56 protein-coding genes (2 of these 56 only partly in view) are annotated in these 57,671 nt (G+C 34.1%); 22 read left to right on the plus strand and 34 right to left on the minus strand.

Features of this window, described 5'->3' with window-relative positions:
• A protein-coding gene (gene tyrS / locus C1X07_RS07600; protein ID WP_103069376.1) for a tyrosine--tRNA ligase crosses the window boundary here: on the plus strand, positions 1 to 216 show its final stretch. The gene continues 1,080 nt to the left of window position 1, outside the view; 216 of the gene's 1,296 nt are visible here — the last part of the coding sequence; its start codon lies beyond the left edge, outside the window; the stop codon is at positions 214 to 216.
• Between the two features lie 167 nt (positions 217 to 383).
• Here tyrS and C1X07_RS07605 read toward each other — a convergent pair whose 3' ends face one another.
• From C1X07_RS07605 to C1X07_RS07625, 5 genes are all read right to left on the minus strand, one after another.
• A complete protein-coding gene (locus C1X07_RS07605; protein WP_103069377.1) occupies positions 384 to 839 on the minus strand; it encodes a YHS domain-containing (seleno)protein in 456 nt (151 codons plus the stop codon).
• 97 nt (positions 840 to 936) lie between these two features.
• Positions 937 to 1,455, minus strand: coding sequence for a DUF350 domain-containing protein (locus tag C1X07_RS07610; RefSeq protein WP_103069378.1), 519 nt, complete (start codon positions 1,453 to 1,455; stop codon positions 937 to 939).
• Between the two features lie 4 nt (positions 1,456 to 1,459).
• Positions 1,460 to 2,482: a hypothetical protein gene (locus tag C1X07_RS07615; RefSeq protein ID WP_103069379.1), complete on the minus strand. Its 1,023-nt coding sequence runs from the start codon at positions 2,480 to 2,482 to the stop codon at positions 1,460 to 1,462.
• Positions 2,483 to 2,485: 3 nt separating this feature from the next.
• Complete coding sequence (locus C1X07_RS07620; protein WP_103069380.1) at positions 2,486 to 3,466, minus strand: LuxE/PaaK family acyltransferase; 981 nt, start codon at positions 3,464 to 3,466, stop codon at positions 2,486 to 2,488.
• A gap of 130 nt (positions 3,467 to 3,596) precedes the next feature.
• Positions 3,597 to 3,941: a T9SS type A sorting domain-containing protein gene (locus tag C1X07_RS07625; protein ID WP_103069381.1), complete on the minus strand. Its 345-nt coding sequence runs from the start codon at positions 3,939 to 3,941 to the stop codon at positions 3,597 to 3,599.
• A gap of 373 nt (positions 3,942 to 4,314) precedes the next feature.
• Between C1X07_RS07625 and C1X07_RS07630 the strand changes: the two genes are divergently transcribed.
• Positions 4,315 to 5,715: an MATE family efflux transporter gene (locus C1X07_RS07630; protein ID WP_103069382.1), complete on the plus strand. Its 1,401-nt coding sequence runs from the start codon at positions 4,315 to 4,317 to the stop codon at positions 5,713 to 5,715.
• A 384-nt stretch (positions 5,716 to 6,099) separates the two neighbouring features.
• Here the strand turns inward: C1X07_RS07630 and C1X07_RS07635 are convergent, their stop codons facing one another.
• From C1X07_RS07635 to C1X07_RS07655, 5 genes are all read right to left on the minus strand, one after another.
• Entirely contained in the window at positions 6,100 to 8,322 is a 2,223-nt protein-coding gene (locus tag C1X07_RS07635) for a hypothetical protein (RefSeq protein WP_103069383.1), read from the minus strand.
• 44 nt (positions 8,323 to 8,366) lie between these two features.
• Entirely contained in the window at positions 8,367 to 11,207 is a 2,841-nt protein-coding gene (locus C1X07_RS07640) for a TonB-dependent receptor (RefSeq protein ID WP_103069384.1), read from the minus strand.
• Between the two features lie 495 nt (positions 11,208 to 11,702).
• Positions 11,703 to 13,004, minus strand: coding sequence for a multidrug transporter (locus C1X07_RS07645; protein ID WP_128755219.1), 1,302 nt, complete (start codon positions 13,002 to 13,004; stop codon positions 11,703 to 11,705).
• Between the two features lie 43 nt (positions 13,005 to 13,047).
• Positions 13,048 to 15,846, minus strand: a complete 2,799-nt coding sequence (locus C1X07_RS07650; protein ID WP_103069386.1) for a TonB-dependent receptor — start codon at positions 15,844 to 15,846, stop codon at positions 13,048 to 13,050.
• Positions 15,847 to 16,229: 383 nt separating this feature from the next.
• Positions 16,230 to 16,589 carry a toxin-antitoxin system YwqK family antitoxin gene (locus tag C1X07_RS07655; protein ID WP_103069387.1) on the minus strand — a complete coding sequence of 120 codons (360 nt, stop codon included), beginning with the start codon at positions 16,587 to 16,589 and terminating at the stop codon, positions 16,230 to 16,232.
• Between the two features lie 265 nt (positions 16,590 to 16,854).
• Here C1X07_RS07655 and chrA point away from each other — a divergent pair, with 265 nt between their 5' ends.
• The 5 genes from chrA (at position 16,855) to C1X07_RS07680 (ending at position 23,918) form a co-directional block, all read left to right on the plus strand.
• Positions 16,855 to 17,985: a chromate efflux transporter gene (chrA, locus tag C1X07_RS07660; protein WP_103069388.1), complete on the plus strand. Its 1,131-nt coding sequence runs from the start codon at positions 16,855 to 16,857 to the stop codon at positions 17,983 to 17,985.
• Positions 17,986 to 18,268: 283 nt separating this feature from the next.
• Positions 18,269 to 19,468: a porin gene (locus C1X07_RS07665; protein WP_103069389.1), complete on the plus strand. Its 1,200-nt coding sequence runs from the start codon at positions 18,269 to 18,271 to the stop codon at positions 19,466 to 19,468.
• A 79-nt stretch (positions 19,469 to 19,547) separates the two neighbouring features.
• Positions 19,548 to 21,935 carry an inorganic phosphate transporter gene (locus C1X07_RS07670; RefSeq protein WP_103069390.1) on the plus strand — a complete coding sequence of 796 codons (2,388 nt, stop codon included), beginning with the start codon at positions 19,548 to 19,550 and terminating at the stop codon, positions 21,933 to 21,935.
• 219 nt (positions 21,936 to 22,154) lie between these two features.
• Positions 22,155 to 22,838: a response regulator transcription factor gene (locus C1X07_RS07675; protein WP_103069391.1), complete on the plus strand. Its 684-nt coding sequence runs from the start codon at positions 22,155 to 22,157 to the stop codon at positions 22,836 to 22,838.
• The gene (locus C1X07_RS07680; protein WP_103069392.1) at positions 22,839 to 23,918 is read left to right on the plus strand and encodes a sensor histidine kinase; all 1,080 of its coding nucleotides are present in this window, start codon (positions 22,839 to 22,841) and stop codon (positions 23,916 to 23,918) included. It abuts the gene before it with no gap.
• On the opposite strand, the gene C1X07_RS07685 is transcribed toward C1X07_RS07680, so the two are convergent.
• Positions 23,856 to 24,911, minus strand: coding sequence for a glycosyltransferase (locus tag C1X07_RS07685; RefSeq protein ID WP_103069393.1), 1,056 nt, complete (start codon positions 24,909 to 24,911; stop codon positions 23,856 to 23,858). The two genes, C1X07_RS07680 and C1X07_RS07685, sit on opposite strands and share 63 nt — an antisense overlap.
• Before the next feature lie 308 nt (positions 24,912 to 25,219).
• Between C1X07_RS07685 and trmB the strand changes: the two genes are divergently transcribed.
• The 5 genes from trmB (at position 25,220) to C1X07_RS07710 (ending at position 28,438) form a co-directional block, all read left to right on the plus strand.
• The gene (trmB, locus tag C1X07_RS07690; protein ID WP_103069394.1) at positions 25,220 to 25,894 is read left to right on the plus strand and encodes a tRNA (guanosine(46)-N7)-methyltransferase TrmB; all 675 of its coding nucleotides are present in this window, start codon (positions 25,220 to 25,222) and stop codon (positions 25,892 to 25,894) included.
• 14 nt (positions 25,895 to 25,908) lie between these two features.
• On the plus strand, positions 25,909 to 26,538 hold the full coding sequence (locus C1X07_RS07695) for a LysE family translocator (protein WP_103069395.1): 630 nt from the start codon (positions 25,909 to 25,911) through the stop codon (positions 26,536 to 26,538).
• On the plus strand, positions 26,529 to 26,891 hold the full coding sequence (locus C1X07_RS07700; protein ID WP_241507209.1) for an MGMT family protein: 363 nt from the start codon (positions 26,529 to 26,531) through the stop codon (positions 26,889 to 26,891). The genes C1X07_RS07695 and C1X07_RS07700 overlap by 10 nt, the downstream gene beginning before the upstream one ends.
• A 164-nt stretch (positions 26,892 to 27,055) precedes the next feature.
• The gene (locus tag C1X07_RS07705) at positions 27,056 to 28,195 is read left to right on the plus strand and encodes an Mrp/NBP35 family ATP-binding protein (RefSeq protein WP_103069396.1); all 1,140 of its coding nucleotides are present in this window, start codon (positions 27,056 to 27,058) and stop codon (positions 28,193 to 28,195) included.
• A 3-nt stretch (positions 28,196 to 28,198) separates the two neighbouring features.
• A complete protein-coding gene (locus C1X07_RS07710; protein ID WP_103069397.1) occupies positions 28,199 to 28,438 on the plus strand; it encodes a NifU family protein in 240 nt (79 codons plus the stop codon).
• A 55-nt stretch (positions 28,439 to 28,493) separates the two neighbouring features.
• On the opposite strand, the gene C1X07_RS07715 is transcribed toward C1X07_RS07710, so the two are convergent.
• The 3 genes from C1X07_RS07715 to C1X07_RS07725 form a co-directional block, all read right to left on the minus strand.
• Positions 28,494 to 29,621, minus strand: a complete 1,128-nt coding sequence (locus C1X07_RS07715; RefSeq protein WP_206604215.1) for an acyltransferase family protein — start codon at positions 29,619 to 29,621, stop codon at positions 28,494 to 28,496.
• Between the two features lie 104 nt (positions 29,622 to 29,725).
• On the minus strand, positions 29,726 to 30,907 hold the full coding sequence (locus C1X07_RS07720; protein ID WP_103069398.1) for a helix-turn-helix domain-containing protein: 1,182 nt from the start codon (positions 30,905 to 30,907) through the stop codon (positions 29,726 to 29,728).
• Between the two features lie 13 nt (positions 30,908 to 30,920).
• Complete coding sequence (locus tag C1X07_RS07725; protein WP_103069399.1) at positions 30,921 to 31,817, minus strand: metallophosphoesterase family protein; 897 nt, start codon at positions 31,815 to 31,817, stop codon at positions 30,921 to 30,923.
• A 256-nt stretch (positions 31,818 to 32,073) separates the two neighbouring features.
• On the opposite strand from C1X07_RS07725, the gene hpf reads away from it, so the two are divergent.
• A complete protein-coding gene (gene hpf, locus C1X07_RS07730) occupies positions 32,074 to 32,376 on the plus strand; it encodes a ribosome hibernation-promoting factor, HPF/YfiA family (protein ID WP_103069400.1) in 303 nt (100 codons plus the stop codon).
• A 327-nt stretch (positions 32,377 to 32,703) separates the two neighbouring features.
• Here hpf and C1X07_RS07735 read toward each other — a convergent pair whose 3' ends face one another.
• Positions 32,704 to 33,117: a VOC family protein gene (locus C1X07_RS07735; protein WP_103069401.1), complete on the minus strand. Its 414-nt coding sequence runs from the start codon at positions 33,115 to 33,117 to the stop codon at positions 32,704 to 32,706.
• A 3-nt stretch (positions 33,118 to 33,120) separates the two neighbouring features.
• Positions 33,121 to 34,050 carry a 2-hydroxyacid dehydrogenase gene (locus C1X07_RS07740; RefSeq protein ID WP_103069402.1) on the minus strand — a complete coding sequence of 310 codons (930 nt, stop codon included), beginning with the start codon at positions 34,048 to 34,050 and terminating at the stop codon, positions 33,121 to 33,123.
• Between the two features lie 104 nt (positions 34,051 to 34,154).
• Between C1X07_RS07740 and C1X07_RS07745 the strand changes: the two genes are divergently transcribed.
• Entirely contained in the window at positions 34,155 to 34,592 is a 438-nt protein-coding gene (locus tag C1X07_RS07745) for an Lrp/AsnC family transcriptional regulator (RefSeq protein ID WP_241507210.1), read from the plus strand.
• Between the two features lie 401 nt (positions 34,593 to 34,993).
• Here the strand turns inward: C1X07_RS07745 and C1X07_RS07750 are convergent, their stop codons facing one another.
• Entirely contained in the window at positions 34,994 to 35,266 is a 273-nt protein-coding gene (locus tag C1X07_RS07750; protein ID WP_103069403.1) for an acylphosphatase, read from the minus strand.
• A 122-nt stretch (positions 35,267 to 35,388) separates the two neighbouring features.
• Here C1X07_RS07750 and C1X07_RS07755 point away from each other — a divergent pair, with 122 nt between their 5' ends.
• The gene (locus C1X07_RS07755; RefSeq protein WP_103069404.1) at positions 35,389 to 36,228 is read left to right on the plus strand and encodes a universal stress protein; all 840 of its coding nucleotides are present in this window, start codon (positions 35,389 to 35,391) and stop codon (positions 36,226 to 36,228) included.
• A 47-nt stretch (positions 36,229 to 36,275) separates the two neighbouring features.
• Here the strand turns inward: C1X07_RS07755 and deoD are convergent, their stop codons facing one another.
• The 5 genes from deoD to C1X07_RS07780 all read right to left on the minus strand — a co-directional run bounded on the left by deoD (position 36,276) and on the right by C1X07_RS07780 (position 39,399).
• Positions 36,276 to 36,974 carry a purine-nucleoside phosphorylase gene (gene deoD, locus C1X07_RS07760; protein ID WP_103069405.1) on the minus strand — a complete coding sequence of 233 codons (699 nt, stop codon included), beginning with the start codon at positions 36,972 to 36,974 and terminating at the stop codon, positions 36,276 to 36,278.
• A gap of 9 nt (positions 36,975 to 36,983) precedes the next feature.
• Positions 36,984 to 37,628, minus strand: coding sequence for a deoxyribose-phosphate aldolase (gene deoC, locus C1X07_RS07765; RefSeq protein ID WP_103069625.1), 645 nt, complete (start codon positions 37,626 to 37,628; stop codon positions 36,984 to 36,986).
• Positions 37,629 to 37,635: 7 nt separating this feature from the next.
• Positions 37,636 to 37,932, minus strand: a complete 297-nt coding sequence (trxA, locus tag C1X07_RS07770; protein WP_103069406.1) for a thioredoxin — start codon at positions 37,930 to 37,932, stop codon at positions 37,636 to 37,638.
• An 87-nt stretch (positions 37,933 to 38,019) separates the two neighbouring features.
• Positions 38,020 to 38,919 (minus strand): RsiV family protein, encoded by a 900-nt coding sequence (locus C1X07_RS07775; protein ID WP_103069407.1) that lies wholly within the window; start codon positions 38,917 to 38,919, stop codon positions 38,020 to 38,022.
• A gap of 66 nt (positions 38,920 to 38,985) precedes the next feature.
• Complete coding sequence (locus C1X07_RS07780) at positions 38,986 to 39,399, minus strand: hypothetical protein (RefSeq protein WP_103069408.1); 414 nt, start codon at positions 39,397 to 39,399, stop codon at positions 38,986 to 38,988.
• A gap of 105 nt (positions 39,400 to 39,504) precedes the next feature.
• On the opposite strand from C1X07_RS07780, the gene C1X07_RS07785 reads away from it, so the two are divergent.
• The 4 genes from C1X07_RS07785 (at position 39,505) to hemN (ending at position 44,186) form a co-directional block, all read left to right on the plus strand.
• The gene (locus C1X07_RS07785; RefSeq protein WP_103069409.1) at positions 39,505 to 40,737 is read left to right on the plus strand and encodes a PAS domain-containing sensor histidine kinase; all 1,233 of its coding nucleotides are present in this window, start codon (positions 39,505 to 39,507) and stop codon (positions 40,735 to 40,737) included.
• A gap of 6 nt (positions 40,738 to 40,743) precedes the next feature.
• Entirely contained in the window at positions 40,744 to 41,805 is a 1,062-nt protein-coding gene (locus C1X07_RS07790; RefSeq protein ID WP_103069410.1) for a response regulator, read from the plus strand.
• Between the two features lie 83 nt (positions 41,806 to 41,888).
• Complete coding sequence (locus tag C1X07_RS07795) at positions 41,889 to 42,725, plus strand: universal stress protein (RefSeq protein WP_103069411.1); 837 nt, start codon at positions 41,889 to 41,891, stop codon at positions 42,723 to 42,725.
• Between the two features lie 96 nt (positions 42,726 to 42,821).
• Positions 42,822 to 44,186 carry an oxygen-independent coproporphyrinogen III oxidase gene (gene hemN, locus C1X07_RS07800; protein WP_103069412.1) on the plus strand — a complete coding sequence of 455 codons (1,365 nt, stop codon included), beginning with the start codon at positions 42,822 to 42,824 and terminating at the stop codon, positions 44,184 to 44,186.
• A 432-nt stretch (positions 44,187 to 44,618) separates the two neighbouring features.
• Here the strand turns inward: hemN and C1X07_RS07805 are convergent, their stop codons facing one another.
• From C1X07_RS07805 to ccoS, 7 genes are all read right to left on the minus strand, one after another.
• Entirely contained in the window at positions 44,619 to 45,320 is a 702-nt protein-coding gene (locus tag C1X07_RS07805) for a sulfite exporter TauE/SafE family protein (protein WP_103069413.1), read from the minus strand.
• Entirely contained in the window at positions 45,321 to 45,767 is a 447-nt protein-coding gene (locus C1X07_RS07810; protein WP_103069414.1) for a FixH family protein, read from the minus strand.
• A 114-nt stretch (positions 45,768 to 45,881) separates the two neighbouring features.
• On the minus strand, positions 45,882 to 47,303 hold the full coding sequence (gene ccoG / locus C1X07_RS07815) for a cytochrome c oxidase accessory protein CcoG (RefSeq protein WP_103069415.1): 1,422 nt from the start codon (positions 47,301 to 47,303) through the stop codon (positions 45,882 to 45,884).
• Between the two features lie 166 nt (positions 47,304 to 47,469).
• Positions 47,470 to 48,423: a cbb3-type cytochrome c oxidase N-terminal domain-containing protein gene (locus C1X07_RS07820; RefSeq protein WP_103069416.1), complete on the minus strand. Its 954-nt coding sequence runs from the start codon at positions 48,421 to 48,423 to the stop codon at positions 47,470 to 47,472.
• The gene (locus C1X07_RS07825) at positions 48,420 to 48,605 is read right to left on the minus strand and encodes a CcoQ/FixQ family Cbb3-type cytochrome c oxidase assembly chaperone (protein ID WP_103069417.1); all 186 of its coding nucleotides are present in this window, start codon (positions 48,603 to 48,605) and stop codon (positions 48,420 to 48,422) included. The genes C1X07_RS07820 and C1X07_RS07825 overlap by 4 nt, the downstream gene beginning before the upstream one ends.
• 5 nt (positions 48,606 to 48,610) lie before the next feature.
• A complete protein-coding gene (gene ccoN / locus C1X07_RS07830) occupies positions 48,611 to 50,812 on the minus strand; it encodes a cytochrome-c oxidase, cbb3-type subunit I (protein ID WP_103069418.1) in 2,202 nt (733 codons plus the stop codon).
• Position 50,813: 1 nt separating this feature from the next.
• Positions 50,814 to 51,008 carry a cbb3-type cytochrome oxidase assembly protein CcoS gene (gene ccoS, locus C1X07_RS07835; protein WP_103069419.1) on the minus strand — a complete coding sequence of 65 codons (195 nt, stop codon included), beginning with the start codon at positions 51,006 to 51,008 and terminating at the stop codon, positions 50,814 to 50,816.
• Between the two features lie 159 nt (positions 51,009 to 51,167).
• Between ccoS and C1X07_RS24970 the strand changes: the two genes are divergently transcribed.
• The 3 genes from C1X07_RS24970 to C1X07_RS24975 all read left to right on the plus strand — a co-directional run bounded on the left by C1X07_RS24970 (position 51,168) and on the right by C1X07_RS24975 (position 52,613).
• The gene (locus tag C1X07_RS24970) at positions 51,168 to 51,326 is read left to right on the plus strand and encodes a hypothetical protein (RefSeq protein ID WP_164914115.1); all 159 of its coding nucleotides are present in this window, start codon (positions 51,168 to 51,170) and stop codon (positions 51,324 to 51,326) included.
• 646 nt (positions 51,327 to 51,972) lie between these two features.
• Complete coding sequence (locus C1X07_RS25370) at positions 51,973 to 52,107, plus strand: hypothetical protein (RefSeq protein WP_262494902.1); 135 nt, start codon at positions 51,973 to 51,975, stop codon at positions 52,105 to 52,107.
• Between the two features lie 341 nt (positions 52,108 to 52,448).
• On the plus strand, positions 52,449 to 52,613 hold the full coding sequence (locus C1X07_RS24975) for a hypothetical protein (protein WP_164914116.1): 165 nt from the start codon (positions 52,449 to 52,451) through the stop codon (positions 52,611 to 52,613).
• Between the two features lie 36 nt (positions 52,614 to 52,649).
• Here C1X07_RS24975 and dsrP read toward each other — a convergent pair whose 3' ends face one another.
• The 5 genes in view from dsrP to C1X07_RS07865 are tightly spaced (at most 46 nt apart) and all read right to left on the minus strand, a layout consistent with a single transcriptional unit that may run on beyond the window.
• Entirely contained in the window at positions 52,650 to 53,870 is a 1,221-nt protein-coding gene (gene dsrP, locus C1X07_RS07845) for a sulfate reduction electron transfer complex DsrMKJOP subunit DsrP (RefSeq protein WP_103069421.1), read from the minus strand.
• Between the two features lie 46 nt (positions 53,871 to 53,916).
• Entirely contained in the window at positions 53,917 to 55,038 is a 1,122-nt protein-coding gene (locus tag C1X07_RS07850) for a 4Fe-4S dicluster domain-containing protein (protein ID WP_103069422.1), read from the minus strand.
• Between the two features lie 34 nt (positions 55,039 to 55,072).
• Positions 55,073 to 55,702: a cytochrome c3 family protein gene (locus C1X07_RS07855; RefSeq protein ID WP_241507212.1), complete on the minus strand. Its 630-nt coding sequence runs from the start codon at positions 55,700 to 55,702 to the stop codon at positions 55,073 to 55,075.
• Entirely contained in the window at positions 55,695 to 56,393 is a 699-nt protein-coding gene (locus C1X07_RS07860) for a nitrate reductase cytochrome c-type subunit (protein WP_103069424.1), read from the minus strand. Before C1X07_RS07860 ends, C1X07_RS07855 begins: the two co-directional genes overlap by 8 nt.
• A 3-nt stretch (positions 56,394 to 56,396) precedes the next feature.
• A protein-coding gene (locus tag C1X07_RS07865) for a molybdopterin-dependent oxidoreductase (RefSeq protein ID WP_103069425.1) crosses the window boundary here: on the minus strand, positions 56,397 to 57,671 show its 3' portion. Its footprint extends 1,050 nt past the window's final position; 1,275 of the gene's 2,325 nt are visible here — the last part of the coding sequence; the start codon falls outside the window, past its right edge; the stop codon is at positions 56,397 to 56,399.

Genomic DNA, 57,671 nt, shown 5'->3' on the forward strand with positions numbered 1-57,671 from the left:
GCTGAGGGATTGGATATCATAGGCGCTCTTGCAGAGCAAACAGGTTTCTTAAAATCTAATGGAGAAGCCAGACGAGCACTAAAAGAAAATTCTATATCAGTGAATAAAGAAAAAGTTACCGATGGGCATTCGGTAACAGAAAATGATTTGATCAACAATCAGTTTGTCTTATTACAACGAGGTAAGAAAAATTATTTTGTTATACGAGTAGTGTAAAAGCACAATCTTGATATCTAGACTGTGCCTTGCTAATATCGTGTTGCAAGGACTGTTTATTCAATAAAACAACAAAGCCTACAAGAAAGGACTCTTCGTAGGCTTTGTCAACTAACCAATCAATTATTGAAAAAACTTAGCATTACATGTAGCTCAATAACACTACATTACTTTTTTACTTTTATTTTTTGCCAATTTATATCTGCTTCTTTTTGCAGTTTTACGGCACCTTTTTTTGTCCATTTGTCTAGTGTGTTTATCCCCCAGGAGTTATAAAACAGGTAGAGCTTGTCATCTCTTATTTCAAAAGTTTTTGGGTCAATATCTACTTTTTCACTATTTACTGCTATCGCATAGGCGCAATAGCCTCCATATTGAGGAACAAATTTATCGGGACTTTTTTTAAACTTATCTAAGTTCTTCTGATTAACAAATTTGTATTTTACTCCGTCATGAGTGGTTACAAACTTACTATTCCCTTTAACCGCTGTATTATTAAAATACTCGGTAACGTCATATCCTTCTGCTATAAAACTTTTGTCAGTGTTATAATCAATTTTTTGAGCATTAGAATTCGTCGTGAAAACAAACCCTAAAAAAAGTAAAACAAAGATTTTTTTCATTTTATAAGCATGTTGTGATTATAGGTAGTGGGTCGATAAAAAATCGACTCCTTACAATTTTAACCTAAATTTCACATGCTTTTAGTAGTAATTTCTTCTACAGTAGGAAATTAGTGGTCTCCGGATAAGGAATTAGTGCACTTATCAAGAGACTGATACTATCTTTTGCAATCAAAGTGATTGATAGTAAGGTAGCAGTAACCACAACTGCCGAGGCTACATTATTTTGTTGGATATCTTTAAATTCATTTACCCCTTTGGTCAAGGCCGAAAAAAGTAAAAAGACAGAAGTGTTGATGATTAAGGCAAAGACAAATCCTATCAATAAGTATAGTCCTGAGTATTGAATAATTTTTGCAAAAGAGATGCTGTCTTCTCCAGACATTGATATTCTAATCATATTGGTGATAGAGGGAATAATCTCTCCAAGGATCATACCAATAGAGAGGATAATCCCTGCGGCAAAAATAGAAAAAGCCATATTGTCTTCTCTTAGAGAGATGTTCTTAAAAAATACTTTTTGCAGGATCTTAAAAGAGATGTATAAAATGAGTACAGAAACCACAATGGCTAATGCTATTTCGATAAAGGCGAGGGTTAATAGTTTGGTTTGCATAATGTTATGTGTTAGTGAGTACGATATGCCAATGATTTACATTGTCAAAATTTTTGGGTAATGTACCAATCGTAAAATGTTTATTTGTAGTCTCCCAGATGTAATATCGTTTTCCGTTTTGTACTTTATATAATCCTTTTGCCGGGATATGTAATCCAAGAACAGAGTGCTTGTAAAAATCACTATTCAATATGGCTACATCATATCCAAAATAGCTAAGAATGGCATAGATAATTACGGTTCGAGTGTCACAATCTCCTTTTAGATTACCCATAAAACCAACGGGGTTCTGGATTCCAAAAGGAATATTACCAATACAACAATCGGTACATTTTTCTAGTATCACCCGAATTGACTCTTCATATGCTTCAGGAGATTGGCATTGGTTTTCAAAAACGAAAGCATATGGGATATCCTGTATAAAGGTAACGACCATCTCTGCAAATTCGAATTGATTTAGCTGGTTTGTGCTTTTTATTGAAGCTAATTCTTTAAGGATTAGATCAAGCTTTGGGGTATCGGTAGTTGCCAGATACTGATATAGCTTTCCCCAGGATTGTGTTTTGTGTCTTGGGATACTACTGGCATATTTTCTTTTTGAAGAGATATAGTCTTTTTCACGAACAGAGAATTTTCCTTTAAACGTATTGCCGTAGTTATCTTTCCACTGTCTGTTTTGGCGTAATAAAACTATAGAATCTCCATTTTCTACTGTTGTCTCGCGATAAATATATTCTGAGATATCGGATTTTTGATTTTCTATAGATAGTGGGATATTGTCTAGTATATGTCGTAATCCTATTAAGGATAAAAGTAGAAGACCACTATAGGTCATATAACGCCAGTGAAACCTTTTTTGGCTATAGCCATCCAGTTTTCCTACTAGCCAGGAGAGAAATAAAAGGGCTAGTATAAAGGAAGTAAATAAAGAGACCGGAAAAAAGGATTGTATTACACTGCTCCCAATTAGAGAGAGCAATACTATTGCGGGAAACGTAAAACAGCCTAATTTACTTTTTGTAGCCATGGTTTATAATGCCATTAAATTACAGCCTCTGATATCGCTATGGTCAAATCTACCAATAATTTCAAAACTACCATCGGTATATACTTTTCCTAGATCCTGAGTAGCAATAAAAGAACAAGAATTGATATTAGCTAAATCCATAATATTTACTCCTCCGGTTTTGTTTTTTGGTAATAAGGTAAGAGCATCTTCGGGGTTTCTGATAGAAACCTTCATCCAGGGCGGGCAGTAAAAAATACCATCACCTTTAGAATACCCTTGTGATAACAGCTCTGTCATGCCATATTCACTATGGATTTTATTGATACCGAATCCTTTTTTAAGAATTTGATGTAATTCTTCGCGAATGATTTCTTTTCTTCGACCCTTCATACCGCCTGTTTCCATAACGATAGTAGTTTCATTTAATTGCAAATCATAGTTTTCTACCAGATCTAATAAGGCAAAAGAAACTCCTAGCAGTAATATCTTTTCTCCTTTGGCTATTAGTTGTTGGAGTGTATTGACCAGTTTTTTAATATCATGTAGATAAAATCCGCTTTTGGGATGTTTACTATCTTCAATTAATTTTTCTGCCATATATACAAGAGAAGATCCCTCTCTTTCTAGGTAAGAAGGTAATAGTGCCAATACGACGTATTCTGTAATGTCTCCATAAAAATGCTGAAATCCTTTTCTGAAGCTTTTTTCGTAGACACTAATATCACTTACATAATGTTTGCTGGTAATGCTACCTGTAGTGCCGCTACTGGTAAAAATTTTGTGTATTAAAGATTGGGTGCTTACTATTTTTTCTTGTTTAAAGAATTGTATGGGTAAGTAAGGTATGTTATCAATATGTTTTACAGAAGTTTTTGTAATGCCCAAAAGGTTACAGAATCTCTGATAAATTACATTGTTGTGATATTGATGGTTAAAAACACGCAACGCTAATCGCTCAAAATCGGTATCGTTTTGAATAGAAAAAATAGTGTCAGCCTGCATAAGATTTGTTCAACAAGATTTGCAGAACAAAGGTATAAAATTGAAGTTTACAGATGTTCAATTATACAGAATAAAGAGTATTTAATCAGTTTAAAATTATTTAGATAGAAAACACAGGGTATCACCTAAGTTAATTACGCAGTAATTTTAAAGTAGCTGTATTATCTCCTTCTTTAATACGAACAACATAAACCGCAGGTGGTAAAGATGATATGTTTAATTGTTTTCCAATCAGTACTTTAAACATAACCTTTTCTCCCAATACAGTAAAAACAGAGACTGTTTTGGTTAAATTTTTGGTAGAAGTAATGTTTAGGATATCACCATTAGCAGGATTAGGAAATATGCTTAATCCATCAATTTTTACATTTTTGGATTGTTGTCTTTCGGCAGTATTGGATTGTGCTTGAACTCCTAGGGTTGAGGAAAAGCATGCGAAGCCAATAAGTATAAGTAGCAAGTAGATTTTTTTCATACAAAAAATTTATTTTGGGATGATAAATATACAACATTAAAATTAAAAATGTAAGAAAATGTAGGTGTACTTGTCTGTAATACAATATATCTATGTTCTCACCATATTTCAATTACGGTTTAAGCGCATATTTGTTCATCCTTTATCATTTGATTTCTTACAAAAGTCAATTTCAGGAATTTCTTAAAACTCCAAAATGACTTCGGTTTAGGTTTTGATATTCAAAAATAATGCCGCATATTTGTGACATCATGAAGTTATAAAAGAATTATGTACATAATTGTGCGCATAGAGACCTCCTCGATTTAGAAGCTAAGAATTTCTTCTTAGTGCTTCCATTTTCCTTTAATTCATACTATAATTCTTTACAATCATGAGTCAAAATAAACTTACTCGCCTATTTTCATATTTTAAAATTGCAATAACCGGAAAAGAACAAGAATTTACTTCGGGCAGTATTCGTAGAGCTGTTTTTATGCTTTCGGTACCAATGGTACTCGAAATGATGATGGAATCTGTATTTTTTCTTGTAGATGCGTACTATGTGTCCAGTCTCGGGGCTAATGCGATAGCTACTGTTGGGTTAACAGAATCAGTGCTTACGCTTGTGTATGCGATCGCCATTGGTTTAAGTATGGGAGTTACTGCTATTGTTGCGCGTAGAGCGGGAGAAAAAGATATAGACGGAGCCTCACAGACAGCAGTACAATCTATACTCTTAGGAATCGCTATTGCAACCCTAATAAGTATTTTCGGAATTATTTTTCCTAAAGAAATTTTGGGTCTAATGGGGGCAGAACCAGATCTTATCGCTGATGGATATGGTTATACTCAAGTACTCTTGGGAGGAAATGTTACCATCATGCTTTTGTTTTTAATTAACGCCGTATTTCGGGGTGCTGGTGATGCATCTGTAGCCATGCGCGTGTTGATATTTTCTAATGTATTAAATATAATTCTTGATCCAATTTTTATATTTGGATTTGGTCCTGTTCCTGCTTTTGGTGTTGAGGGAGCGGCTATTGCTACTACAATTGGTAGAGGTAGTGCTGTGGTATTTCAATTGCTAATTCTTTTTTATGGTTGGAGTAAAATCAAGGTCGCTTTTAAGGATATTGTTTTTCGGGCTGAGATAATGCTTAATCTGATCAAAGTCTCTTTGGGAGGAATTGGGCAATTTATTATAGGAACATCAAGTTGGGTATTTCTGATGAGAATCATGGCAGAATTCGGAAGCGAAGTGCTAGCTGGATACACCATAGCCATTAGAGTTTTGATGTTTACATTAATGCCTTCCTGGGGGATGAGTAATGCTGCAGCTACGCTGGTTGGGCAGAATTTAGGAGCTTCAAAACCAGAAAGAGCAGAAGAATCAGTGTGGAAAACCGGGAAGTATAATGCTTATTTTATGCTTATAGTATCGGTGTTCTATCTGTTGTTTGCAGAGGCAATCATAAAGGTATTTAGTGATGAGGCACTGATCATAGAATATGGAGCGCTAAGCTTGCGCGTGATTGCTGCAGGATATGTGTTCTATGCTTATGGGATGGTTATTATACAATCTTTTAATGGTGCAGGAGATACCAAAACACCTACTGTTATTAATTTCTTTTGTTTCTGGGTGTTTCAATTACCATTTGCTTATTTGGCAGCTTTGGTTTTTGATTGGGGTGCGATGGGTGTGTTTTTGGCGATTACTTTTGCTGAGGTATTAATTGCTGTAATAGGAATTATCTGGTTTAGAAAAGGAAAATGGAAAGAAGTAAAGGTGTAAAAGGTGGATTTTCTTTATACGATACGGTAGCGGCTATTTAAAATATTAAGCACGAAACCTTCTACAACACTTGTAGAAGCTATCTAAGGTATGATAATGAGCTTTACAATGGTTGAAGAGTCAATCTACACTGTAACAATTGCCTTTACATTACTTGCGGAAGGTCTTGTCGTACCAACAATTAGCTTTGCAACGCTTGCGGATGCTTTTGTCACTGCAACAAGACCTTGCGCAACCATTGCAGAGCTAATCTAGCCGACTACAAACGACTATATACTATTACGTCTATATCAAATGCTAAACATAAAAGAGACTGCCTTTTCAGACAGTCTCTTTTCAACATATATATTTCTATAAAATCTTATAGTATCAATGTACTACTGGTTATAATCCAGAAGTCCAGCCATTTGCCCAATCAGGAGCAGCAGCTCCATTACCAGCACCTGTATTGTTTCCAACAGTAATAAATGCTTGATTAGCTCCAGCATAATCTGTTTGTACAAATCCAGCAGCAGGACTGTCAAATTGCATTGGATTGATAGAAAGGTCGTTGTTTTCGATTCGTACACCTGCCTCTGCATCAGTGCTTTTTACTTTTACACCAAGATCAACGCCGCTAGTGTAGAAATTTGTTATAGTGAAGTTTCCTCCTCCTTCTTTAAAATAAAGAGCTCCTTCGCCAACAGGTCCTACTACAGTAATGTTTGAAAGAGTAGTAGTGGTTACAGGAGTTGCATTACCATCATCGCCATTGTTAGATCCTTCGATACCTGCTTTCGCTCCACCTTTAATGTACCAGTTAGATCCGTTTCCTGCCCATCCATCAGCAAAATCAATAGAATCGTCTCCACTACCTATAGATACCAGGTATTTTCCTGTAACAGTTCCTCCAAAGAATTCGATACCATCATCACCACCGTTTAGAGACTGTACATACTCAAAAGTAGTACCAGAACCAACACCAAATAGAGATACCCCGTTAAATTCTTTACTGTTAGAGAAAGTTGCCCCAGTATATTCTACTCTTAAATAGCGTATAGAACCAGAGTTGTCAGTGGCATTAGAACCCCCATAAATAAGGTCTGCAACTTCAGAAGTTACATTATTTCCTTTATTGGTAGGTGCATCACCACAGATTACTAATCCACCCCAATCACCAGGAGCAGGAGTATTACTACCAGAAGTCATTACTACTGGGTTTGAAGAGGTACCGTTTATAAATATCTTACCACCCTTGGCTACCGCAATGTATGCAGCGGTACCACCAGTAGCTTTGATAGTCGTTCCGGCAGGAATGGTTAAAGAACCTCCGCTTTGAACAACAAATGCACTGGTTAGTAAATATTCGACATTAGCTTTTAAAGTAACATCTCCAGAAACTTCTCCAGCTAAGTTTTCTGTGCCTGCAGCACCACTATTATCAAGTCCTGTGGTCCACCCAGCAGCCCAATCAGGAGAAGCAGCACCATTTCCTGCACCAGAAGCAACACCTTCTGTATAGAAAGACTGATTAGTACCAGTGTAATCAGTAGCTTTAAGTCCAGCAGGAGCATTGGCAAACTGAATAGTAGTTATTTTTAAATCTCCGTTTTGGATACGTACAGCAGCTTCTGCATCAGTATCTTTTACCTTTATACCAAGATCAACATTACTGGTGTATAGGTTGGTAATAGTGAAGTTTCCTCCTCCTTCTTTAAAGAAAAGCGCTCCTTCGGTTACAGGTCCAACTACTGTTATGTTAGAAAGTGTTGTAGTAGTTACAGGAGTTGCATTTCCGTCATCTCCGTTATTAGATCCTTCGATACCTGCTTTGGCTCCACCAGCGATATACCAGTTAGATCCATTTCCTGCCCATCCATCTGCAAAATCAATAGAGTCATCTCCACTACCGATAGATACCAGGTTATCTCCATCAACGGTTCCACCAAAAAACTCGATACCATCATCACCACCGTTGAAAGATTGTACATATTCAAAAGTAGTTCCTGAACCAACTCCAAAAAGAGATACCCCATTAAATTCTTTGCTGTTGGAGAAAGTTGCCCCCGTATATTCAACTCTTAAGTAACGCACAGAACCAGAGTTATCAGTAGTATTAGATCCTCCATAGATAAGGTCTGCAACTTCAGAAGTTACGTTGTTTCCTTTGTTGGTAGGTGCATCACCACAGATTACTAATCCACCCCAATCCCCGGGAGCAGGAGAAGTACTACCAGATGTCATTACAACCGGTGCTGCTGATGTTCCATTCACAAAGATTTTTGCACCACGCTCTACAGCGATATATGCTGAAGTTCCTCCTGTTGCTTTGATAACAGTTCCTGCAGGAATAGTTAAAGAAGTTCCTGATTTGATAACATATGCTCCAGTAAGTTCGTATGCTATTGAAGCGTCTAGTGTAGTATCTTCAGTTATATCTCCTTTAAGAATTGCATTTGCCGCACATGGATCACAAGAACCACCGCAATCAACACCTGTCTCGTTTCCATTTTGGATTCCATCTGTACAGGATGATGCTCCTGATGGATTATCATCGTCACTACTACAGGATACAATGCCTGCAAGCGTAGTGGCAGTAAGAATGAATGTAAAAAGAATTTTTCTCATTTTATTTTTGCTTTTTAATAGTTGTGAATAAAAATTGTTTGTTTTTAAAATTTATATGATAATGATAGTTTTAAGTCATATCCCTTTTTGTAGGACAGGACTGTAATGTCTTTTTCCTGAAAATTTAAATTAAGATCTGGATCATTGTTAAGTTCTCCGTCTACAGATTCCTGAAATCTTTCTATACTTGGATTCAGTAAGTTTTTGGCAGATAATCCCAGAGTTATGTTTTGAGTTAATTGAGCTTTTGCAATAAAATCTAGTGTAGGGACTCCTTTTTCTACGATGTTTCCTTTTCCAAAATTACCCAAGGCAAAAATTCGATCAGAGAAATAGTTGGCGGCAAGAGTCAACTGCATGTTTCTGTCTTTAGAAAAATCTTTATAGTAGCTTACATCTGCATTTGCAATAAGATCAGATGCTCCAGATATGCCGGTTTCTTCATATGTAGGGATAAAGCTTAGACCTGCTTCTTCTAATATTTTTTCACTATCCAGATCTTGGTTAGTAGTCATGTATGCGGCATTTATACCAGCAGTTAATGTGTTTTTTAAGGTAGTGTCTTCTTTGTCAATTTCGTTTTCAAATATTTTTTTTCTTGCTTCTATTTCAATTCCAAAAGCAGTGGCTTTTTCACCGGTATTTGCCCAGGTAATATCATTTGAAGCTGATTGGATAGTAATGGAGTTAATTGGGTTTTCGATAAATTTCCCAAAGATCCCTGCAGAAAGAATTTCGCTTGATTTTGGAAAGAACTCCCATTTTATATCAACATTGTAATCTGTAGAAAGAGACAGATTTTCATTACCAAAATAATCCTGATTAACTTGCTGAAATAAGAAAGGGGCTCTTTCTTTATACTGAGGAAGAGTGTATGTTTTACTGGCTGCAAATTTCAGATTTTGTCTTTCACTTAACTCGTATTTTAATGATAGTGCCGGTAGAATTTCAAAAGAATCTAATTCGTTACTATCCCCTTCTGGGTCCAATGAAGTTGACCATTCGATTGATTGATTGATTTGTTCCCCTCTTATTCCTGCTAGTATTGTTAATTTAGGAGAAAATGCATATTCAAAGTTTAAGAACCCAGCATGTATGTTCTGATCTCCTTTGTAGAATTGAGGATCAAGGGCATTTGGTACATCTATGGTTCCTCTAAAAGTTCTTATTCTAAATAACCCATTGTTAAGATTTTCTTGATTAAAGTAGCCGTCTACATCATAGATATCTACTATAGGCTGAGGAATAGTATTGAAGATCTGAAAATTGAATTGTGTAGCTTCAAAATCTACATTTTTGACTCTTCCGCTATATCCAAGAGTTATCTTGCCATCAAACTTTCCTTCTTCGTTTTTCTTGAATTTGTAATCGAACTTTAGATTTCCAGCTACTTCTTCTTCTTTTAACTCAGAATAGAATCTGTGGTTATCTGAAGCTGCTGATACCAAACGAAATGATCTTGGACCATCAGGTTCATTAGTTACTTCGGGTACTAGAGTAACCTGTCTTCGATTAGGTTCTGAGTTTTTAAGAAAGTTGTATGATCCTCCCCAATTAATTTCAAAGTTCTCTGCAATTTCATGGTCCCCTAATAATTGATGAGTGATAAGTGAGGTTCTTTCGAATACTGCTCTTTGTATAAAACCACCTCCTTCAGAAGCATCATCCTCGATATCTATAATACCGTAAAATTCTTTTTGTTGCTCGCTAGAAGTATTAAGAAAAAGCACATTGTAGCTAATGGTATTGTTTTTATGCTTTAATCCAGCATTTCCCATCAAGGTAGTATTGGTATTATAGGCATAATTGAAATAATCAAAATCACTGTTTGCTATTGAGTTTACCGTAACTCCTCCTCTTGATTTTCCTTCTCTATAGACATAGTTGTTATTGAAAGATCCAACACCAAACAGGCTTAGTTTTGTGTTTTCTCCAAAGACGTAGAATGAATCACCTCCTTTAATAGAAATACCAGAATTGATCGGTAAAGAAGTTTTTCTTCTATCCCAGCTAGTTGTAAAATTATAGTTACTTAGTGGAAATGCTGGTGGATTTATATCGTAGAATCCGCTATAATTGGGACCATCTGTTAAAAAGAAATCATCGACGCCTGTAGTTACAGTATTTACTCCTGTCTCGAGACCAATTTCCATAAATCCACTTCCTTTATAATCTTTGGAAGTAATATCAATATTTGCACCTGCAAAATCGCCATAATTCCTAACGTCATAGGTTTTGTCAATGCCAATTGATTCGACAATATCAGTATTAAAAATTCCTAATTGTATATTTTTCTTAGAAGGATCATTAGATGGTAAAGGCAAACCATTAAGAGTAGTTACATTATAGCGATCACCCAAACCTCTTACAAATACATTACCCGAGCCTTCTTGTTTTGAAATCCCTGTTACTTTTGCGACTGCGGTAGCAACATCTCCAACACCTTTTTTTGATAGTTCTTCTGCTCCTATTGAAGTTTTTTGAGTTATTGCTTCTTTTTGCTCTAGTAAAAGAGCTTCTTCTCGCTCACGATTAGTTACCACTTTGATAACTACTTCTTCTAGGGCTGCTGCTGTTGCTCCCATAGTTGCATTTACTACAGCAACTTTGTCGGCTTCTATGGTTACATTAGGAATTTCTACTGTCTGGTATCCTGTAAAACTAAATTCTATGGTGTATGTACCCGCAGGAACATCTGTAATCTCAAATAAACCATCAAAATCTGTCGAAGACCCCTTGGTTGTACCTCGTACTATTACATTGGCAAAAGGCAAGGGTTGATTGTTTGATTCTTTATCTAATAATTTCCCGGCAATTGTTCCGGTTTCCTGCGCACAAATAGCACCTATAAAAAATAGTGCTATTACTGTAAATGTTTTTCTCATTATATATTTTCAAAATCTGATACAAATAAATACGGTTTTACAGTAATTGGGTTTACCCCACCATTATGGTTAGTTTAAGGGATTGTGATGTAGGAAATTTCTATAGGAAGAAAAAAAACGTTGTGTTTTATAACTAATTTTGAAGCCAGATCTATGGTGGAAAAACCGTGCTAATGATTTGGAAAATGTGGGTTTGTAAAAACAATTACTTGAAAATTAATACTGGCTTTTGTTAGAGAATAATAGTCAGTAACTACAAAAAATCTTCTTTTTATAAATTATTAGATAATTGTTACGCTAAGGTTAATGTGTGCTAATCTATATAAATGATCTTAACATAGGGGTAAAATACGATTGGCTAAAACGAGTATCCAGGAAGTATTTTTTTTAAGCTAAACGGGTTTAATTCTATCGTAGAAATACTAGGTTTGGGGGTACAATAAAAAAAGCCTGGTGGTTAACCAGGCTTAAGCGTTTACATATAGATTGATCTTGTTATTGACGTGTCCAGTCTGAAGTCCAGGTATCACTTTCTTGTAATGCTCCTGCATAGTTGGCAGCATCAAAGAATGCACCAAGAGTAGATGGATCAAAATTATCTACTCCATCAGCAGCAGTAGTGTATTCATAAGTTCCTCTAAATCCTGTAATCTCAAAACCAGTAGGTATAGCCGTTCCCGAAGGGTCCAAAGAATAGTTATTGAAAGAAGCAAAATCTGAAAGATCTACAGTTGCTGTTCCATCGCTAACATCAAAAGAGTTTGCATTATCTATGATCGAATTACGAATAGTAAGTTCATTGTTGTTAAGATTTGTAAATGTTTGATCGTCATTTAACTCAATACCTTTTGCAAAACCTTTGATAATCATGTTGTAAATACTCACTTTGGTACCTCTTCTAAAAAGGATTCCTTTGTTTTTTCCATCTCCATCTTCTGCGCCGATAAGTGTAATATTTGATAGAGTTGGGTTTGAAAAAGGAGCTGCTGCATTATTTGATTTTAGGTTATCGGCTTCAATTCCTCTATCTCCGGCAGTAGTCGTTTGTTGTGCAATCCAGAACTGTCCGTTTCCTATCCATCCATCTGTCCAGTCAAAAGAATCATCACCAGCACCTGATACTATGGCATATTTAAGATTTACGGTTCCTCCAAAAAATTCTATACCATCATCATTACCATTAAAAGCTTGGATGTACTCTAAAGTAGTTCCGTTTCCAACACCGTATAGAGATAATCCGTTGTACTCTGCATCGGCGTTAATTTTTCCACCTGTATATTCTAGTCGTACATAGCGTAGTACTCCAGAAGAGTCAGTAGCATCAGTACCACCATAAGTAAGGTTGGCAACTTCTGTAGTAGCTGTAACACCTCTATTTATTGGCGCTTTACCTGCTAATAGAAGTCCTCCCCAATCTCCTGGGTTGGGTGTAGATTTGTTAGAAGTAAATACGATAGGTTGTGCAGCCGTTCCTTCTGCTATAATTTTGGCTCCTTGCTCTATGGCTAAGTATGCAAATACACCACCAGTGTTTCCGGCTACGATTCTGGTCCCTGCTTCGATAGTTAATGTTACTCCATCTACTACAGAAACTCCTCCTTTTAATTCATATACTTCACTAGAGATCAATGTACGACTTTCGGTAATTTTACCCTCCAATGTTATAGTTCCAGACGTTTCTCCTGTATTTCCTTCATTGATAGTAATGTCACCAATGTTATCTTCTTGCACAGTACATGCACTAAGTAAAGCTGCTGCACCGATTAATATTCCCTTAAATAAATTTCTAGTTTTCATCTTTATATAATGATTAATTTTTAGTTGCGTTTTTTGTTTATTATTAAAGTTTAAATGTAACCCCAAGGCTAAAGTTGATACCGTTGTCAAAATTATAGGTGGTAAACTCCTGACCTATGCTTTCTTGGTCCTGATATCTTTTTATTGCTGGATTTAAGAGGTTTTTGGCTTTCAAGCTTATTTCTACATGTTTTCCTATTTCATCTTTGAAATTAAAGTTTAGTAAACCAAATCCTTTTTCGAAAATATCACCTACACCATTACCACCGGCAGAGTATACACGATCACCAAACATGTTGAAATCGATGGCAGAAGTTATTTTGTGATTTTCAAATGTTTTAGAATACGACACATCTGCATTAACTAAATAAGGAGAAGCTCCTTGTAACTGTCGCTCTAGATTGGTTGGAGCAATATTAGATCCATTAAATGTTGTGATGGTTGGGTCAATTTCTACCTGAGTATACATCAAGGTTGCATTGATACCAAAGTTTAGATTATTCCAAAGGGATTCTTCTACATTAAAAAGGTTACCAAGATTCTTTTTATACTCTAATTCGGCACCAAAAATGATAGCGTTATCAGAGTTAACAAATGTATTAACATTTGCAGCTGATGCTACGAATACCTGTTCAATAGGGTTTTTAATGTATTTACCAAAAATTGTAGCTGCAATCAATTCACCAGATTGTTCAGGAAAATGCTCCCACTTGATATCAATGTTGTAGTTGTCAGAATTAGTTAGGATTGGATTTCCTAACGTGGCTTCTGTAACATCTTCATCTAGGAATGGAGCTACTTCTGTAAATTTAGGCAAAGTAACTGTTTTACTAGCAGCAAAACGAAGGTTGGAAATTTCAGTTAATTTGTATTTTAAGCTAATGCTTGGAAGAATAAAGGTTTCTTCTATTTGCTGTTTTCTAAATGGAGAATTTTCTAAATCTTGCTGTTCTCTGTAGGATACGTTTTGCTCAAACAATTCTGCACGTAGCCCTCCGTTAAAAGTTAATTTAGAGGATAACTCGTATTGTAGATTTGCAAAACCACCCAAAGTCAATTGGTCTGCTTCATATATTCTTGTTGTATTTAAGTTTTCAAGAACGATATAAGTTCCGTTTAAGAAGTTAGTTTCATTTAATAAAGCATCGGGATTATTAAAATCAACATTGGTGTTTCTTAGATTGTTAAGGTTATAATTTACCTGGTTGGCTTCAAAATCACGATCTTTTGACCTGGCAGCTACTCCAAATGTTAACTTGTTTTTGAAATTATCATCTTCATCTTTAGTAAAGTTGATATCAAAATCCAGTTTTGCAGAGTAATCGTTTTCGTTTAACTCTTGATAAAAACGTTGGTTGTTTGCAAAATCCGGACTTGTTCTGTCTCCAAGAACCAAGACATTTTCATCTATTTCTGTAAACACCAATTGCCTTCTGTCCGGAATTAAGCCCTGAGCTTTGTTGTATGCTGCTCCCCAGGATAGTTTGTACTTATCTTCAGAGAATTTGTGTTCTCCGGTAAGCTGCTGGGTAAAGAGGTTGTTTTGTTCATAAGTACCTCTTCTAGCAAATATTCTTACGTCTGTAGCCTCGCTACCAAACCCAATAAACTCTCTAAGTTCATCCTGGGTGTCATTTACAAATAAAGAGGTAGCTAGAATTTTGTTATTGCTGTTCCATCGATATCCAATGCTCCCTAATAAGGTTGTATTGGTATTGTACTGGTATCTATCTGTGTTTTCAAAGTTTGAAATAACTCCACCCTGAGCATTAAATGAAGCTTCCTGACCATCTAATGCAGTCTTGTGATTTTGACTAAAAGATGCTGTTGCCAAGACATCTAATTTTTGATTATCTCCAATAGTAAATGTTTTTCCACCTGTGATACTGGCACCACCATCTGGAGCATTAGATCTTTTTACTGGATTAAAAGAAGTATCAAAGGGGTAGTAATCGATCTGTGTACTTACATAATTATAGTTTGGAATATCCAAAAAGATAGGTACTCTTCTAGATCCATCATCTAAGCCCCATTCATCATATTTTCCTCCGTTTAGTAAGAAAAAATCATTCCCCACAGCGTTGGTGTTAACTCCAGAGGTAAATCCAACTTCTAGAAACCCTTTCCCCGGGCGATCTTTTGTGTCGATATTAACACTTGCTCCCGCAAAATCACCATATATATCAGGCGAATAGGTTTTGTAAATTCCTAAGTTCTCTACGATATCTGTAGGGAAAATACCTAGGTCAATAAGTTTTAATTTTGGATTTAATGAAGGGATAGGCAATCCATTTAGATATGCATTGTTGTACCTGTCACCTAATCCACGAACATAAAGCTTGTCACTTTGTTTAGAAATACCGGTAGCTTTTGTTAATCCAGTTGCTACATCACTAACTCCTTTTTTAGAAAGCTCTTGTGCGCCTATCTTTTGTTGTATAGTGACTGCATTTTTTTGCTCTAATAGGATTGCAGCTTCCGATTCTTTTTTGGTGGTGGTTTTGATTATTACTTCGTCTAATGCTGCGGCACTAGCTCCAATAGAAGTATTAACAGTTGTGGCTTCATTTGGTTTAACGACTACATCTTTAATCTCTAGGGTTTCATATCCTACAAAACTAAATTCTACAGTGTATGTACCAGGTTCTAGATTTTCGATACTATATATCCCATCAAAATCAGTTATTGTTCCTTTTGTGGTTCCTTTGATTAATACATTAGCAAAAGGAAGGGGCTGGTTGTTAGATTCCTTGTCTAACAGTGTTCCGGTAACTGAACCGGTTTCTTGCGCGAAGAGTATTCCTACAAAAAGTAGCGCAAAAAGTGTAACAATTTTTCTCATTTATCTTGTTCTGAAATTCCGGGCAAAGAACGATAGAGAGTGTTAATTTGATGTTACTCAAAAATTAATTATGTATCATTTTAATGTTAGAAAATTGTTATCCACCCTTGTTTTTAAGATGTTTTCTTAATATTAATAAAGTGTTATTCGTGCCAGTAAGCCTTTGGTGATAAAGGGTGTGCGTGATTAATGTTTGTTCTTTTTGTAGATGAGTTTTTTTGTTAAGAAAACTTGGGTGAAGTGTATAATGTAAAAGTAATATTAAAAGTATATAAGTAACAAAAGTCAAATTAAGGATAAGAGATCGGTGTTTTTTGAAAAGACTCTAAACAAAAAAAGCTCCCCGACCGGAAGCTAATTTTTATCTATTTTTTTAATAGTATTTAGTTTTTATAATTGACGACCACATTGTCTTTTCCAGACCAGGTGGTAACATCAGCAATTTGATTTTTGTCATAATTTACTTCAGACAATTTATCAGCATTCCAGAAAAACCACTTTCCAGTTTTTATACCATTATTGTATCGTCCCATGGCAATTTTCTTTCCTGTCATATCATATGATTTCCATTCTCCATGAAGTACACCTTCGTTATTATAGAAACCTTGTTGTCTTACTGTTCCATCCTCAAAATAAAATGTACCTTTTATACGGTCACCTTGTTTTTCAAAAGTAGGTTTTACATCCTGAGCCATCATAGTCGCCGAAAACAAAATGGCTATAGCAATCATTACATTTTTCATATTTCTTTTCTTTTAATAATTATTTGGGATGTCGACTTATGTTATAAAAGTACTACTTATTTTACATTTAAACAACATTTACGTAACATTAAATTAACATTGAAACAATAATAGTATGATTTTAAGGCGTTTGTGATTTGGGTGATTATGCTGTTTAATGGTCGATCAGAATCATATGATTACCTATCCGTCACTATATGTTGTCATTATATTTATATTTTTGAGGATCTATTTTTCGTCCTAATTTCAACACAAAACTATTTGTATGAGCAAGAAAAAAAAACTTATTGAGGTGGCTATCGTTTTTTTTAGACTAGGTCTTTTTGCTTTTGGAGGACCAGCAGCACATATCGCTATGATGGAAGAGGAGGTAGTTGATAAAAGGAAATGGATTGATCGACAACATTTTTTGGATCTTATAGGGGCTACGAATTTGATTCCTGGTCCTAATTCTACCGAAATGACAATGCATTGTGGTCATGAGCGAGCAGGAATTGCTGGTTTATTTGTAGCAGGCGCCTGTTTTGTTTTTCCTGCAGTATTGATAACTGGTGTTTTAGCGTGGTTTTATACTGCCTATGGACAGTTACCCGAGGTTGCTCCTTTTATTTTGGGAATAAAGCCGGCTGTATTGGCAATTATTGCTTCGGCAATTTTAAAACTAGGAAAAAAAGCATTAAAGAGTGTTGAAATTGGTGTTATTGGAGTATTGGTATTAGTGGTTAGCCTCCTGGGAGTAAATGAGATTGTAGCATTACTATGTGCAGGTGTATTGGGAGCGCTGTATTTTTATTCTAAATCTAAAATTAATATAACTTCTCAGTCTATCGCACCTTTTTTTATGTTTAAGTTGTCCGTCGCTAGTTTTGTTAAAATTTCTTCTTTTAAGGTATTTTGGACATTTGCCAAAGTAGGTGCTATATTATATGGTAGCGGTTACGTTTTGTTTGCGTATTTGGATGCAGAGCTGGTAACAAATGGCTGGTTAACAAGATCAGAATTAATAGATGCTATCGCGGTTGGGCAATTTACTCCGGGACCTGTTTTGTCTACAGCTACCTTTATAGGTTATCAATTGGCTGGTTTCTGGGGAGCAGTAGCTGCTACTTTAGGGATTTTTATTCCTTCTTTTCTTTTTGTACTACTTCTTAATCCACTAGTTCCCAAAATGAGAAAGTCCAAGTTGTTAAGCTACTTTTTGGATTCGGTTAATATAGCAGCTGTGGCGATTATGTTGTCTGTATTATATGTAATGAGTATTGATGCACTAATCGATTGGAAATCGATATGCATAGCTGTGTTGAGTGTTATAGTTGTTTTTGCGATTAAAAAAGTAAATGCAATGTGGGTAGTGCTTGGAGGCTCTATTTTAGGATATTTATTAGCTATTGTTTAAAAATATTTTTAACGATAGCTTAAAGTTTTAGTAACATAAAGACTCGCCAAATAAAATATTTTTGACGAGTCAATATGACAAATTTGTAGTTCAAAAAATCATATTAGTTTTTGTCGACTTAGATTTTTGAAATACTGGGCTAACCGATTTTCGGTTAGCCTTTTTTGCTTTTACATAGATACGTAAAAATTGTTTTTTAATATAATTATTAAAAAACATTAAGTTAACACTAACTTAACATTAACACAAGTTCTTTGCAGCGACAAAAACTAGTATTGAACTTATGAATTTAAAAATTACCTTCACAACGTTAATTTTATTAACGTTTTGTTCTTTAAATGCGCAAGAAACTACCGAGACCAAGTTTGGGAAAGGAATTCTAAATGTAATTGCTAAGGATAGTTCTTGGAGCATGAAATTTGCAACAAGATTTCAACTACTTTCTACAACCGGTTGGGATATTAATGATGATAATTACAGTAAACCAGAAACTAATTTTTTAGTAAGAAGAGCACGTCTGAAATTTGGTGGTTTTGTTTATAGCCCAAAGCTTAAATATAAAATAGAGTTAGGGTTATCGAACAGAGATATCTCAGGGGCATCAGAATTTACAGGAAATTCACCGAGGTATATTCTTGATGCAGTTATTAAATGGAACTTTTATAAAAACTTTACACTGTGGGCAGGGCAAACAAAACTGCCTGGAAACAGAGAACGTGTAATTTCTTCTGCAAACTTACAGTTGGTAGATCGCTCAAGATTGAACAGTAGGTTTAATATTGATCGTGATCTAGGAGTACAATTATGGCATCACTTCAAATTATCAGATAAGTTTTTGGTAAAAGAGGCTCTTGCTGTTTCACAAGGTGAAGGAAGAAATGTTACTAGTGGAAACTTAGGAGGACACCAATATACAGGTAGAATAGAATTATTACCTTTTGGGAAGTTTTCTGGTAAGGGAGATTATAAAGGAGGTGATCTTAAAAGAGAACAAACACCTAAGTTAGGTATAGGAGCAACATATGATTTTAATGCAAATGCAGTTAAAAATAGAAGTAATATGGGATCTTATATGGAAACCAGTACAGGCTTTTATGAGACTAATATTTCAACGATATTTGTAGATGCTATGTTTAAATATAAAGGTTTCTCTATAATGGCAGAGTTTGCTGATAGAGAAGCTGAAGAAGCGATAGCAGTAGAAGAAGATGGAACACCGACAGGAGATATTGTTCAGGTAGGTAGCGCAATAAACTTTCAGGCAGGGTATTTATTTAAAAGTAATTGGGAAATTGCAGGGAGATATACCAACCTTAATTATGATGCAATAGTTGGTAGAGATCTAGAAGAACAATATACTTTGGGAGTTTCAAAGTATGTTGTGGGACATAGCTTAAAAGTTCAATCTGATATAAGTTATACCACAGAAAATGGAGCTGGTAGCGGGTTAATGTATAGATTACAATTCGATATACATTTCTAGATGTTGTACCAATACATAACAGTTTGGTAACATTAAGCTGAGAATTGATTATAATATTTGCACTTTAAACAAAAAAGTAATGGATAACATTTATTTATTAATGGTTGTAGCACTTGCTGTATTGGCGATTGCCGACCTTATTGTAGGAGTTAGTAATGATGCTGTTAACTTCTTAAACTCTGCAATTGGTTCTAAGGCAGTATCGTTTAGAACGATAATGATAGTGGCTAGTATAGGTATTGCGGCAGGAGCTGTTTTTTCTAGTGGATTAATGGAGGTCGCTCGAAAAGGAATATTTAATCCTGGTGAATTCTATTTTGATGAAATCATGATCATTTTTATGGCGGTTATGATTACAGATATACTACTGCTAGACTTTTTTAATACTCTAGGGATGCCAACTTCTACAACGGTGTCTATTGTATTTAACCTTTTGGGGGCAGCAGTGTCTATTGCGTTAATAAAAATTGGAGCAGATCAGGGATTGACTTTTTCTGATTTGGGAAATTATATTAATACTAAGACTGCAACAAAGATTATTAGTGGGATTCTGTTATCTGTGTTGATAGCATTCTCGGTAGGTGCTATTGTGCAATTTATAACCCGTTTACTACTATCCTATAATTTTCAAAAGAAAGCAAAATGGGTTGGGGCCCTATTTGGCGGGATTGCATTAACTGCATTATTGTATTTCATTTTTATGAAAGGAATTAAAGGAACGAATTATGCTAAAGCTATAGTTGATGTTGTATATAATGGAGGTCCAGAAGGATTATTAGAGTGGGCTAATAACTACTTTGGAACTACTTATGAGAGTGTGAAAGATCTAGCCAAGGCTCAAAAAAACCTGTTTAAAATAGATGGAGGAGCGGGTACAGTTAAATTAACATTAAGAGGACTCTTAGAAACTTATGTTTTAGAAATTGTAGCAGCTGGTTTTGTGCTTTGCTCTTTAGTATCATATGCTATCATTAGTTTTCTAAAAGTAAATATTTATAAACTTATTATTATAGTAGGTACATTTGGATTAGCCTTGGCATTTTCAGGAAATGACTTGGTAAATTTTATAGGAGTTCCTATTGCTGGATGGCAATCTTATGAGGCTTGGGTAGCTTCTGGAGTTCCTGCGGCAGAATTTTCTATGGATGTTTTGGCCAAAAAAGTAGATACACCAGTATTGTTATTGTTTCTTGCGGGAGCCGTTATGGTACTTACATTATGGTTTTCTAAAAAAGCAAGATATGTTGCTGAAACCGAAATCAATCTTTCTAGAGAAGGAGAAGCTAAAGAACGTTTTAAACCAAACTTTTTATCAAGAGGAGTGGTAAGAGGAACAGTATTACTTTCTCAAGGACTAAATGCTATTACACCAAAGCCAGCGAGAGAGTTTATTGAAAAGCAATTTACAAAAAATGTTATCGAATTGCCAAAGGATAAAACATATGAGATGCCTGCTTTTGATATGGTAAGAGCAGCAGTAAATCTTATGGTAGCGGGGGTTTTAATCTCGATAGCAACCTCAATGGGATTACCGCTTTCTACTACATATGTAACGTTTATGGTAGCAATGGGTACTTCATTAGCAGATAGAGCTTGGGGGACAGAAAGTGCTGTATACCGAGTAGCTGGAGTGTTAAATGTAATTGGTGGATGGTTTTTTACAGCAATAAGTGCTTTTATCGCAGCAGCAGCAGTTGCATTTTTGATTAATCTTGGTGGTCCAGTAATGATTGCAGTGTTATTATTGGTGGCAATATTACTATTGGCAAGAAATACTATAAACTATAGAAAAAGAGTAAAAGCTGAGAAGGCAGAGGATAGCCTTAAAAGTTCAGAAAGCAGTTCTGTTCAGGGGGTTATCGAAGAGAGTGCAGATAATATAAAATCCTTTGTAAACAGAGGGAATAAAATCTTCACAAGTACCATTGATAGTCTTGTAAAATATGACCTGATAGCTTTAAAGAAAAGTAAAAAAGGAATTGCTAAATTAGATGAGGAAGTTGAAGATTTAAGAGATAATATTTTCTACTTTATCAAAAATCTAGATGAATCTAGTGTGGGAGCCAGTAACTTTTATATTAATATATTAGGGTACCTGCAAGATATGTCTCAGTCTCTAGAATATATTGCTAAAGCGAGTCATAAGCATGTAAACAACAATCATAAAAAACTTAGATTTAATCAAATCAAAGATCTAAAAGAAATAGAAGAGCAATTAAATGGTTTTTTTGGTCAAATTAAAAAATCGTTTAGCGAAAGAGATTTTGATCATATTGATACAATTATTAGTGAAAAACAAGAGCTTTTTAACAAAGTAAGTCATAAAATAGACAAACAGGTTGCCAGAACAAGAACAGAAGAGAATAGTCCTAAAAATACCACTTTATATTTTGGATTATTGTTAGAAACTAAAGATCTGATAACCGCTACAATGAACTTGTTAGAGACGTATAGAGAACATAAATAATAATTCTATTTTTTAAAATCACAAAAAGGCTAAATAGTAAACATTTAGCTTTTTTTTTGTTTATTTATCTTCTGTTTAGAAGTGTAAATTTACTGTGTTAAGTAAATGTTACCTGCTCTTACTTTTAATGTTAGTTTATTGTTACCAAGTGCCTAGGAGTATGTATACTTGGTATTAAGTGGTATATTTACCTCTGATGTGATATAATGCTATAATACAATGAATAAAAAAGATATTACAATATTATTAGTAGATGATGAACCTGACATTTTAGAAATTGTTGGATATAATCTTACCGCAGAAGGGTATAGTGTTACTACTGCAGAAAACGGTGTTGAAGCTGTAAAGCTTGCAAAAAAGAAAAAACCACATTTAATTATTCTGGATGTGATGATGCCAGAGATGGATGGTATCGAAGCATGTGAACAAATACGGAAAATACCAGATTTACAACATACAATAATTACGTTTCTTACTGCTCGGGGTGAGGATTATTCTCAGGTAGCAGGGTTTGATGCTGGTGCAGATGATTATATTACAAAACCAATTCGACCAAAAGTTTTGGTAAGTAAAGTAAAAGCACTTTTACGAAGAATTAAGGAGGAAGAATCTGCAGACAACGTCGTCAAGATTGGTAATTTGGTAATTAACAGAGATGAATATAAGATCGTAAAAGATAAAAAAGAAATCGTATTACCAAGAAAAGAGTTTGAATTATTATCTTTATTAGCCTCAAAACCAGGTAAGGTTTTTAAACGAGAAGATATACTTGATAAGGTTTGGGGTAATGAAGTTATTGTAGGAGGTCGTACTATTGATGTTCATATAAGAAAATTGAGAGAAAAGATCGGTGATGACAGTTTCAAGACTATTAAAGGAGTAGGATATAAGTTTGTAGTTTAGATGGCAGAAAACTTTAGGAAGTCGTATAGATTTGCATATCTATCGTCTTTATATATAACCGCATTATTAACGCTCGTAATGAGCGTTTTTTTGTATTTCCAGTCATTGTTTAACCTATTATATATGATAGGTTTCATAGTTGTTTGTTATACAGCATGCTTTGTAATTATTCAATATCGGGTTGAAAAATTTATCTACAGGAGGGTACGAAAAATCTATGATGATATCGAAATGTTAGAAGTCGATACCATCGAGGACAGTCCTGTTACAACAGATATGAAAACCTTGATCAAAGAAGTAGAAAAGTTTGCAAAGCAAAGAAAGACAGAAATTGAAACCTTAAAAATCAGAGAAGCGTATCGTAAAGAGTTTATGGGTAATGTATCACATGAACTTAAAACTCCGTTGTTTACTGTTCAAGGATATGTTCTAACTCTTTTGGATGGGGCTATGAATGATCCAGCTATTTTGGATAAGTATTTAAATAGAGCAAACAAAGGTGTTGAGCGCTTGATCTATATTGTTAATGATCTGGATATGATCACCAAGCTAGAAACAGGAGATCTTAATCTAAATTATACCAATTTTGATATTGTCGAACTTGTACAAAGCGTATTTGATTTGTACGAAATGAAAGCCTCTAAAAAGAACATTGCACTAACTTTTGATATGAACTATGAAGAACCAATACTAGTTCATGCCGATAAGGAACGAATACAACAAGTACTTTCTAATTTGATTGTAAATTCAATAAAATACGGAAAAGAAGACGGTACAACCGAGGTTAGTGTAGAAGATTTGATCCGTAATAAAACGATTATTAGAATCACCGATAATGGAGAAGGGATAGCTCAGGCTCATATCCCACGATTATTTGAACGCTTTTATAGAGTGGATAAAAGTGGTTCGCGTAAAGAAGGAGGATCTGGGCTTGGATTAGCTATTGTAAAACATATTATCGAAGCGCACCATGAACGTATTTATGTAGAAAGTGACTATCGAGTGGGTAGCGAATTCTCATTTACTCTGGAAAAAGTGAAAAAGTTCCCCGTAATCAATGTCAGTACTAAAACTACTTAATCCTTTGTACGAATTTAAATCTCTTAATTTTGTTATAGTAAATTCATTTTGATTACAACTAGGGACTAATTTGTTGACAGTTAGGCGCTCAGCCAGATATTCTTGTTCAAACTGCCCTGGGGTAGGTATAAAAAATGCCTTTTTCTTTAGTTTAGCAAGATCCATGACTGTAGTATATCCAGATCTCGAAATAATTAGATTACTACTGTTTATGGTGTCTTGTAAGTCTTTTCCTGTTAAGTAGTTATGAATAGTAATATTGTTTTTGATGTATGTTTGCTGCCTATCTTCTATAAGTCCCCGAACAAATACAATCCTTCTATCGCTTTGTTCAAACTCCTGGAAAAGCTTTTGTTCTAGCAATGTTCGTTGAGGTTCAGGACCTGAGAGTAAAACCATAATATCATACTTTTTGGGCACAATTTGATGGTCGAATCTACTTAATGGACCAAGATAAGTAACTGGAATATTGTTTTTTTTTGGATGCCCTAATTCACCACTAAGATTAGGATCGTCTGCCATATCAGGAACCCAGCATACATCAAATTTTTTGATATACTTATTATGTAATTTTGTACTAATAGAAGTAGTTTTGCCGCTAAGTACCGTAAGCTGATGTGTAATAAATACAGAGGGGATACTTTTATGTCGTACTCCCATTCTATTGTCAGAGATAATACCGCAAAAATCCTCTTCCTCTATAATTTTTTTTATTGCCTTTTTTTCGGCACTAATGGCGTGAGCAATTTTAGGACTGTTTAATAGCATCTTTAATTTAAAATTACTTCCTTTTTTCGAATACTCTACATTGTAAGAAGGAAGCTCTTTGGTGTGTAAAAAAGGAAATTCTTTTTTTAATAATGATAAAGCAACACCGTCAGAAGCGATAACAGGCTCTAAACCTTCATTTATTAATGCATTAATAATAGGGATGCATCGTGTCGCATGACCTAATCCCCAGTTAAGAGGAGCTACAAGTACTTTTTTGTTCAAAATGTTCTAGTTTTTAGTTTGTTATACCGACCGACAATTTGATTTTTAATAATAAAAGTAATCCTATTTTCTTGTGCATATATTTCCTTAATTTTACCAAAAAATTATCTTTAGTGAAACTTGATCCTATTTTGGTATTGTATTTGTTAAATCATTAGAGAGAATTTTTTATGAATATGTGTTTGAGGTTTTCTTAGGTAAACCTTCTAGGATAGAAAGTGATATAGTATCGGAAGAACGCTATAAATGGTTTTATCCTACTGTCGATTTAGATTTAAAAGAGAAAAGTAAAAGAAATAGTAGAATTTGTGGGAAGTAAGAATAAATTAAAACGATTTAATGAAAATAAAACCTTTCATAATGTAGTAGAACCTACAAGAGAGGATGTTCTGAATAATACGTTAGGATATAAGGGAAAATGGAATGCCAATTTTTTTAAAAACCAAAATCCTATTGTTCTAGAATTGGGCTGTGGTAAAGGAGAATATACCGTTGGATTGGCAGAGCGATACCCCGACAAAAATTTTATAGGTATTGATATTAAAGGAGCACGTTTTTGGCGCGGAGCAAAAACGGCGATTGAGAATAATATAGGCAATGTTGGTTTTATTAGGACCCAAATAGAGTTAATTGACCATATTTTTGAAGAAGGAGAGATAGATGAGGTGTGGATTACTTTCCCTGATCCTCAGATCAAATATAAGCGTACCAAACATAGATTAACCAATCAAGAATTCTTACAACGTTATAAAAAGGTTTTAAAACCTGAGGGAGTGGTACATCTAAAAACTGATAGTGAATTTATGCATGGATATACATTAGGGTTATTGCATGGCGAAGGTCATACAGTACTCTATTCTAACCATAATGTTTATCATAATGAAGGCTCTCCAGAGATCGTTACAGCGATTCAAACTTTTTATGAAAAACAATATTTAGAAAAAAATAAACCTATAACTTACATCCAGTTTAGGATCATGTAATTGGCACCGTAATTTTGGAAACTACCAAACTATTTTTAGTCACATTTTTCGCATCACTTGTAGGAGTAATTCCTCCTGGGTTGGTGAATATGACTGTAGCAAGAACTTGCCTCGAAAGAGGTAAGAATAATGGTATTTTAGTAGCAATTGGAGCTTCAGTAATTGTTGTGTTTCAGGCTTTGATAGCTATTCTTTTGGCTAAATATATTTTCTTTAATCCATTTGTACGAAATATCTTGTTACGTACCGGAGCTGTGATCTTTTTTTTCATGGCAATCTATTTTTTTGCAAAAGCAAAACAAAAGAGTACAAAGATAAAAGTCTACAGAAATAGAGATACCAGAAGTTTTTTTAAAGGAGTAATGATCTCTGCAATTAATGTGTTGCCTATACCTTATTTTTGTGCAGTTGCAGCAGGGATGAGCGTTAGTGGTAAGATGGAGTATGATGCAGGGCGAATAATTGCTTTTATAATAGCCGCAGGAGCAGGAACGTTTGTAACACTCTATTTTTATGTGTTTTCTTTTCTTAAAATTGAAAAAAAGACCGAATCTATTACCAAATACTCCAACTATTTTATGGCAATCCTAATGTTAGTTCTGGTAGCCATAACTCTAGCAAGAATTATATATACATGGGATTAAAAGAACAAAACATGAATACTGGAGCAGAGCCTGAGATTAGTTTTTTTGATAAAGTATATGAAGTGGCTAAACTTATTCCTTATGGTAGGGTTACCTCATATGGAGCAATAGCAAAATATTTGGGTGCAGCACGTAGTGCCCGAATGGTAGGTTGGGCAATGAATGGCAGTGGAGCTAAAGAAGATGTCCCAGCTCATCGTGTAGTAAATAGAAAAGGAATTCTTACCGGTAAACATCATTTTCAAGGAACCAATCTCATGCAACAATTATTAGAAAACGAGGGGGTAGAAGTGGTTGATAATCAGATTATGGATTTTGATAAATTATTTTGGGATCCTATGAAAGAATTATGATTTATCCTAATTTTTGAGAAATTTACAAATATTACCATATCATAAATAACAATAACGTTATAAATCATTTCAATTTATAGGCTTCATAATCTTAACTTTTCGACCTATCTTTGTCGTTAACATCAATTTATTTGATGAATTAGTCAGAAAAAGGAAAAACACCCATGAAGTTAGAGAAATCAGAGATCTTAAAAGCATTAGAAAGCATTACCGTAGCTGGTGAAGGAAAGAATATGGTAGAGAGTGGTGCGGTAAAAAACGTAATTACTTTTGGAGATGAAGTCGTTGTTGATTTGGTATTGACGACTCCTGCACTGCATATTCGCAAACGTGCAGAGGTAGATGTGATGAAAGTAATTCATGAAAAGGTATATGAAAAGGCTAAAATAAAGGTAAATGTAAAAGTTGAAGCACCTGCCGCTCAGCCCGAAACAAATGAGATTAAAGGAAAGCCAATTCCTGGAATTACTAATATTATAGCAGTTGCTTCTGGTAAAGGTGGTGTTGGTAAATCAACAGTAACATCTAATCTTGCGGTAACACTTGCCAAAATGGGATTCAAAGTTGGATTATTAGATGCAGATATTTATGGTCCATCAACCCCTATTATGTTTGATGTAGAACGAGAACGCCCTCTTTCTGTAAAAGAAGATGGGAAATCAAAAATGAAACCCATAGAGAATTATGGGGTTAAGATTTTGTCTATAGGCTTTTTTACACAACCTAATCAGGCAGTAGTTTGGAGAGGACCAATGGCTGCAAAAGCATTAAATCAGATGATTTTTGATGGTGCCTGGGGAGAACTAGATTTTATGCTAATTGATTTACCTCCAGGAACAGGAGATATCCATCTTTCTATAATGCAATCACTACCTATAACAGGAGCAGTGGTAGTAAGTACACCACAAAATGTAGCATTGGCTGATGCAAGAAAAGGAGTTGCAATGTTTCAGCAAGAGAGTATTAATGTTCCTGTTTTGGGAATAATAGAAAATATGGCTTATTTTACACCTGAAGAACTTCCTAATAATAAATATTATATCTTTGGGAAAGAAGGGGCTAAATATCTTGCAGAAGATTTGGATGTTCCGTTCTTAGGAGAGATCCCGTTAGTGCAAAGCATACGTGAAGCTGGAGATGCAGGTAGACCTGCGGCACTACAAACGGCAACTCCTATAGAAAAAGCATTTGAAGAAATAACCAAGAATGTAGTTCAGGAAGTGGTAAATAGAAATGATAGCCTACCACCGACTGAAGCAATTAAAATAACAACAATGGCAGGCTGCTCTGTCGTAAAAAAATAGAAAATGACTTCTGAAGAATTAAAAATTAATGTAGAAAAGGCACTGGATGAAATAAGACCTTTTTTGGAAAGTGATGGAGGAAATATTTCTTTAATTTCTATAGAGGATGATAAAGTGGTCAAAGTGCAGTTAGAAGGAGCATGTGTAGGGTGTAGTGTAAATCAAATGACTCTTAAATCTGGCGTAGAGATGACTATTAAAAAGTACGCCCCTCAAATAGAAGAGGTGCTCAATGTAGAATAGTACAGATATTATCTGAAAGTTATATAAAAAGCCCTATAATTAAGAAGCTAACTTCTTAATTATAGGGCTTTTTTAGCCCAAAAAATGGATGTAAAAATGAGATTCTTAAGATAATGAAATGATAGATCATCCAACTTCCCATAAATGTACCTAAAACTAATACTATAAATTTAGGCATGAATCCCCAGTCCAAATTCATTATATAATACCCTATAGCGATAGTAATGGTTTGATGTAAAATATAAAAAGGATATACTGCTCGATTACAATAGGTTAATTGTGTACTTTTCTTGTTTAAAAACTTTGCTCCGTATCCAAATATTACCAAAATCCATGACCATAAATTGATTACTTTGATAAGTGCTTCAGAAAAATGAACATATACATTATCTTCAAGCTGTAGCCAGATGAACAATTGAATACAAAAGGAAACAATTCCAATAACCAGTGCTTTGGGTTTTATTCTATCCATACTTTTCCATAACTCTTCTCCTGAGGTAATTAGGAGAAATCCATAGAAGAACAAAATAAGAGAATTAATAAAATTGAACCAATCATCAATTAATGCATGGGTAATAGGAAAAAAGGGTTCGATGAATGCTTCTGTTAGATATAAAGGTACAATAAAGAGATATAGCCCATAGGTTTTCTGAATTTGTCTTTTAGTCCAATTAATAAATTTTGTAGGCTTTCTTTTTAAGTAAATGAATATAGGAGAAAGTATTATTGAGAATATCAAAAGGTAGGGTAAAAACCAAAGATGATGCCAGCTGATATTCCCTTCAGGATAAACTCCTGTATAGGCTATGGTAGTAAAATAGTTAATTAGCGAACCAGAAAATTCACCGTTTGATAAACGTTCAAAATAGACTTGTGGAGGGACTATAAACATCATCCCAAAGAATAACGGAATTGCCAACCTTTTGAAACGCTCTATATTGAATTGCCATAAATCCCGGGATGAAATAGCATAATAGCTTCCTATACCAGATATGACAAATAGAATAGGTAAGCGCCATTGATTTAAAAAAAGCATAGGCCAACGCAGCCAATCATAAATTATATTGTTCTTAATATGAAAACCCCAAGGAACAAAAAACATCCCTACATGATAAAAAATAAGTAATCCAAATACAATTACTCGCAACCAATCAAGATCGTAACGGCGAATATTTCTCTCCATAATACTAAAAAATTGTTTTGCCAAAAATGAAGTATTTTGCTTGTAATCAGGTGTAGAATAATTAGTATTACGTCTAGAATTATAATTCTAGACATTTTAAAAAGCTAATTGATCGATTTTTGATGTTTTACATATGCCCTTGGCGATAGTGCTACATATTTCTTAAATGCAGTATAGAATGTCGCTTTAGATCTGAAACCTACAGAGTTTCCGATTGCTTCTATAGTTAAGTGATTATATTTCTTATCCAAAAGCCTTTTTTTTGATTCCTCAATTCGATATTGATTTATAAAATCATTGAAATTTAGATTGGTATCTGTATTTATGATTTGAGAAATATGATTAGTGTTAGAATTTAAGGCTTTTGCCAAGTCTTTTAAAGAAGCAGATTTTGATAAGTAGTATTCTTCTTTTTTGAGGTATGTCTTGATTTCTTTTATAGAAATAGAGCTACTTTTAGTTTTTGAAGTTTCATACTTATCCGCCAACCAGGAATTCTCAAAAAATCGAGATTCTGACAATAAGACAAAACTGGTTATACAAACAATTATAGTATTAAAGATAAATATATAATGATCACCACCATCATCGTCAAAATTTAAAAACACTAAAAAGATAAGAACAAAAAAAGCTAATAGACTTAGAATTGTATTTCGAGAAAAGGCGTATTTATTTATTTTTATATTCCCTGCGTTTTTTGTTTTACTATTATATACGTTTTTTAATATAAGTCGTATAGATAGTATGATATAGATTGTAAAACTAAGAAGGATAAACCACCTTAGCTCATTCTTAATTATTTGGTAACTATAATCTGTATGTTCAGGAACCTTAGCTTGTTTCATATTTGGGAAATATGCGCCTAAATATGCATTGATCTTTACAGAGGTAGATTGAAAATAAAATTTTGTTTGAGAAAAAAAGTAGAGTACAGAAGGTAAAAGGTGTACACCATGTTTTCTAAAGCTAATTGGTTTTCGTTCTAAAAGGGCATATACAAATAGATATATAGAAGGAGCTAAAAGGAGTACTAATGGTTCTGTGCTATCATTTATATGAGGCACATATTTCATAAGACCAGTATAGCATAAAAAAATATCTGTAGCAATTATTGATTGCATGAGTAAAGACCAGCCAAATAGCCTAAAAGCAATATTTTTTTTAGACGCTCTAAAAAGAATCACAGCACTAAGTAATAGACCTAAAAAAAACCCAATAAACAAAAAGTAAGATACTAGATTGTGTCGTATCGGGATTTTATCAATAACATATTGAATACTTTCCATAAATAGGACAGTTCTATTCTGTGATAAATTCACATATTTTTTGAGGTCCTTCCAAAGGAACTCTGATAATCTTTAGTGTTCCATCTTCAGTAGTAGAAATTTGCCATTTAATAAGGGTTATCATACCATTTTCAATCTCTATTCCTGTAATAGATCTGGGATGCACACAACTCCCGTCATTAAATAAAGCCAATTCTCCTGCTTCAGGAAATCGTGGACGATGTGTATGACCGATGATAGTAAATAAATTTTTGTTACTCGCTATCCATTTTTTTATTCTACGCTCTATTCGAATTGTTTCTTTGTAGTTTTTTGCAGGACTGGTAGGGTCAGTAATACCAATCACTTGTAAAGGTTTCCATAAAACACGTACCAAAAACCGGTTAATTTTCCACCCAGTATAGTTCATGAAGTCAGCTTGATGCCCATGTAGCATAAAAATCTCCTGTTTTGTACTCTTGTGTTTTAATATAATAGCCTCATGATACTTTATGTCTGGAAAAAGTGAAATCTCTTGATCTGTTTTATGATCAAAATAAGTACTAAGATATTTTTTAACATATCTAGGATCTCGATAAACCATATCATGATTTCCCCAGATCATTTCTAATCTATTTTCACTATGAAACAAAGAAAGCAATTCATATACATTTTTGTGGGCTCTAAATATCATCTCAAAATTCAGATTTTCCCATAACTCGTCACCATCACCTAATTCGCAATATGTAAAACCTTGATTGTAATAATGTTTTAGTGCATGAAAATAGATGTTTCTATTATTTGCAAACTCATCTGCGAAGCTATTGTCCCCGCGATGGCAATCACTAAACAATATAAACTTAGAGCTATCATCAAAAGGAATGATTTTGGCATTTTTATAAGCACGATCCAAACGTGATTGAGAAGACATACACTAAGTTTTTAGTAAATATACAATTCTATAGTTTTATTCAAAATCCTCTTATTTTAAATCAGGGTGTGTTTTGTGCTTAATTATAGACCTGATACCTGATTTATGTCATTTTTATTTGGTAATTCTATTTCTATTTTTGGATTACAATATTGGAACAGGTTATTTATGATATAAATATAGCTGTGACCTTAATGATAAAACCTTAGCCAATGTAATAAGTAGAGCTGGGGGATAAACAATAAATATAAGACCTATGAAAGTAAATATTCAATTTGTACAGATGCCAACAAGTGATGCTATGGAGAATTATGTACACGAAAAACTAAATAAGTTATATAAAAAATATGACTGGGTTATTAAATCCGATGTGTTTTTTAAAAAAGAAAATGATCCAAAAGGGAAAGGAAAAATCTGCGATGTAGAATTGAGCTTACCAGGACCAAAAATATACGCTACCTCAAATGAAAAAAACTTTGAAGCAGCTTTTAAAGAGACTCTTAATGATTTAGAAATACAGCTTAAAAAACGAAAAAGTGAAATGAAACCCTATCTCTAAAAATAATTTATTACTACTTTAGGAATGATGAATTAGGTGCTAATGAGGCAAAGATCAAAAACTGATATTTGTCATGTTTTAGAAAGAGTATTTATGCTACCTTGTTAGCATAGTTAAAAAATGATTCTTTTTCTTAGTTAGGGAAAGAATAGGTTTTTATTACCGTAACGTATTGGAAACTGAAAATTAAGAAGTTAATTGTATTTATGAGACAATAGCCGATATCAATATTTAGCAGTAAATTGAACATTCAGGAGGTTATTTACGATAAATAAAATTAATTTCTTTAGAAGATACGGGTAAGCAGATGCTTATCCGTATTTGCTTTTATATAAATATATTCTCTTGTTGCGCGAAACATTTAAACTCTATGGCATTATTACTAAAATCTAAGACAAACATAGTTTTTTGCTCGCCATTCTGATCTTTGTATCGTGTCTGAGGTTGGATAATAAAATCTATCTGATTTGCTTTTAGTTTTTTACATACGAGATCAAATTCTTCTTCTTGTAAAATACATCCAAAATGCGGAATGGGTACTTTAACCTGATCTACAGAGCCGCAATAATCAAGGCTAGGAATGTTGTCAGAAATATGAGCCGAAATTTGATGTCCAAAAAAATTAAAATCAACCCAATGCTCTGTTTCTCTCCCAGATTGGCACCCTAGGATATTGGTGTAAAATTCTTTTGTGCTTTTGATATCTTTTACCTTAAATGCATAATGAAATATAGTGCTCATAAGTTAGTATCCTTTTTTTAGTGAAACAATGTGTAATAACTCTGATCCTGTTCTGAATCTTTTGTAGTTTTCAGCAATCTGGGACGTTGCGGATTCAATGTTAGTAAGACTGGCAACATGTGGTGTGATTTTAATCTTAGGATGCTCCCAAAAAGGATGTTTTTTTGGCAAGGGTTCTTTTCTAAAAACATCAAGTATAGCAGAGGATAGATGTCCTTCTTTTAAAACCTCTAATAGATTCTCCTCTACAAGATGTTCTCCTCGTCCCACATTGATTAGTGATGCACCAATATTTGTTTTTCTTAAGGTCTTTGCGTTTAGGATATTCTCGGTAGATTCTGTAAGAGGTAGTATATTAATGAGTATATCTGTATCCTGTAGAAAATCATCAAATTCTTGCATTCCATGGTAGCTTTTTACGCCATTAATGTTTTTTGTAGATAATGACCATCCTTTTACTTTAAAACCAAGTAAACCAAATTTTTCAGCAACATAAGCCCCTATTTTTCCTAGCCCTAGAATTGATATAGTGATGTCTTTAATAGTAAGGTATTTCTTTTGCCTCCATAACCTGGATTGTTTCTGTTGCACATATATCAAATCGTTTTTTAGTAGAGATAAAACAGAACCGAGCAAATATTCCCACAGATCGTTAGATAGGTTATTGTCCACTATTCTACTAATCACAATATCGTCCTTTATTTCTTGTGTACGAGTAATGTGCTCTATAGATGCGCCAACAGATTGAATTACTTTAAGGTTCGGAAATTGCAAAAGAATATCCGTATCCGGTTTCCAGCATAAAGCAAATTCTACGGTCGAGCAATCTTTTACTTCTGGGTAAATTTGAATATCATCGTTGGGTAATTTAGCTCTAAGAGCTTTTGCCCATGGAGCAGCCTCTTTATTGTTAAAAATAATTGCAATACTCATTGTTGTGTTTTTTTTATCAAAATTAAAAATAGGAATCCTTATATTGAAGTTGATTCTGTGGTTTTTGGCTGTATTTGAAGCTGAATCAGTTAAATTTTATATAAATGAGCAACGAATCGATGATTGATGACTTAGATCGAAATATTATCGTCAATTTGCAAAAGAACTCAAGAATTTCTTTTGCAGATTTAGGACGGAGGATTAATCTATCTCCTTCTGCAGTAAGAGAGCGGATTCAGAAGATGGAAGATGCTGGGGTAATTAAAAATTATGACATTAAGCTCGATTATAAAGCCCTCGGATATACAATAGAAGCTTTTGTGTTGGTTAAAGTATTTCATGGCAATCTAAAGGCTTTATTCTCTCTTATAAACAAACTCGTCGAGGTAAAAGAAGCTTATCGAATTACCGGAAATCAAAATGTGCATCTAAAAGTAGTTCTGAAGGATCAACTACATTTACAAAATCTAATCGATCAGTTGATGCAGTATGGGGATACTACAACTTTTTTGATATTGTCTGATATCACTCCTATTGAATAAAATCTAGGGTAGATTTGAGATTATTTGTAGTGATATCCAAATAGTTTAGAATGTTTTTTGGCGTTGGGTTATTTTAATTAAAACTAATTTAAAATGACTTATGTCATATTTCATGAATGACTTTGAGATTACTTTAGTTCTGCTAAACAACTGATTGCTTGTTGTTTTATGGATTTAGAATTGATATGTCGGTATGCTGTGAATTAAGATAAAAGAATAATCGTTTTGCGATGAATATAATAATTATCTGCTATCTAAGATTAACAGTAAATTGAAACTATCATAATTAGTATAAGTTGAGTTTGTGTATATACAGTTAAGTTTCAATAATTGTCCCCTGAGAGTAGTTACCTCAGGGGGATATTTTTTAATCGATAAGATTATAGAGAGTTTTTCAAAATTTATTTTACTATTTCAAAGCTTTTGAATTGTTGTAAATCGCCTTCCTCAAAAGAAACATTATTTACTAATGCGAATTCTGGACCTCTGGAGCACCATTTTAATAGTGAGTCTAACTGATCTATATGACCTTCTGCTTCTATATAGACGTTACCATTGGATAGATTTCTTACAGTTCCTTTAATTTCGAGTTCTTCTGCTTTTTCTTTAGTGGTTTTTCGGTACCAAACTCCTTGAACTTTTCCTGTTATTGTGATGTTGTAATGTTTTTGCATAACTTTTAGTAATAGAATGGGATATTAAATAAATTGCTTTTAAAGTGATAAAAATTTATGATAATTATCATATGAATTGTTAGTGGTATCTTCTAATTTTATAGTATAAAAATAAGTTAATCATGAAAAAAATTCTTGTTCCCATTGACTTTTCTGAATATTCAGAATATGCATTGCAAGCTGCTGCAATCTTAGCTAAACGACAAAATGCTGAAATTATAGTATTGCATATGCTAGGATTATCTGAAGCTGTATTAATTAAAAATGAAACACAGGAGGCAAATGAAGCCATGTATTACATGAAACTTGCCGAGAAGAGATTTAGTACTTTTCTAGACAAAAAATACCTAGAAGGAATTAAGGTTACTGAGACTGTGCAGAATTATAAAGTTTTTAGTGAAATTAATGAAGTAGCTCATGAAAATGATGCCGATCTTATCATTATGGGATCACATGGTGTGAGTGGTCTTCGCGAAGAAGTATTTATTGGATCAAACACCGAAAAAGTGGTTCGTACATCTGATATTCCTGTATTGGTAGTAAAAAATCCAGTGAATAATTTTGAAATAAAAGAGGTGGTTTTTGCATGTGATTTTAAGATCGAAAATGTTCGTGCATATCATAATGCAGTACAGCTATTCGATTCTCTAGGTACTAATTTACATTTATTGTATATAAATCTACCAGGAGAACAATTCAGAAGCTCTGACCAAATGGAAGAACGAGTTAGAGAGTTTCTCTTTAAAGCAGATTCTGGTAATCTGGATATGTATGATAAAGTAGTGTATTATAGTGATTATAGTGTAGAAACTGGAGTATTTAACTATAGTAACAAGATAAATGCAGACATAATTGCAATACCAACTCACGGTCGTCGAGGCTTGGCACATTTCTTTAATGGAAGCATTGGAGAGGATATCGCCAACCATGCACATAAACCAGTAGTTACATTCAAAATATAAATTTATCCATAGATGATCTTCTGGGCTTTTTGATGCCTAGAAGATCTTTATAAAGTTCCTAATGCAATCTCGATCATATTTCTAAAGGTTGATTCTCTCTGGTCAGGAGATGTTCTTTCTCCTGTAACTAATGAATCCGATATAGTAAGAATAGCCAAGGCTTTTGCTTTATACTTTGCTGCAATTGTATACAATCCGGCAGTTTCCATTTCTACGCAGAGTACGCCAAATTTTGCCCATTTTTTATAAGAATCCGGAGTGTCTTCATAAAATTCATCAGAGGATAGTACATTTCCGGCTTTAATAACAATACCATTATCTTTTGCAAACTGTACTGCCTTGAAGAATAGATCAAAATTTGCTGTGGGAGCATAATCGGCATTCATGAATCTTAGACTATTAATATTTGAAGTAGAAGAAGCTGCCATGGCAATAACAATATCCTTGAGTCGAATATCTTTTTGATACGACCCAGCAGAACCTACTCTAATCAAATTCTTAACACCATATTCAGTAATGAGTTCATGGCTATAGATAAGCGCAGAAGGGATTCCCATTCCTGTACCCTGTACAGAGACTTGTTTGCCTTTATACTTTCCTGTATAGCCTAGCATTCCTCTTATTTTATTATAACAGATAGGGTTTTCTAAAAAGGTTTTAGCTATCCATTTGGCTCGCATAGGATCTCCCGGCAATAATACTGTCTCTGCAATTTCTCCTGGTTTTGCGGCAATGTGTACACTCATTTTTTTATCCTATTTAGAGGTTACTATGGCAATACCCGATGAGGTTCCTATTCTCGAAACCCCTAAGTCAATATATTGCTTTGCTGTTTTTAAGTCCCGAATCCCTCCAGAAGCTTTTATTTGAATATTACCTTGAGCTTCTTTTTTCATTAGCCGTATATCATCTAGAGTAGCGCCACCAGTGCCAAACCCTGTAGAGGTTTTTATAAAATCTGCTCCGGCATTTATAGATAATTGACATGCAATTTTCTTTTCTTCATCGGTTAGATAGCAGTTTTCAAAAATAACTTTAAGAACACGCTCTCCAATAATATGCTTAATACTCGTTATCTCGTCTTCTACAATTTTATAATACCCCGATTTTAACAAGCCAATATTGAGTACCATATCAATTTCATGAGCACCATCTTCTATACATTTTGAGGCTTCATAAGTTTTTACTTTAGTAATAGTAGAACCAAGAGGAAAACCAATCACAGCTGCAATATTAACATCGGTATTAGTTAGCTCACTTTTTGCTAGACCAACATAATAACTGTTTACACAAACGGCATAAAAATGATGCTCTTTTGCCTCAGTACATAGCTTTTTTATATCAGAAACAGTAGCATTAGCTTTTAATAATGTATGATCAATATATGTATTAAACATTATAGCCATGTTAATGAGAATTAATGATTTTGATAATGTCATTTTTTTGCAGAACTCCAGATTGCCTCCATAGTTGTTCTCCTTCTTTAAATAAAATCATTGTTGGAACTCCGCGAACCTGATACTTTGATGCCAAAGGCTGATTTTTATCAACGTCAATTTTCACAATCTTGATTGCGTCCCCCAATTCGTCCTTAACTTCTTTAAGAATTGGAGCCAAGGTTTTGCAGGGACCACACCAATCTGCATAAAAATCTATCAATACCGGGGTTTTTGAATCTATGATATTACTAAAACTACTTTTCATCAGTTCTTTTTTTGTTTCATTTTTACTATCAGATGTTTCTGATTACTAAGTTAAAATAATGAATTGAAAAAGGTTAATAAAAAGACCCTAACTTATTTTTGGTAAATTATTGTATTTTTTGATAAGGTGCATAATGTCTTTGATTGGTATTTCTATAGAATATGTACCTGTATATGAAGGACAAATAATACAATCATCAAAATAAAACTCTACCATATCATCAGTAACTACAAAATTATCTTTATAGGTGTTAAAATCATCTTTTGATATCCCCCAACAGTCATAATATAGCTCTCCAGAATTAATGTCTTTTTCAATGATTGCATTAATGGTGGTAAATATTTCTTCTTCCGAACCTGTTTCAAAGTATTCCCCAAAACCGATAAATTTATGTTTGTTAAGGTCAAAATTGAGGCAGTCAAAAAGATAAGTTGAATGTAACATACCAGAATAATAATTCTCTTTATATAGTACAACACTAATAAGATCATTTTTTGCAGTATAGATTTTGTAATCAATGATTCTTTTATCTTTAAGTCTATTGACCTTTAATGTATCACAGAAAGGTTTTTGACCCTCGAGAATTTCGCTTTCAGTCTTTTTGATATCTAGATAATTTTCTTTGATAAAATTGTTAAACACAGCATAAGCTGGATCTATGTTTTCATTAAGATACGGATATTGGTAATCCAGAATATACCGGTCTTCTTCCTTTATGAAATTTTTGGAGACTACTAATTTTTGTAGCTGACTTTTATCATCCTGAGCAGTAATCAACCGCTTTCTTTTTATAGCTTTTGTTTTTTCTTTTTTCAGCTTGAGGTTTTCTTCAGAAAAAATAGGGATTGTGTCTTCTATTTTTTGATCAGTATGCTGAATGCTTTCTACCTCTACCTTTTCTTTTTCTATAGATGTAGGGAGAGGTTTTTCATTCTTACAAGCAATGAAGAGTAATAAAATAAAACAAGCAGTTAAGGTGGTTTTCATAATTTTGTTTTGATATAAAAGTAGATTAATATATAAGGATAAGAAGGTTGTTTTCTAATGTAAAGTTTAGATTGTAGCTTTCTCAAAAATTAGCTTTAATCGACCGAGCATTATTAATTCGGATTTGTTTTTTCCCGAAAAAGCACCTGCAATGGTATTGGTGGTTACCCATATCAATTGCTGTAAATTGCTAGTAAAAAGAGATTTGTTTTCTTTATAAAAAGCTTCAAATTCATTAAAACATACTTCAGCATTTAGTTCTTTGTAGTCAAGCCATTCAAAAATAACTTCAATCTGGGAAGCTACATCTATCCCAAAATCATTGTCTATATCATCTACCTTCGACCATTCTGATTTTATAATTTCCCTTAAAGAGTCATATTCAGATTTATGAATTACCTTGTCAGCAGCGGCTATAGCATAAAACAATTTACCAAGGTTTTGATACAATTCAGCGGTTGTGTGATGAGAAGTACTCATTGTGGTATGATTTATTATTTCTAGGATAAATTTAGGAAGTCAGAATCAGTATTTTTATGATATAAATCAGTTCGGGTAACTCATCAAATTCATTACTTTTGAAAAATGAAAGTTTTCGAAAAAGACAATAATGTTTTCAAATTACTCTCTGAAGCAATTTCTGAGGGTATCATTGTAGTGAATGAGAAACAAGTTATAGTGGCTACCAATGGATCAGCTGATCAGATTTTTGGTTATGAACAAGACGAATTAGTGGGAAAAGACCTTAATGTTTTAATCCCTCAAAAACATCATCATAACCATGGAGAACATTTTGAAAGCTTTATTGGTCATACTGAAAAAAGGCATATGGGAAAAGGGCGCGATCTTTTTGGTGTACGAAAAGACGGAACAGTATTTCCTGTAGAAGCTGGTTTAAATCCTTTTGCAATTTATGGCAATAGCTATGTGATGGCTTTAGTTATAGACATCACACTTCGCAAACAACAAGAACAACAAATACAAGATTTAAATGCTCAGTTAGAGCAAAAAATAGAGGAACGCACAGAAGAATTACACCATACTATACAAGAATTAAAAGAAGAGGTAACTCTTCGTATGGATGCAGAGGCTAAAATAAAAGAATCTCTGAGAAAAGAACGAGATCTCAATGAGTTAAAAACAAAGTTTCTATCCCTTGTTTCTCATGAATTTAAGACCCCTCTAAGTGGTATTCTTACTTCTGCTACTCTTGCAGGGAAATATACCAAAACAGAGCAACAGGAGAAAAGAGAAAAACATCTGGATATGATCAAGAATAAAGTGAAATATCTAGATAATATACTCAATGATTTTTTATCTATCGAACGTCTCGAAACAGGTAAAGTAACCTATAAATTTAGTCGATTTCCACTTAGTAAAGTTATTAATGAAGTGGTTTATAATGCCAATATGTTACTTAAAGATGGACAGAGAATAAGTTACCCAAAAGATATCGATGATCATGTAGTCGAATTTGATGAAAAAATTTTAGAACTCGTATTGTCAAACCTAATTAATAATGCAATTAAATATTCTGGAGAAAATACCACGATAGATTTACAAGTACAGTATCAAGATAAAATCCTAACAGTAAAGATTATCGATCAAGGGATTGGGATACCTGAAAAAGAACAAAATTTTATCTTTAAAAGATACTTTAGAGCAGAAAACGCTTTGTTGGATCAAGGAACAGGTATAGGATTAAACATTGTAAAGAGTCATTTGGAAAACCTAGGAGGGAATATTACTTTTACCAGCGAAGAGAACCAAGGTTCTACCTTTGTTATTACAATACCTACAATTACCAATACTAATTAATAAACCATGAAGACAATTCTATTAATTGAAGATGATACGGCTCTAAGAGAGAATACTGCAGAACTATTAGAACTTTCGGATTATAAGGTGATTACGTCACCTAATGGGAAATTAGGAATTGCCAAAGCAAAAGAAGAAAAACCAGATATTATTGTCTGTGATATTATGATGCCAGAGGTAGATGGATATGGGGTGCTCGAGACATTATCATTTGATCCTAATACCAATCATATTCCTTTTATATTTTTATCGGCAAAAACAGAACATAAAGAGATCCGAAAAGGAATGGATTTAGGCGCAGATGATTATCTTACCAAACCATTTGAGGAAGATGAGTTGTTGAGTGCTATAGAAAGTCGCCTTGCCAAAGCAGCGATACTCTCTAAGCTTATTAAGGAGCAAGAGTCTTCTGCATCACAAATTTCTGAGGATAGTAGTGGGTTAAGAAATTTGAATGAACTCAAGAATTTTTTTGATGATCATGGCGAAATTTCTGAATTTAAAAAAGGAAAAACAATTTATAAAGAGGGAGAACACTCTAATAATATATATTTAATACTAAAAGGAGTTGTCAAAAGCCATAAAATGGATGAAAGCGGTAAAGAACTAATTACCGCTTTGTATAAAGCAGATGATTTTTTAGGGTTTACTTCTTTTATAGACAATACACCATATATTGAGTCGGCGACAACAGTAGAAGACTCTGAATTGGCTGGAATATCAAAAAGCAATCTAAAAGAGATATTAGAAAAAAGTAAAAATATATCTTTGGAACTAATGGAGTTATTGTCTAATAACCTCTCTGAAATAAAAGAACAGTTATTACAGATGGCGTATAGTTCTGTACGTAAAAAAACGGCTCAAACAATACTACAATTTACAGAAGTACTCAATAAAAAGCCAGAAGACAGTATAAAAATATCCAGAAATGACCTAGCCAGTGTTGCAGGTATTGCAACAGAAAGCCTTATACGCACACTATCCAGTTTTAAAAAAGATGGGTTAATCGATATAGAAGGTCGAAATATTAAAATTTTGGATCTACCTGGCCTTCAGCTAGTCGAATAAAGGACAAAAATCCCCAAACTGATTTTTATCATACTTTTCATGGATACATCCTAATACATTTGTTGTATTAGAAAGTATTTAAAATGAAGAACATCCTGATCCCTACAGATTTTTCTGATAATTCGTGGAATGCCATCACGTATGCATTGTCATTTTTTAAGAGGGTGAAATGTAATTTCTATTTGTTGCATGTCTCTCCCTTTGAAGAAATGATAGGAGGAGATTCTTTCTATGGTTCAAAAGAAATGGTTTTAGAAAAAAGCACATATAGTGATAAAGAACAAATGCAAACGCTGCTTAAGAAAATAGAAAAGCTGCCGTTAAATACAAAACATCACTTTTTTACAATTAATGAATATATCTTTTTTGTAGACGCAATAAGAAAACAAGTCCAAAAAAAGAATATTGATTTTATTGTTATGGGAACCAAAGGAGCTTCGGGACTCAAAGAGAAAACCATAGGAAGTAATACAGGAGATGTGATTACCAAGGTAAAATGCCCCGTTTTGGTTATACCAGAAAAAGCCACTTATACCAAGCCTAAAGAGATTGCATTTCCTACCGATTATAATTTGTATTACAAAAGTAGGATATTAAGCACAATAATGGATACGCTTGTGTTAAATGAAGCTTCTTTGAGAGTGTTGCATGTCGCAAAAAAAGAAAAAGAACTAACAGATCTGCAAAAGAAAAATAAAGACTTTTTAGATGATTCTATGGATGGCATAGAACATAGTTTTCATTTTTTGTCTAACCCAAATATTGAAGAGGCGGTGCAATGTTTTGTAGAAAGCAGAGACATTGATATGATAACTATGATAGCCAAAAATCTTAACTTTTTTCAACGCATTTTGTTTCACCCTACTGTAGAAAAAATAAGTTATCATATTACAATCCCTTTTTTGGTATTACATGAATGATACGTTATCTGTGTTTAGATAATTTTTAAAAAGAAAAATTAACAAATAAAAAATATGGTTTGATAGCCAACTATAGTGCAAAAAAAATCTAGTAAAATGAGAACAAGTTTAATTCAAAAGTATAATATCCCCGGACCAAGATATACGAGCTATCCTACTGTCCCGTATTGGGATATCGATACGTTCTCGTTAAAAAAGTGGACGGCATCAATACAACGGTCATTTACTGAAAGTAATAAAGAAGAAGGGATAAGCTTATATATCCATCTACCTTTTTGCGAAAGTATGTGTACGTTTTGCGGATGTAATAAGAGAATTACAAGACGACACGAAGTAGAGACTCCATATATCAATACAATCTTAAAAGAATGGCAATTGTACCTTAATCTTTTTGATTCTAAACCTAGGATTAAAGAATTACATTTAGGAGGAGGTACTCCTACTTTTTTTTCTCCTGAAAATTTAAACTATTTGATTAATGGTATTTTTTCGGGTGTAGAAAAAGCAGAAGATTGTGAGTTTAGTTTTGAAGGGCACCCTAATAATACAACACGAGAACATTTACAAACATTATATGATGTAGGTTTTAGAAGAGTAAGTTTTGGAGTACAGGATTATGATAAAACCGTTCAAAAAGCAATTCATAGAGTGCAACCATTTGAGAAAGTAAAATATGTTACCGAAACCGCCAGAGAAATTGGATATACTTCTGTAGGTCATGATATTATTTTTGGATTACCATTTCAGACCGAAGAAGCGGTGGTTGATACTATCTTAAAGACCAAAGAGCTATTGCCAGATAGACTAGCATTTTATAGCTATGCTCATGTACCTTGGCAAAAAGGAAATGGACAGCGAGGATTTAAAGATTCTGATTTGCCGGCAGGAGAACAAAAAAGGAAACAGTATGAGATTGGAAAAAAGCTATTATCTGAAGTTGGTTATGTAGAGATTGGAATGGATCATTTTGCACTGAAACATGATTCGTTACATCGATCTATGGAAAATGTAACCTTACATCGTAATTTTATGGGATATACAGCTTCAAAAACACATGCCATGATTGGTTTGGGAGTGTCTTCTATTAGTGATAGCTGGTATGGTTTTGCCCAAAACGCAAAAAATATTGAAGAATATCAACATTTGGTAGGAGAAGGAATAATACCTGTGTATCGCGGCCATATGTTAAATAAAGAGGATGAAATTATTAGGAAACATATTCTGAATTTGATGTGCCATTTTGAAACTAAATGGGGTGATGATGAGCTTTATTTTAAAGAGCTTCCAGAAGTTTTGCAAAACCTAACAGAGCTAGAAGCAGATGGGTTATTAGAGATTGATGATTATCATATACAGGTTACAGAAAAAGGTCGCCCCTTTGTTCGTAATATCTGTATGGCTTTTGACCTGAGATTGCAACGTAGCAAACCAGAAACCATGTTGTTTTCTATGACGGTTTGATGGATTTCTCCGATTGTTAAAGTTTTTATCTTTATCCTAATCTATTGATAATACTAATTTATTATTATAATTAAACACCTTTTGTTCCTTATACTTAAAAGGGAAAATATACTGTATTTACCCTAAAAGACCTTCTGTTTGACAAAAAAGACGAAGTTTTTAAGCAGATGAGTTAAAATTTCAACCTTTTGAGTTAAAAATTTAACCAGTTGAGCTGAATTTTTAACTCAAAAGGCTCAAGTTTCAACATCAAGGCTTAAAGTTTTTACTTTAGAGGTTAAATACTTCGTCAAAAAGACGCATCATTTGGGGTCATGAGTTAAACAGTCGATATATAGCATTGAATGTTTAACGGTTGATGCTAAATCTCAAAAGCTTATCAAAAGCCTAAAAGGGCAAATTCAATAGAGAAGGATTAGTGGTACTCAATGCTCAATGACAGTCAAAATTGGCAGAAACTATTTCTACAACAGGTTTTGGAGAAAGATAGGGGATGCCAAGACCAAGACCACGAATAATAAATAATAGCCCGATCACTATCACAAATACAGGAATAGCTTTTTGGATATGTTGTCTTGCTTTTTGAGTCAAAAAATTTCCTGCATATACGGCAATTGTCATTAATGGTATGGTACCTATCCCAAAGAGAAGCATATATAGACTTCCTTCAAGAATATGACCAGAGCCAATGGCTCCAAAAACAGCCATATACACTAAACCGCAAGGTAAGAAGCCGTTTAAAAAACCAATAGAAAGGAAGGTGTCTGGTGTTTTCTTTTTTAATGCCAGACCCAAAGCATTTTTGACTTTAGAGATGATTTTGTAGATTGGTTTTGAGAAGTTATACTTAGAAAAAACCTGATATGGTGTTAATACAAGTATAATCATCATCACACCAACCGCTATAGATAATTTTTGTTGTATTCCAAAAAGGTTTAGGCTTTTACCTATTACTCCAAAAAACAATCCAATAATACTATAGGCTAATAATCGTCCAAAATGATACAAAAAGACCTGAAAGAATTTTTGAACGGTATTAGATTTGTTTACTGGCAACATAAAAGCGATAGGGCCGCACATTCCCACACAGTGAAAACTGCCTAACAAACCTAATATGAATGCGGATATAAGCATTTAGTACGTAAACGATTTTTTAAACAAATATGGAACACCCTCGTATTTCCAGTCAATAGTAATATTCCATCTTCCTTCTATCAAATTCTCTTCTTTAATTACTAATTTTGAATCAGAAAGTGAAATTGGTATTTCAAAATCTAACTTTTTGTTCGACGGTCTGTATAAGAATATAGTTCCAGAAATATCATTATGATTTTTCTCTTCAGGAAAAGTAATAACTAACCCTTTGTCTATCTTTTTTACCGTAATGTTTTTTACTAGATTTTTTGAATTTGCTTCAGAATCAATCTCTTTTTGAAAAGCAAGTTCTTGTTTGTAATAATCTTCTGTTACCAAATCATGTTCATAGCTTCTGTCTGTATTCATTTTTACAACAAAATACATAATGAAGGATATGAACCCAATAAATACTAATACAATAGCAGTTCCCCAGTTTATTTTCATAATATGTAGTTTTTAGATATGTGAGTACAAGAGTATTTAGAATTTATAAAATGCAGTCTCTTTGTTTTCGAGAGCTTTGTTCCATTACTCAAAAACTCATATATCAATTATTTTTTATTTATAACTTCTAGGGCCCAAAAACGCCGTAGTTGTTGTTTCTATCAATTTATCTTTGCTGTAGACTCCAATTTTTAGCCGATCGTTATCACCTTTTAGAGCGGCGCCATTAATTTCGATAAAAAGAGTTCCTTCAGATATACCTTGTTTTGGGACATTAAAATTCTGATGAGTGACCAATTCTACTTTTCCTTTGTGAGACAATAGCTCAAAACGTACATCTTTAATTTCTAATGTGGTTTTGTTAACTAGTTTATATGTGTATACGTTACTAATAATATTATTGTCTTTTTTTTCATATAGTTGTCCAGGTAACCTTAAAATATTTGCTTCAACATCATTCCGTAAGAAAGACATCCCAAGAAGAACTCCAGTAAGAATTATTAGAACAGCACTATATCCTTTTAATCGGGGTGAAAATTTGAACTTGGCTTTTTTGGCAATATTATCTTCACTGGCATATCGTATTAATCCTTTTGGCAGGTTAACCTTTTCCATCATATGGTCACAAGCATCGATACAGGCTGTACAGTTCACGCATTCTAATTGTGTGCCATTTCTAATATCAATTCCCGTAGGACAAACATGTACACATTGAAAACAATCAATACAATCTCCTTTTCCAGAAGAAGGGCGGTCTTCATTTTTTTTAAATTTAGCTCTTCCTGATTCTTTTTCTCCGCGTTTGTAATCATAGGCAACTACAATTGACTTAGAATCAAGTAGTACTCCTTGCAATCGACCATATGGGCAGGCAATAATACAAACCTGCTCTCTAAACCAAGCAAATACAAAGTAGAAAACGGCAGTGAATATCAGTAGAGAAATTAAGGTGCTTATATGTGTAGAAGGACCATCAATAATGTATTTAAGCAATTGATCACTCCCTATGAAGTATGCCAAAAATACATTAGCGATTAGAAATGAAATAATAAAAAATATAGACCACTTAAGCACTCGTTTTTTTATTTTTTCTGCATCCCATGGTTGTTTGTCAAGGCGTATTTGTTTTCCGCGATCACCTTCAATCCAATATTCGATTCTTCGAAATACCATTTCCATAAAAATGGTCTGAGGGCAGATCCAACCACAAAACAACCGACCAAAAGCAACTGTAAAGAGCGTTATAAAAATAACTCCTATAAGCATGGAAATTACAAATAGGTGAAAATCTTGTGGCCAAAATGGGGCACCAAAAATATTAAAACGCCTTTCTAAAACATTAAACAAAAGAAACTGATTCCCGTTAATTTTGATGAATGGAGCAGCCAATAGGAATATTAATAATCCATAACTTACCCATTTGCGATATTCATAGAACTTTCCACTGGGTTTTTTTGGATATACCCAAGAACGTTTACCTTCTTCGTTTATGGTACCGATAGAATCTCTAAATTTTTCGTTTTCGGGTGTTTCCAATGGATTCGATTTTGATTATAATTAGCAAGATTGTTTTAGAAATCTTATAATATTTAAAAAGTCAGAAAATCTATTTTCTTTGAACAAACTTGTTGAAGAACATTTTGATGATTAATCATCAAAAAGACTCAACAAGTTTGTTTTAGTTGGTATTCGATTATTTTTACTAATTCATTGCCACTGTTGTAGAATCTGAGACGGTTTTAGGAACTTCCTCTACAGGAGTTTCTGTTTCTGGAGCATCTGGGTCGATCCAAATCTCACCTTGAGCTTCTTTTGGTTCGGCAGGGGTTGTGCCTCCAAGTGTAATTACATAACTTGCTACCTGGGCAATTTCGGCAGGTTTAAGTGTTTGCTTCCAGGCTACCATTCCCTTTCCATCACGTCCTCCTTCAGAAATAGTTTGGAAAACATTTTTAATTCCACCTCCCAAAATCCAATGTTTGTCCGTTAGATTAGGTCCTATACCTCCGCCACCATCTGCTTTATGACAGGCGACACAATTAGTAGTATAAACAGCTTTTCCTGCTTCAATATCTGAAGCTTCTGTTAATAAAGTTACTGTATTAACATCTACTAGATCCTTGGCTGTTTTTTTATACTTTTCAATCGCAATTTTAGCCTCTGCTACTTCAGTTTCATATTCTTCTGCCTGTGTATATTCATTAAATACATGAAAGCGCACTAAGTATATTACACCAAATATTATAGTAGCATAAAAACCATATACCCACCATGGTGGGAGATTATTATCTAATTCTTTAATTCCATCATAATTATGATCTAGAACAATCTCACTTTCTTCTTCGACTGGCTTGCTGTCGAGAAGTTTTAGATAAGTGGTTTTAATCCATTTGAATTGTTTTTCTTTTTTGGCTTTTTCTGCCAAAAGATAACGTTCTTGGGCATCTGGTTTTAGTGAGCGAAACAGAATGCTTCTTAAAGCTTCTAAGCTAATTTCTATCGCTACAATAAACAATAAGACCATTCCTAAGATCAACCATGAAAGCGGTTGCGCTATAAATGCAGATTGTTCTCCAGACTCGACTGTTACTTCTATTAATAGATATGCTATGAATAGAAAAGTAATGACTCTTAAATAGGATGCTGTACTTCTCATAACACAGTTTCGTTTTCGGTTTCTAAAGGAATTTGACTTACTTCTTTTATATGCTCTTTTTTTGCGGTGAAAACCCACCAAAATAATGCGGCAAAGAATATGAAAAAGATGAGGAGAGAGATCATAGGATATATCTCAACACCGTCTATACTTTCCATATGGCCTTTTATAAATTTTAACATGGCGTTTATTCTTTTGTTTGAACTACAGTTTCTTCGTTTTTAACTTTTATATCTGTACCTAATCGTTGTATATAAGCAATCAAGGCAACAACTTCTCTATCTCTCATTTCTACAAAATCCATCCCATTTTCTTCTGCATATTTTTTGTCAGCTTCATAGGTATTAGCAAAATCAGGATCACTATACAAGTTCTTTTCAATAGTTGCTCCTTGTTCATCCATCCATTCTTGTGCTCTGGCAATTTCTTCAGGAGTATATGGTACTCCAAGTGCTACCATGGCATTCATCTTATCTTCAGTTTGAGAGCGATCGAGTTTATTTTTGATCAACCATTTGTAACTAGGCATGATAGATCCGGATGAGGTGCTTTGCGGGTCGTAAAAATGATTTAGATGCCAGTTGTCAGAATATTTACCTCCAATTCTCATTAAATCGGGACCAGTACGCTTACTTCCCCATAAAAATGGATGATCATAGACGTATTCTCCTGCTTTAGAGTACTCCCCGTATCGTTCTACTTCACTTCTGAAAGGACGTATCATTTGTGAGTGACAGGATACACATCCTTCTCTTATATAGAGATCTCTACCTTCTAATTCGAGTGGGGTATATGGTTTTACACTAGTTATTGTTGGGATATTAGATTTTACCATTATTGTAGGAACAATTTGAACAATACCTCCAATTAAAATGGCAATGGTAGCAAAAATTGTAAGTTTAACAGGTCTTCTTTCTAACCAGGTATGATATCCTTCTTTAGCAGTTCTGTGTTTTGTCACTTTAGTAAGTGGAGCCGCTTCAGCAAGTTCGTCTGTTACCGTGCTACCACTTTTTATGGTTTTGATAACATTGTATATCATGATAAACATTCCCAAGATGAACATACTACCACCAATCGCACGCATCCAATACATTGGTATGATTTCATTTACAGTTTCCAAAAAGTTACCGTAAGTAAGTGTTCCGTCTGGATTAAATTGTTTCCACATAGAAGCCTGTACAAATCCAGCTACATACATAGGTAAAGAATACATAATAATACCTAGAGTACCTATCCAGAAGTGAGCATTAGCTAATCCTGTAGACCATAATTTGGTCTTAAATAATTTGGGAATTAACCAATATGCCATCCCGAAGGTCAAAAATCCATTCCAAGCTAAAGCACCAACGTGTACATGGGCAATAATCCAATCACTAAAATGGGCAATCGCGTTTACATTCTTTAAAGAAAGCATGGGGCCTTCAAAAGTAGCCATACCGTATCCGGTAATTGCTACAACCATAAATTTCAAAACAGGGTCTGTTCTTACCTTATCCCAGGCTCCACGCAAGGTTAGTAGTCCATTGATCATACCTCCCCAAGATGGGGCAATTAACATTACAGAGAATGCCACACCTAGATTCTGAGCCCAGTCGGGTAATGAAGAGTATAATAAGTGGTGAGGTCCAGCCCAGATATAGATAAATATCAGAGACCAGAAGTGAACAATAGATAAGCGATAAGAATATACAGGTCTATTAGCTGCTTTCGGGATGAAGTAATACATTAATCCTAAAAAAGGAGTGGTAAGAAAGAATGCTACGGCATTATGACCATACCACCATTGTACTAATGCATCCTGAACGCCGGCATAAACCGAGTAACTTTTTAATGCACTTATTGGCAGTTCGAGACTATTGAAAATATGTAGAACCGCTACAGTAACAAAAGTAGCCAGGTAAAACCATATAGCAACATACATATGACGTTGTCTTCTTTTTAAAATGGTTCCAATAAGGTTCCACCCAAAAGCAACCCAAACAATGGCTATGGCAATATCAAATGGCCATTCTAGTTCGGCATATTCTTTTGATGTGGTGTATCCCAAAGGAAGTGATATCGCTGCACCTACAATAATTAATTGCCAAGCCCAAAAGTTCACATTACTAAGTGTGTCATTAAACATTCGGGTTTTTAACAAACGTTGGGTTGAGTAATATATACCTGCAAAAATTGCATTACCAACGAATGCAAAAATTACAGCATTGGTGTGTAAAGGTCTTAATCGCCCAAAACTTAACCATGAGATTCCATCTGTTAAATTAGGGAATAAAAATAGGAAGGCTAATAATAGCCCTACTGCCATGCCGACTACACCCCAGAGTAGAGTGGCATATAAGAATTTTTTTACGATTTTATTATCGTAATAGAATTGTTCCATTTCCATATTAAGATTGTTTAGTTTTAGTGGATTCTGAAGATTTTTCTTTACTTTCTTTTATAAGTTCATCATCAAATAACATCCTTACAGAAGGAGTGTAGATATCATCGTATTGACCATTTCTGACAGACACAATGAAACTAATAAAAAAGACAATGGCAACGATTATACTTATCGTTAAGAGGATATAAATTACACCCATACTTATTTTTGTTATAAGTCAAAAGTATGGGGGAATGCCCTCTTAAAAAATGACATTTATCAGCTTTTATTAATTAAGGTTTTCCTGTGCGTAAAGTGATGGGATTACAACACCTTTTTAACCGTGAAATGTTAATAATTGTTAAAATAGTACCTTTTTATGCATAGTACTGTAACAAAATTAAATAATCGACGTCTAGTAAGTATAAATCAATTTAAAAAAATAGAAATTATGAGAACATTAGATAGTAATCAAATCACTAAAAAATTAAACGGAACCAAAGGTTATGTGTGGAATTCTAAAAGACGATACAGATAATCTTAATTAATATAGAGTAAACGAATAACAATTTATTTAATCAATCAAAAAATACAGAAATTATGAGAACTACAGATAGTAACAGAATTACAAGAAAAGTAAATGCATCAAACGGGTATACCTGGAATTCTAAAAGACGATACAGATAATCTTAATTAATATAGAGTAAACGAATAACAATTTATTTAATCAATCAAAAAATACAGAAATTATGAGAACTACAGATAGTAACAGAATTACAAGAAAAGTAAATGCATCAAACGGGTATACCTGGAATACAAAGAGACGATACAGATAATCTTAGTTAATATAGAGTAATACGAATAACAATTTATTTAATCAATCAAAAAAGGCAGAAATTATGAGAACTACAGATAGTAATAGAATCACAAGAAAAGTAAATGCTTCAAACGGTTATACTTGGAATACAAAGAGACGATACAGATAGTCTTAATTAATATAGAGTAATACGAATAACAATTTATTTAATCAATCAAAAAGGACAGGAATTATGAGAACTACAGATAGTAACAGAATCACAAGAAAAGTAAATGCATCAACCGGGTACACCTGGAATTCAAAAAGACGTTATAGATAATAAATGTATAATAACAGACCCTTATATAGGGTTGAAAAACTAATCATCATGAGAACTTTAAGAAATATTAGAAAAAGACTAAAAACCGTGACACAAAAACAAAATATGTTTTTGGATAGCACAACAAATCTTTATAATTATGACGAGACTTTATTTACCGGAATTAAGCGTTATGCGCATTGATTTAGATAAGATAATAGAATGATAAGGCCGAATTTAATCAAAATTCGGCCTTATTTATTTTAGGAAATTGCCTTGCTTACCAGTATGGGTCTAAGGTTGGAAAACGAGAAATTTCTTTATATTCCTTTGGTGGCTACCTAGAGAAATTTGTTTGGGAAATATCTTCAATTTTATTTATAACAGTTAAAAAAACAGTAGTTAAAATTTATAAATCCATAGTAGCACCTCTTATTATAGCTACGTATTTGCATTACTTTTACCTAAGTTTAAAAAATATTAAGAACGGCATAATGGTAAGTGTCTATAACGGGTTACCACAAATTAATTTTATTTTTTTAATAATGAAAAAAGCAATTTTAAACTTAGGAAAAGCTTTAAACATCACAGAGCAAAAACAAATTACAGGAGGAAATTTAAGTAGTCCGGATGAATGTGATGAGAATCCTGGATCTTTAGAATGTATCTGTAAAGAAAAAAGAAAGCCACGATTAATGTTATGTGATTAATCTATAGAATTCCTCGAGGCAGAGCCTCGAGGTGATTTATTTTGTCTTAAACCGTAATTTTCCTGTTTCTATTTTGATTGCGGTTTTAGCTAATATAGTAAAAACAAAAGCTCCCAAAGCCCAAATACCTAGGGTTACTCCAATTTCAATTCCTGTCGGCATGTATTCTGAAATTTTCCCATAAGGTCCAGGGATAAATCCAGGTACAATTAGACCAAAACCTTTTTCGATCCAGATTGCGATAAAGAGAATAAAACAGCAAAAATATAATACCTTTAGGTTGTTTCTTAGCTTTCCGAAAGTTAGTAAAATGGTGGCTAATACGTTTAATGGAATTGCAGTCCATATCCATGGTAATAATGCAGTCTTACCATGTAGACCAAAAAATAGATAGTAAGCACTTTCACTATGATGAGTAGGTGCATAAAATTCTTTGAATAACTCAGAAACCAACATGATCAAGTTAATTTGAGCTGCAACGGTAACGATCATTCCAATTTTTTTAATCGTTTTGTCTTCTATTTTAAATTCGGTGAACGTTCTTATAATAGCCAATACTAAAATAATCAAAGCAGGACCGGCAGCAAATGCTGATGCTAAAAATCGAGGTCCTAGCAAAGCATTATTCCAGAAAGGACGAGCTTGTAAACCTTGGTATAAAAAAGCAGTTACCAAATGAATCCCTACCGCCCAAAAAACAGATAATATTGCCCCAGGAACGTAGACTTTAGGATTCGGTACTTTTCCTTGGTATCGTCTAAAAAGAATATAAAACGGAATAGTAATATTAATAAAGAGGTATCCATTAAGCACTATCACATCCCAGGTTAGCATAGAATTCGGAAAATTAAACACACCAATGCCTGGTATCATATGCCATAATACCGAAGGACCTCCCATATCGGCCACAACGAATGCTAAACACATAATTAATGCAGCTACAGCCAAGCCTTCTCCAATAAGGACAGCTTGCTTAAAATCGATATCTTTTAATACATATGTTGGCATCACCAGCATTACCGCAGCGGCAGCGACACCTACCAAAAATGTAAAATTAGAGATGTATAGCCCCCAGCTCACTCTATCAGTCATTCCAGTAACGCTAAGACCATGCTCTAGTTGTAGAGAATAACAGTACATTCCTATAAGCATCACAAAGGTCAGCAATGCCATCCATAGATGATATTTTTTTGAACCCTGAGTTGTGGTATCTATACTGTCTCTAACTAAACTTTTAAAAACTTTAAGTCGTTTCATGTGTTGTTTTTATTATTTTCTAACGGTTGCATATAGTATGCTTTCATTAATCCATAAAATACCAGAACTTAGGTTCTGTTCCGAGATCTTCTTTAAGCCTGAAAACTTTTTTATTGTTGAGTACCCATCGTATGGTACTATTAGGGTCTAGTAGATTTCCAAAAATTCTTGCTCCAGTTGGACACGCTTCTACGCAAGCAGGATTTTTACCTGCTCTAGAGCGTTGTACACAGAAAGTACATTTTTCCATGACTCCTTTTTTACGCATTCGGTTCCCTAGATAATGTTGGTTTTTATTGATTTCATTTTCTGGTACCTCAGGGGTACTCCAGTTGAATCGTCGTCCATCGTATGGGCAAGCAGCCATGCAATATCGACAACCTACACACCAGTCATAATCTACTACTACTAGTCCGTCTTCTTCACGCCAAGTAGCTTGTACAGGACAAACTTCTACACAAGGAGGATTATCACAATGAAAACATTGCGTCCCCATGTAGAAATGACCTTCTGCAGGAACTTCGTGATAATAATTATCATCAGCTTCGTCAAACTTGAGTCCTTTTCCATCCTTCATCTCATGAATACGTATGTATTGCATTTGCGAATTTCTATCCTGATTATTTTCTTCAACACATGCGCTTACGCAATCCATATATCCCTGACATTTAGAAATATTAAAGGCGTATCCAAAAAGAACATCTTTCTCGGCATTTTTTGAAGACATACTAATGTTTTGTCCTTTGCGTAATTGATATGAGCGTACTAGTCGATCCACCGTAGCCTTCTTTTCATCATCGGTCATTAACTTGTAATTGCCTTTAAATTGTTCTTCCCAATCTATTTGCGCTTTTTCTTTGCTTTCTTCTCCAGAGGTTAGGTTACACGATGTGCTTACGGCTCCTGCGCCTATAACTAAACTGGCTGTTAGTTTTCTGAAAGCGGTACGGCGATCCATTTTAACATCAAAAACCTGATCAAACCCATCTTTTTTACGCTCATCACCAATTGCAGCATCTACGGCGGCATCAAATTCTTGATCACTAATTTGATCTTTGCTATGGGATCCACATCCTCCAGATGTGTTACCACAACTACAAGAACCTGTACTTTGTTTCTTTTTGCTGTTTAGACGCAGAGAAAACCATTTTTTAGTATTGTCGCTCATTTTTAGTTGTATTAAATGAAAGTTCGATGTCTAATTATTCTCGTTCTTTTACTTTTTGAGTATTGTATCTTGCTGGCCATTTGGTCTCAAAACTGGGTTTATGTGGGTTATGACAATTGACACAGGTCATCGATGCTCTTGGAGGAGCCCATCCTGCTAGTTTTTTACCATGTGCCCCACCTTTCCAATCATCAAACTGCTTATTATGACATTGGCTACATAGTTTGTAGCTTCTGTTAAAATCGATGGTGGTACCGGTCAGGCTCTTTAGGTCGTTCATGTCATCTCCATTGTGGCAGGTGATACAGTTCATTGTATTTTGATCGGCATGTGCCAATTTGATGTCCCAATGTGCCTTTTTTGATTCATCTGTATGTTGCATCTCATGCAGTGGTTTGCTATGACATTCTGCACAGGCATAAGACTTAATTTGACTTTTACGTTCTGGGATGAGAAAAGTATGATCTCCTTCTGTAATTTCTATGGTTTTAACTCCTTCCAAATATTGTTCTGATGAAATAGAGGTGCCATGATAATCTTTACTTTTGGCTTCTATTTTATCGGTAATACTGTGGTATTCATCTTCACCGTGTTTACACGAAAAAAAGAGAGTAGAAACAAGGAGGATACAGATCAGAATATGTATGTTATTATATCTATTCATTATCATTAGTATTAGCTCTAGTAAAAACTTCGATATTGGCAACTTCTTTATCACTTGGGATATGGCATTGTCTGCAATTTATTCGTTCTGGATGTGTAACTCTAATTTCTTTAGGAGCTGCAGGTCCGGCGTGACATGAAAGGCAATTTTCCCTCATCTGAATTTGGTGAGGGATCACAGGTGGACTTCCAGGCAACGCATTGTTAACACCAACTTTGGGAGCTTGATTTTTTGCAAAACCAGTTTCGGCAAAGAATGTTTCTGAATTTTGGGCTACATGGCATTGTCGGCAATTGATCATTTCTGGATGTGGAGTAACTGGCGCATAGGCATTAAATTTTGTTACAAATCCCCCATTTTGATGACACTGCAAGCAAGTATTTCCTCCCATACTCATTTCTTGTTTTACAGGATGAGGTATACTGGGTGGTGCTCCATGATATGCTCTGTTATCATAATAGGTGTCTAGTGATCTTTGATGCTCTTCATCAATGGGCATATTTGCGTACTCCAAAGCAAATTCTGAACGTCTAAACACACCATCCTCTGATGGGATCAGGATGTTTTCGTTCTCATTTTCTATCGGAATATAGGCTTCTTTTAATCCTGTTTGATAGCTATAATTCCAGATGGTAATAAAGGCTAAAAACAAGATAGTAAATAATGATATAATACCTAGTCGTTTTTTCATAGCTTAGGCTTTTTCTACTTTTACAGAGCATTTTTTATAATCTGGTTCTTTGGATATTGGGCAAAAAGAATCCAGAGTGATATCATTAATAAGCATATTTTCATCAAAGAATGGCACAAAAACTTGCATTGGAGCAGGTACCCCTCTTTGGTTTACAGAAGCAGGCAATACAATCTCACCTCTTCTTGTGGTTAACTTTACGTTATCTCCTGTTTTAATCTGCATGCGTTTAGCATCTTCGGGATGTAACTCTACATAGGCGTGTGGCATTGCTTTATGTAATACAGGAATTCTACGAGTCATTGATCCGGTATGCCAATGTTCTACTACACGACCTGTGCACAACCAGTATGGATATTCATTATCTGGTTCTTCTGCGGCCGGTTCATAGGGGCGTTGCCATATTACAGCTTTTCCATCAGGCTTTCCATAAAAGTGAAAATCTTCACCATTACTACATGCCGGGTCATATTTAGAGTTAAATCTCCACTTGGTAGGTTTACCATCTACATACGGCCACATTGCTCCAGGTTGAGATTTTAAGACTTCTAACGGAGCCATATTATGTTTTTTATTATCATGATGTCTACGATATTCTGTGTATATTTCTTCTATATGAGTTTCCTCTTTATAGTAAAATTGCTTTTCAAACCCCATTCTTTTAGCGACTTCTATCAATTGCCAAGTATCGCTTATAGCTTCACCTGGTGGTTGCACCATTTGCTCAAAATATTGGGTTCTACGTTCAGAATTTCCATACATTCCTTCTCGTTCTATCCACATAGCAGAAGGTAAAATTACATCTGCGATATCTGTTGTTGGTGTTGGATATATATCAGAAACTACTATAAAACGACCTTCTTTTTTTGCCCCGTCTCTATAGCGTTTTAATTTTGGGATGGTTACCATTGGATTGGTAACTTGTATCCACATAAAACGAATATCTCCTCTATCCAGAGCACGAAACATTTCTACGGTATGATATGTTGGTTTTGGAGAAATATTTTCTACAGGGACATCCCATATTTTTGCAGCAAATTCGCGATGTTTTTTATTCATTACTACTCCGTGCGGTAGTTTATGAGTTAGGGTGCCGACCTCTCTAACCGTACCACATGCACTTGGTTGTCCTGTTAAAGAAAATGGACTATTCCCTGGAGTTGATATTTTACCTGTTAATAGGTGAATATTGTATATTATATTATTCATCCAGGTACCTCTACTATGCTGGTTAGGTCCCATACACCAAAAAGACATTACCTTTTTATTGGGATTACC

This window comes from Aquimarina sediminis, from assembly GCF_002895435.1.
GTDB lineage: Bacteria > Bacteroidota > Bacteroidia > Flavobacteriales > Flavobacteriaceae > Aquimarina > Aquimarina sediminis.

Coding starts and splice junctions, on each gene's coding strand:
- C1X07_RS07625 (WP_103069381.1), bottom strand. CDS start 3,941: ATGAAAAAAATCTACTTGCTACTTATACTTATTGGCTTCGCATGCTTT.
- C1X07_RS07710 (WP_103069397.1), top strand. CDS start 28,199: ATGACTTCTGAAGAATTAAAAATTAATGTAGAAAAGGCACTGGATGAA.
- C1X07_RS07675 (WP_103069391.1), top strand. CDS start 22,155: ATGAATAAAAAAGATATTACAATATTATTAGTAGATGATGAACCTGAC.
- C1X07_RS24970 (WP_164914115.1), top strand. CDS start 51,168: ATGCATAGTACTGTAACAAAATTAAATAATCGACGTCTAGTAAGTATA.
- ccoN (WP_103069418.1), bottom strand. CDS start 50,812: ATGGAAATGGAACAATTCTATTACGATAATAAAATCGTAAAAAAATTC.
- C1X07_RS07650 (WP_103069386.1), bottom strand. CDS start 15,846: ATGAGAAAAATTGTTACACTTTTTGCGCTACTTTTTGTAGGAATACTC.
- C1X07_RS07645 (WP_128755219.1), bottom strand. CDS start 13,004: ATGAAAACTAGAAATTTATTTAAGGGAATATTAATCGGTGCAGCAGCT.
- C1X07_RS07735 (WP_103069401.1), bottom strand. CDS start 33,117: ATGAGCACTATATTTCATTATGCATTTAAGGTAAAAGATATCAAAAGC.
- C1X07_RS07750 (WP_103069403.1), bottom strand. CDS start 35,266: ATGCAAAAACATTACAACATCACAATAACAGGAAAAGTTCAAGGAGTT.
- dsrP (WP_103069421.1), bottom strand. CDS start 53,870: ATGAAACGACTTAAAGTTTTTAAAAGTTTAGTTAGAGACAGTATAGAT.
- C1X07_RS07805 (WP_103069413.1), bottom strand. CDS start 45,320: ATGCTTATATCCGCATTCATATTAGGTTTGTTAGGCAGTTTTCACTGT.
- C1X07_RS07640 (WP_103069384.1), bottom strand. CDS start 11,207: ATGAGAAAAACATTTACAGTAATAGCACTATTTTTTATAGGTGCTATT.
- C1X07_RS07725 (WP_103069399.1), bottom strand. CDS start 31,817: ATGTCTTCTCAATCACGTTTGGATCGTGCTTATAAAAATGCCAAAATC.
- C1X07_RS07850 (WP_103069422.1), bottom strand. CDS start 55,038: ATGAGCGACAATACTAAAAAATGGTTTTCTCTGCGTCTAAACAGCAAA.
- C1X07_RS07860 (WP_103069424.1), bottom strand. CDS start 56,393: ATGAAAAAACGACTAGGTATTATATCATTATTTACTATCTTGTTTTTA.
- C1X07_RS07630 (WP_103069382.1), top strand. CDS start 4,315: ATGAGTCAAAATAAACTTACTCGCCTATTTTCATATTTTAAAATTGCA.
- C1X07_RS07740 (WP_103069402.1), bottom strand. CDS start 34,050: ATGAGTATTGCAATTATTTTTAACAATAAAGAGGCTGCTCCATGGGCA.
- C1X07_RS07780 (WP_103069408.1), bottom strand. CDS start 39,399: ATGAGTACTTCTCATCACACAACCGCTGAATTGTATCAAAACCTTGGT.
- C1X07_RS07775 (WP_103069407.1), bottom strand. CDS start 38,919: ATGAAAACCACCTTAACTGCTTGTTTTATTTTATTACTCTTCATTGCT.
- hpf (WP_103069400.1), top strand. CDS start 32,074: ATGAAAGTAAATATTCAATTTGTACAGATGCCAACAAGTGATGCTATG.
- C1X07_RS07825 (WP_103069417.1), bottom strand. CDS start 48,605: ATGTTAAAATTTATAAAAGGCCATATGGAAAGTATAGACGGTGTTGAG.
- C1X07_RS07745 (WP_241507210.1), top strand. CDS start 34,155: ATGAGCAACGAATCGATGATTGATGACTTAGATCGAAATATTATCGTC.
- C1X07_RS07670 (WP_103069390.1), top strand. CDS start 19,548: ATGGATAACATTTATTTATTAATGGTTGTAGCACTTGCTGTATTGGCG.
- chrA (WP_103069388.1), top strand. CDS start 16,855: ATGAGCAAGAAAAAAAAACTTATTGAGGTGGCTATCGTTTTTTTTAGA.
- C1X07_RS07795 (WP_103069411.1), top strand. CDS start 41,889: ATGAAGAACATCCTGATCCCTACAGATTTTTCTGATAATTCGTGGAAT.
- C1X07_RS07665 (WP_103069389.1), top strand. CDS start 18,269: ATGAATTTAAAAATTACCTTCACAACGTTAATTTTATTAACGTTTTGT.
- C1X07_RS07705 (WP_103069396.1), top strand. CDS start 27,056: ATGAAGTTAGAGAAATCAGAGATCTTAAAAGCATTAGAAAGCATTACC.
- C1X07_RS07855 (WP_241507212.1), bottom strand. CDS start 55,702: ATGAATAGATATAATAACATACATATTCTGATCTGTATCCTCCTTGTT.
- C1X07_RS07785 (WP_103069409.1), top strand. CDS start 39,505: ATGAAAGTTTTCGAAAAAGACAATAATGTTTTCAAATTACTCTCTGAA.
- C1X07_RS07755 (WP_103069404.1), top strand. CDS start 35,389: ATGAAAAAAATTCTTGTTCCCATTGACTTTTCTGAATATTCAGAATAT.
- C1X07_RS07605 (WP_103069377.1), bottom strand. CDS start 839: ATGAAAAAAATCTTTGTTTTACTTTTTTTAGGGTTTGTTTTCACGACG.
- C1X07_RS07715 (WP_206604215.1), bottom strand. CDS start 29,621: ATGGAGAGAAATATTCGCCGTTACGATCTTGATTGGTTGCGAGTAATT.
- C1X07_RS25370 (WP_262494902.1), top strand. CDS start 51,973: ATGAGAACTTTAAGAAATATTAGAAAAAGACTAAAAACCGTGACACAA.
- C1X07_RS07820 (WP_103069416.1), bottom strand. CDS start 48,423: ATGAGAAGTACAGCATCCTATTTAAGAGTCATTACTTTTCTATTCATA.
- C1X07_RS07720 (WP_103069398.1), bottom strand. CDS start 30,907: ATGGAAAGTATTCAATATGTTATTGATAAAATCCCGATACGACACAAT.
- C1X07_RS24975 (WP_164914116.1), top strand. CDS start 52,449: ATGAAAAAAGCAATTTTAAACTTAGGAAAAGCTTTAAACATCACAGAG.
- hemN (WP_103069412.1), top strand. CDS start 42,822: ATGAGAACAAGTTTAATTCAAAAGTATAATATCCCCGGACCAAGATAT.
- C1X07_RS07610 (WP_103069378.1), bottom strand. CDS start 1,455: ATGCAAACCAAACTATTAACCCTCGCCTTTATCGAAATAGCATTAGCC.
- C1X07_RS07620 (WP_103069380.1), bottom strand. CDS start 3,466: ATGCAGGCTGACACTATTTTTTCTATTCAAAACGATACCGATTTTGAG.
- trxA (WP_103069406.1), bottom strand. CDS start 37,932: ATGAAAAGTAGTTTTAGTAATATCATAGATTCAAAAACCCCGGTATTG.
- C1X07_RS07790 (WP_103069410.1), top strand. CDS start 40,744: ATGAAGACAATTCTATTAATTGAAGATGATACGGCTCTAAGAGAGAAT.
- ccoS (WP_103069419.1), bottom strand. CDS start 51,008: ATGGGTGTAATTTATATCCTCTTAACGATAAGTATAATCGTTGCCATT.
- C1X07_RS07700 (WP_241507209.1), top strand. CDS start 26,529: ATGGGATTAAAAGAACAAAACATGAATACTGGAGCAGAGCCTGAGATT.
- C1X07_RS07810 (WP_103069414.1), bottom strand. CDS start 45,767: ATGAAAATAAACTGGGGAACTGCTATTGTATTAGTATTTATTGGGTTC.
- C1X07_RS07635 (WP_103069383.1), bottom strand. CDS start 8,322: ATGAGAAAAATTCTTTTTACATTCATTCTTACTGCCACTACGCTTGCA.
- C1X07_RS07655 (WP_103069387.1), bottom strand. CDS start 16,589: ATGAAAAATGTAATGATTGCTATAGCCATTTTGTTTTCGGCGACTATG.
- deoD (WP_103069405.1), bottom strand. CDS start 36,974: ATGAGTGTACACATTGCCGCAAAACCAGGAGAAATTGCAGAGACAGTA.
- C1X07_RS07615 (WP_103069379.1), bottom strand. CDS start 2,482: ATGGCTACAAAAAGTAAATTAGGCTGTTTTACGTTTCCCGCAATAGTA.
- C1X07_RS07680 (WP_103069392.1), top strand. CDS start 22,839: ATGGCAGAAAACTTTAGGAAGTCGTATAGATTTGCATATCTATCGTCT.